The following is a 55,408-nucleotide window of genomic DNA, read 5'->3' as shown; positions in this document are numbered from 1 at the left end:
TCCCGGGGATGATTCTCCCCAGGTATTCGATCTGCCTTTCGGGCGCGTGGCCCTGGGGATTTGCTACGACCTGCGTTTCCCCGAATTCTTCCGCGCCCAGGGCGACGTGCGGCTGATGGTGCTGCCGGCCGCTTTTACCTGGACCACGGGTTCGGTACACTGGGAAGTCCTGCTGCGCGCGCGGGCCATTGAGAACCAGTGCTATGTGCTGGCCAGCGCCCAGGGCGGCACGCATGCCAATGGCCGGCGCACCTGGGGGCATTCGATGCTGATCGACCCCTGGGGCGAAATCCTGGATTGCCTGCCCGAAGGCCCCGGCGTGGCCGCCGGGACGCTGGATGCGGAGCGCCTGGCCGCGGTGCGGGAATCCCTGCCCGCCCTGCGCCACCGGGTGCTCTGAAAGATGAAATGCACAGGCCGCGCGCGGGCGCGGCATGACGATCGATTGATGAATGGTGTCAGATGAAACTTGTTGAACCGGGCCTGGATGCCCTGAATACCGCCCGGACGCTGCTGCTGGAGCCGTGGGGCCTGGACGAATCCCATTTGGCGCGCGCGCTGTCCGATATTCACAGCCATCGCGTCGATTATGCCGACCTGTATTTTCAATATAGCTGCTCCGAAGGCTGGAGCCTGGAGGAAGGCATCGTCAAGACCGGCAGTTTCTCCATCGACCAGGGTGTGGGGGTGCGGGCCGTCAGCGGTGAAAAGACCGCCTTCGCCTATTCCGACAGCCTGTCGCCGGAGGCCCTGATGTCCTCCGCCCGCGCGGTGCGCACCATCGCGCGCCAGGGCGCGGGCCGGTGCCGCGTCGATGGCGGGGTCGAGTCGCCGCATCGCCTGTATGCGGCGGTCAACCCCGTGGATTCGCTGTCCGCTCCGGACAAGGTGGCCCTGCTGGAACGGGTCGAGCGCATGGCCCGCGCCGCCGATCCGGAAATCATCCAGGTCATGGCCGGCCTGGCGGCCGAGTACGACGTCATCCTGGTGGCCGGCAGCGACGGCCGGCTGGTGGCCGACGTGCGCCCCCTGGTGCGCCTGTCCCTGACCGTCATCGCGGAACGCAAGGGGCGGCGGGAAATGGGCCACGGCGGAGGGGGCGGGCGCACCGGCCTGGCCTATTTCACCGACGAGGTCCTGCGCGGCTACGTGGAGCGCGCGGTGCACGAGGCGCGCGTCAATCTCGAGGCCCGGCCGGCGCCGGCGGGCCAGATGACGGTGGTGCTGGGCTCCGGCTGGCCCGGCATCCTGCTGCACGAAGCCGTGGGCCACGGCCTGGAAGGCGACTTCAACCGCAAGGGCTCCAGCGTGTTTTCCGGCCGCATCGGCGAGCGCGTGGCCTCGCGCGGGGTCACGGTGGTGGACGACGGCACGCTGGCCGACCGGCGCGGCTCGCTGAACGTGGACGACGAAGGCCATCCCACCCAGCGCAACGTCCTGATCGAGGACGGCATCCTGCGCGGCTACATGCAGGATTCCATGAACGCCCGGCTGATGAAGCAGGCCCCCACCGGCAACGGACGGCGCGAATCCTACGCGCACCTGCCCATGCCGCGCATGACCAACACCTACATGCTGGCCGGGCGCGACGACCCCAAGGACATCATCGCTTCAGTGGACCGCGGCCTGTACGCCGTCAATTTCGGCGGCGGCCAGGTGGACATCACCAGCGGCAAGTTCGTGTTCTCGGCGTCCGAGGCCTACCTGATCGAGAACGGCCGCGTCACCCATCCCGTCAAGGGCGCCACGCTGATCGGCAGCGGCCCGGAAGCCATGGGCCGCATCGCCATGATCGGCAGCGACCTGGCCCTGGATTCGGGCGTGGGCACCTGCGGCAAGGAAGGCCAGAGCGTGCCTGTCGGGGTCGGCATGCCGACCCTGCGCATCGACGGCCTGACCGTCGGCGGCACGGCCTGATCCGGGCCGCTTGCAAGCGGCGAGGTGGGCGCGGACTGGGGCGTGGGGGCTCAGTCTGACCGGCCGAACACCTGGCGCAGGTAGGCCAGGAACGTCTCGTCGGTGCAATGGACCTTGCCGGGGCTGTCGGGCAGCTTGGCGGTCGACATGCCGTTGCACCGGAACAGCTTCATGACGATGTTCAGCGGCTTGGGGCCCAGGTCGTTGGTCAGGTTGGTGCCGATCCCGAAGGCCGGCTGCACCCGGTCGGCGAAGTGGCGATACAGGGCCAGCGCGCGCGGCAGGTCCAGTCCGTCGGAAAACACGAAACGCTTGCCGGCCGGATCGACGCGCAGCGACTGGTAGTGGGCGATCGCCCGTTCGCCCCAGGCGAACGGATCGCCGGAGTCGTGGCGCAGCCCGTCGAACAGCTTGGCGAAGTACAGGTCGAAATCCGCCAGGAAGGCGTCCATGCCCACCACGTCGGTCAGGGCGATGCCCAGGTCGCCCCGGTACTCCTGCACCCAGTCCTCCAGCGCGGCGCGCTGGAAGTCGCGCAGCCGCACCTTGCCGAAGGCCTGGTAGGACTGCAGGTATTCATGCGCCATGGTGCCCACCGGGGTCAGGTCGTATTTCCGGGCCAGGCACACGTTCGAGGTGCCGGTCACGTACTGCGGCACGTCCCGGCGCAGCCGTGCCAGGACTTCCTCCTGCCAGGCGCGGGAAAACCGCCGCCGCAGGCCGAAATCCGAGATCAGCAAGGGAAAGCGCCGCGCCGGCTCGCGGCCGAAGTCCCGCAGCAGGGCGATCTTGTCCCGCAGCCGCCGGCGGCCTTCCGCCAGCACGTCCGGGGTCTGATGGCGGCGGAAATACAGCTCGTTGACGATGGCCAGGACGAAGACCTCGAAGGCCATCACGTGGACCTGCGGGCCTTGCGCCACGATCTCCAGCGCGTCTCCCCGGACCGCGATCTGGATGAAATGGCGCTGGAAATGGAACAGCGACAGGAAATCGACGAAATCGGACTTGATGTAGCGCAGCCCGCGCAGGTAGTCGAGCTCTTCGGGCTGGAAGCGCAGGGCGCACAGGTGGTCGAGCTGCCGGCCGATTTCCGGCGCCAGCGCCGCCAGCGGGTATTCCGGGCGGTCGCGGCAGATGAAGCGGTATTCGGCCTGGGCGGCCGGGTGGCGGTGCAGCATGGCCTGCCACATCGTGAATTTGTACAGATCGGTATCCAGCAGGGATTCGATCACGGGAACGAAGGATTCGGTCGGCATGCCTGGGCGGCCCGGAGGGTGGACGATGCGGCCCATGTTAGCGGATTTCAAACGGCGGGCCGGAGTATAAGGAAAGGCGCTTTCCATCGAACAGGAGACAGTGTCATGGCAGTCGAACTTCCGGCGTCTTCCGCGGCCTACGGCTATCCCTTGCTGATCAAGCAGATTTTCCTGTCGTCCCGGGCGGCGGCCAGCGACCGACAGATCGTCCATCGGGGCCGCCGTTTCGGGTATCCGGAATTCTTCGACCGGGTGGCCCGGCTGGCGCGGGCACTGGCCGAGCTGGGCGTCAGGCCCGGCGACACCGTGGCCGTCATGGACTGGGACAGCCACCGCTACCTGGAGGCCTTCTTCGCCGTGCCCATGATGGGTGCCGTGCTGCTGACGGTGAATGTGCGCCTGTCGCCGGACCAGATCGCCTATACCCTGAACGACGCCGAGGCCGGCGTCCTGTTGATCCACGATGATTTCGTGCCTGTCCTGACCGCGATCCGCGATCGCTTGCGGACCGTGCAGCGGATCGTGTCGCTGACCGACGCGGCCGGCGGCGGGCGGGCCGGGACGCATGGCGAATACGAGGCCCTGCTGGCCCGCGCGCGGCCGTCGTTCGATTTTCCTGACCTGGACGAGGATGCGCGGGCGACCACCTTCTATACGACGGGCACCACCGGCGATCCCAAGGGGGTGTATTTCAGCCATCGCCAGCTGGTCCTGCATACCCTGGTGGCTTCCGCCGCCCTGGGCGGTCCGGTGGCGCAGGGCCGCCTGCATCGCGGCGACGTCTACATGCCGATGACGCCCATGTTCCACGTGCACGCCTGGGGGCTGCCCTACGTGGCGACCCTGCTGGGCCTGCGCCAGGTCTACCCGGGGCGCTACGCGCCGGACGTCCTGCTGCGGCTGCTCCGCGAGGAGGGCGTGACGTTCTCGCATTGCGTGCCCACCATCCTGCACATGCTGCTGAACCATCCCGACGCCGCCGCGACCGATCTGTCGGCCTGCAAGCTCATCATCGGCGGGTCGGCGCTGCCGCAGGGCCTGGCCCGGGCCGCGCTGGACCGGGGGATCGACGTGTTCACCGGTTATGGCATGTCCGAGACCTGCCCGATCCTGACGCTGGCCCAGCTCCGGGACGGGGACGCGGACCCGGACGCGCAACTGCGCGACCGCACGCGCACCGGCTATGCGCTGCCGCTGGTGCAGCTGCGCGTGGTGGACGACGATCTGCGCGATGTGCCGAGCGACGGCGCCAGCGTGGGCGAGATCGTGGTGCGCGCGCCGTGGCTGACCCAGGGCTACCTGGGCAAGCCCGAGGCGTCCGAGGCCTTGTGGCGGGGCGGCTGGCTGCATACGGGCGACATCGGCACGCTGGACGCGCGCGGCATGCTGACCGTCACCGACCGCCTCAAGGACGTCGTCAAGACGGGCGGGGAATGGGTGTCGTCGCTGGCGCTGGAGGACGTGATTTCCCGTCATCCGGCCGTGACGGAGGTCGCCGTGGTGGCGGTGCCCGACGCCCGCTGGGGCGAACGCCCGTTGCCGCTGGTCGTGCTCAAGCCCGGACAGTCCGCCGACGAGGCGGCCATCCGCGCCCACGTCCAGGCGGCGGTCGATGCCGGGATCCTGTCGCGTTTCGCCGTGCCCGACCGGGTCCGGTTCGTGGACAGCCTGCCGCGCACCAGCGTGGGCAAGCTGAACAAGCGCGCCATGCGCGAGGCACTGTAGCCGCGCGCCGGGAAAAAGAAAACGCCAGCCCGGCGGACTGGCGTTTTCGTCGATTCGATTGGTGCCGGCTAGAGGAGTCGAACCCCCGACCTTCTCATTACGAATGAGCTGCTCTACCAACTGAGCTAAGCCGGCGACGGCGGGCGCCCGGGGCGTTCCGCCGGTCTGGCGATGAAGCAGATTCATGCCCATCACCAAAGCCAGCCATTGTACATGAATTTTTCCGCGATTTGGAAGGCGGCGGGATGGGCGGCGCGCGGCCGCTTCGAGCGCGGGATTGCGCCACGCCGCAGCCGTGTGCCGTCATAATACGGACGAACGTCGAATATCTGTCCGAGAGAGGTTGGGAATGGGCTGGATCCAGGGATTGATGGTGGCGGCGGCCGTGCTGCCGTACGGGGCCGCGCTGGCGGCCAAGGCCGGCGGACGCCGGTTCGACAACAATGATCCGCGCCCCTGGCTGGCCGCCCAGGAGGGCTGGCGGGCGCGTGCCAACGCGGCGCAGGCCAATCTGTTCGAGGGCCTGCCGTTCTTCTATGCCGCCGTGCTGTACGCCTTGCACGCCGGGGCGCAGCCGGGCCGGCTGGCGGGGCTGATGGGCGCCTGGGTGGCCCTGCGGATGCTGTACGTGTTGGCCTATGTCCTGGGACGCGGCACGGTGCGCTCGATCATCTGGGGAGCCGCTCTGGCGGTGAATCTGGCGATTCTGTGGGCTTGATGTCCCGCAGCCCCTGCTGGTGCTGGGCGATCGCGTCGGGGAACAGGTCCCAGCAGGCCATGCACAGCGCGGCGAACAGCGGGCCGATGACGAAGCCGTTCAGGCCGAACACCGACAGGCCCCCCAGGGTGGAGATCAGCACCACGTAGTCGGGCAGCTTGGTGTCCTTGCCCACCAGGATGGGGCGCAGCAGATTGTCCAGCAGCCCGATGACCAGCACGCCGAACAGGATCAGGACGATGCCCTGCCACAGGGCCCCCGTGACCAGGAAGTAGATGGCGACCGGCACCCAGATCAGCGAGGCGCCCACGGCCGGCAGCAGGGAGAGGAAGGCCATCGTCACCCCCCAGAACAGGGAGCCCTGGATGCCCAGGAAGGCGAACATCAGGCCGCCCAGCAGGCCCTGGGTGACGGCGATGACGATGTTGCCCTTGACCGTGGCGCGCACCACGGTGGCGAATTTCTGGAACAGGCCGTGGCGGTGCGAGTCTTCCAGTGGGATCAGGCGCTTGAGCCTGGGCACGATGACGGCTCCGTCGCGCAGCAGGAAGAACAGCAGATACAGCATGATGCCCAGGCCGACCACGAACTGGAACGTGTTCTGGCCGATGTTGACGGCCTGCTTGGCCAGGAACTGGCTGGCCTGCAGGGCGCCGGTCGAGAGTTTCTCGCGGATGCTGAGCAGGTCGCCCAGGCCGAAGGAATCCAGCCAGCCGTGCACGGAAGGCGGCAGGGCGCCGACGATCTGCTCGTAGTAGCCGCCCAGGTTCAACTGGCCGGAATTGATGCGGGTGTACAGCCCGGCGATCTCGTTGGCGAGCGAGGCGGCGATGAACAGCATCGGCAGGATCACGATCAGGGTGATGCACAGTAGCGTCAGGAAGGCCGCCAGGCTGGGGCTGCGTCCGCCCAGGGCGCGCAGCAGGCGCCGGTACAGGGGGCTGAAGATCACCGCCAGCACGCCGCCCCAGAAGATCGCCGCGTAGAAGGGCAGCAGGATGCTGATGAAGGCGATCGAGACGGCGGTCAGCAGCAGCAGGAAACTGCGGAAGTGCAGGGTGGGCATGGTCGGGCGGTGGTGTCGATGGCGTCAGTGGCGCCGTGCGTTGCGGATGCGGTAGGCGATCGCGCCGATGATCAGCGCCGCCAGCGGCGTGCCTGCCAGCAGGGCGGTGCGGGGCGGCAGTTCGAATCCCAGCGTGAGCACGCCCTGGTACAGCAGCTTGAACAGGCTGAACAGATAATAGCTGATGGCGATGATGGACAGGCCTTCCACCGCCTTCTGGATCTTGATCTGGGTTTCGGCGCGGGTGCTCAGATTCTGCAGGATCTGGCTGTTCTGCTCCTCCATCTCGACCTGGACGCGGGCCTGCAGCAGGCTGCTCAGGTGGGACACGGCGCTGCCGATGCGGCCCAGGCGCTGGTCGGTGGAGGCGCAGTAGCGCACCGTGGGGCGGAAGCGCTGGGCGATGAAGGTGCCCAGCTGCTGGCAGTCGCCGGTGCGGCTTTCGTGCAGTTCCGCGATGCGCTCGAAGACCAGCTGGGCATAGGCCTCCGTGGCGCTGAAACGCAGCCGCGTGCGGGCGCTGGTCTGGGTGATCCGGGCCGACAGGCGGGTGATGCGTTCCAGCAGGGCCTTGATTTCCTGGGATTCGGCGCGGGCGTTGGCATCGGACAGGGCGGCCAGTTCCTGCTCGTACTGGCGCAGTTCGGCGCCCAGGGCGCGGGCGACGGGCAGGGTCAGGGATGCCATCAGGCGGTAGGTCTCGACTTCCAGCAGGCGGCGCACCATGCGGCCCAGCCGCCGGCCGTCGAACTGCCGGTTGAGCACCAGCATGCGGTTCAGCCCGTTGCCGTTCAGGCGCAGGTCGCTCCAGACGAGGGCCTTGCCGTCGTCCAGGCTGGAGCCGACCGGATCCTTGAAGCCGTAGTCGTCGATCGATCCGCGCCAGGTGGCCTCGGATTCCACGCAGACCTGATCGGCGTTGATCAGCAGGGCGCTGTGGGCCTCGGCGACTTCGGCTAGCACGGGCGGCAGGGCGGCCCAGGGCGTGGCTTGCGCGCCGGGCATCACCAGGGTCAGGGTCAGGAATTCGGTGTGCCGCTCCCATTTGAGCCGCGCGCCGCCCACCGGAAATTCGCCCTGGGGCAGGGTGGGATCGGCCAGCGCGACGTGGCGGTCGCACAGCGAGCGGACGATGGTTTCCGCCGACTCGTGCTCGTCCAGGAAGGCCAGGTGAAAGACCTGGGCCGGCGCGTCGAAATACATCGAGGGGCGGGCGTGCAGCTCGTTGTGCAGGGCGTGGCGGTGCGGGTGCATGCGGCGGGTCGGGACGGGGAACGGAAAAGGAACCCAGTGTATCGGAAGTCCCGGCGAGGCTGTGTGAAAAACGAAAAACGCCGCGGGCGCGAGCCGGCGGCGTGGAAGGGCGGGCGGGAACGCGGCGTGCCGCGCTCCCGTGCCCCGGGTTCATTGCGCGGGGGCTTTCTTGGCCTTGGCGTGGTGCGCCGTCGTGCTCTGGTGGCCTTTCGTCGCCTTGGCATGGTGGGTGGCCATTTTCTTGCCGGCATGCTGCGGGGCGGATTGCGCGGCGGGCTGGCTGGCGGGCGCATCGGCGGCAAAGGCGGATGCCGTGGTGAGGCCGAGGACGGCGGCCGAGCAGGCGACCAGGAAAGCAATGCGGGAACGTGTCGTCATGACATCAACTCCAGAGAACGCCCCGACACCCTTGTGTCCGGGCCGGTGGCGGACCACCTGATGCTCAGAACGCCGCGCGGGACGGAAGTTCGTCCGGGCCATTCGCCGGTTTGTAATCAGGTGTTCCGCCGCGTCCGGAAGGCGCTCCATCCGGAATCAGGCGCGGCGCGGGTTCCGGTCGTGCGGCCCGGCCCGGGCGGATGCAGGTGATTACGAGGCTGACGGCGAGTTGAACGGCAAGGCGCGCGCTCGGGCGCGCGGTCAGGGCGCGGGCGGTGCGGCTTCCGGCGGCCGGGGTTCCGGATACACGACCGAACCGTCGTCCCGGACCACGGCGCCCGGCGTCAGGCTGGCCGGCTCCAGCCGGCCCGCACCCATGATGTGGAGCACGGGGATGCCCCGGGCGATCAGGTGATCGGCCACGATGCGCCGGTGGCAGCGCCACCAGACCGATTCCGAGCACATCATGGCGGTGGGCCGGGCCCGGCCCCGCGCGATCAGCGCCTCCAGTCCCCGGCGGAACGCATCGCCCAGGGCGTAGTCCGCGTAGTGGTGGAAGCTGTCGTTTTCCCAATATCCGTTGGTATCGGCCGGCACGGTCTTCGACTTGCCGCGCAGGCCGCCCAGGTCGGCCATGTGCTCGTAGGCGATGCCGCGGTCCGCCAGCGTCTCGGGCAGGGTGTCCCGGTTGAACTGCGGGTTGGACCGCGAGCGCGGCACGGTGCGGATGTCGGCCAGGCATTCGATGCCGGCCCGGGCCAGCAGGTCGATGAACTCGTCCAGGCCGCGGTTGGAGTGGCCGATGGTGTAGAGGGGGTTCGTCATGGATCGACGATAATCCTGCCTTGGGTGGGGGACAAGCCGGGCGGGACGCCCGCAAGCCCCCCCGGGGAGCGGCGGCCCCCTCGGAGCGCCGCGAACAGGCAGGATGGATGCGCGATGGACAGGATGCGACTGGACAAATGGCTGTGGGCCGCCCGTTTCTTCAAGACCCGCAGCCTGGCGACGCATGAGATCGACGCCGGGCGGGTGCTGGTCGGCGGCCAATCGGTCAAGCCCGCCCGCGAGATCGCCGTGGACGACCTGGTCGAAGTGCGCCGGGCCGGCAGCCCGCCGGTGCGGGTCCGGGTGCGTGCGCTCAGCCTGGTGCGCGGCCCGGCGCCCAAGGCCGCGCTGCTGTACGAGGAAACCTCCGACAGCGTGGCGGCGCGGGAACACGCCGCCGAGATGCGCCGCCTGGCGCCCGAGCCGGCCCGGGATTTCGAGGAGGGCCGTCCCACCAAGCGCGACCGGCGGCAGATGGACCGGTGGCGGGGGCGTTAGCCCGGCGCGAGGCGCCTGGCGATCCCGGCCTTCGCCTTCCTGCAGTAGATCGCGCAGGCGACCGGGATCAGCGTGGGCAGGATGATGTAGAGCGGAGAGAACACCGGGCTGTGGAAGTGGTCCAGCGGCGCGGCGTCCCGGATGTCGTAGAGTCCCAGCGCCTGGAAGGCCAGGTCGAGGAACAGGTAGCCGATCAGGTGATAGCTCATGATCGCCTTCGATTCCTTGCCGGCCGCCTCGAACAGATCCATCCTTTCGCTGGACAGCACCCACGATAGGTAGAACGTCGAATAGATGCCGCAGCAGATCCTGATGAATGCCATGAGGAATCCGTCCGGGTATTTGCTCCAGGCCATCACGACCGCGTGGTCGAAGCCCGCCTGCGAGGACACGTACATGATGAAGAACGCGGCGATGAATCCGTACAGGTTCAGGAGCTTCCACAGGAACGGCCTGGCCACGTATCCGGCCAGATAGAAGGCGGATGCGACGCAGCATTGGCTCAGGTAGTTGTAGCCGATGTCCCGGCCGGCCTGGAAGCGGCCGGCGAAGGTTTCCATGCCGAGGTATCCCAGCGCCAGGATCGCCAGGACGTAGGCTCCGGATGCGAATTTCCATTCGTGCGTCGCCTTGATGAGCGGGAACAGCGCGGACGAGGTGACCGCATAACAGACGATGAACCAGAGGACGAGGAAATAGGTGTTCTGCTCGAAGTTCGTCCGGTAATTGGCGCGCAGGATGTCGAGGATCGAGCCGCCACCGAATGGGTCGCCCTGGATGTCGACGCCCAGGCCGTTCCTGAACAGGACCGCCACCGATCCGATCACCAGGTAGGTCGAGATCGCGTACAGCACGTGCTTCCTGGCGATCCCCGCGTAGAATTTCCGCGCGCCGGCGCGCGGGTCGAGCAGCAGCCCGCCGATGAAGAAGAACAGGGGCATGTGGAAGGTGTACGGCCGGTAGAAATCGAAGAGCGCCCCGTGGTAGTGGCCGATGACCACCATGACGATGCCCATGGCCTTGGCGTAATTGATCGCCAGGGATTCGCGTTGGGTCGGTTTGTCGTGGACGTGGCGTTCCATCTGCTTCCTTCGCGATGGCGTGGTTCCGTCGCGGCCCGGCGCGGGGCCGCTTCACCGTGTTGCCGGAACTGAAAGCGTAACATCGGCGAACGCCGCGCAGGGGCGGTATGGCCGTACGCGAAGTAAGCGTGCGTCACCGGATGTGGCGATCGGACGGGGCGCCGCGATGCCGGGGCGCGGTGCGCGCGGTGGCGGGCATAAAACTACTGGATATTGGACAGCGTCTAATATCCCGTCCAATACAGGCAAAACAAAAGGACTTAGGTTTTCACCTAAGTCCTTGAATTTCTTGGCTCCCCGACCAGGGCTCGAACCTGGGACCTGCGGATTAACAGTCCGTCGCTCTACCGACTGAGCTATCGGGGAACTGCGAAGAAGCGAAACTATAGCATAAATTTTCGTGTGTGCGCAAAGCGCTTTGCGCCTCGCGCACGGATCAATGCGCGCCCGCGGACGCCCCCGATCCGCCGTGCGCCGCCGACTTCGGCCGGGCCAGCCAGATCAGGCCGATCAGGACCAGGAAGATCAGCGCCGAGGCGTAGAAGATGTCGGTGGCCGACATCGTGTAGGCCTGCTGGTTGATCACCCCGTCCAGCATGCCCGCGCCGCGCTGCGGGTCCACGCCCAGGCCCTGCAGGCCGCCCATGATGTGGTCGAAGGCCGGTTCGCCGGGGCGGGCGACCTCCGTCAGGCGGCTGTGGTGCAGCGTGGCGCGGTTGTCCCAGATCGTGGTGGTGATCGAGGTCCCGAAGGCGCCGCAGACCAGGCGGAAGAAGTTCGACAGGCCGGCGGCGGCGGGGATGCGGTCCGGGCTCAGGCCCGACAGGGAGATCGTCGTCAGCGGGATGAAGAACGTCGCCATGGCCGCGCCCTGGATGAAGGTGGGCAGCATCACCGTGTACAGGTCCACGCTGGTGTTGAACTGGGCGCGCATGTAGCTGATCAGGGCGAAGATCAGGAAGGCGATGGTGGCGATCGGGCGCGGATCGTGGCGGGCCAGCATCTTGCCCACCACCGGCGACAGGATGATGGCCAGGATGCCCACCGGGGCCGAGGCCACGCCCGCCCAGGTGGCCGTGTAGCCCATGGTGTTCTGCAGCCACAGGGGCAGCAGCACGACGGTGCCGAAGAACACGCCGTAGGCGACCGACAGGGCGATGGTGCCGGAGGTGAAGTTGCGCTGGGCGAACAGGGTCAGGTCCACCACCGGATGCGCGGCGGTCAGCTCCCAGATCACGAAATAGACGAAGGCCACGACCGTGGTCACGGCCAGCACGCAGATCAGCGGGCTGGCGAACCATTCGAGCTCCTTGCCCTTGTCCAGGATCAACTGCAGGGCGCCGACCCAGACGACCAGCAGGAACAGGCCCATGCGGTCGATGGGCAGGTGGACGCGGCGCGATTCCCGGGCCTTGTAGACCTGCCACGAGGCCCAGCCGGCGAGCAGGCCGACTGGCACGTTGATGTAGAAGATCCAGGACCAGGAGTAGTTGTCCGAGATCCAGCCGCCCAGCAGCGGCCCGGCGATCGGGCCGACCAGGATGGTCATGGACCAGAGCGCCAGGGCCATGCCGGCCTTGGCCCTGGGATAGCTGGCCAGCATCAGGGACTGCGACAGGGGAATCATCGGCCCGGCCACCGCGCCCTGCAGCACGCGGAAGAACACCAGCGATTCCAGCGACCAGGCGAAGCCGCACAGCCAGGAACTGATGACGAACAGCAGGACCGACAGCACGAACAGGCGCACCTGGCCGAAGCGCTGCGTCAGCCAGCCGGTCAGCGGCACGGTGATGGCGTTGGCCACGGCGAACGATGTGATCACCCAGGTGCCCTGGGTGGCGCTGACCCCGAGGTCGCCGGCGATGGTGGGAATGGAGACGTTGGCGATCGACGAGTCCAGCACGTTCATGAACACGGCGGCCGACAGGGCGATGGTGCCGAAGGTGCGGGCGCTGCCTTCCAGGGGCGGATAGCCCCCGGCGGGCGGCTGGGCCGGGGCGGCGGGCGCGTCGTCCGGCCCCTGGCCGGCGTCGTCTTCCAGGGTGGTGGGCGTGGTGCTCATGAGCCGATGTTGTCCTGGATGATCTGGCGGATGCGGGCGTCGACCTCGGCCGGGTCATGGTCGTAGACCGGGGTGCTCAGGGCGGGCTCGGCCGCCTGGCCGTCCTGGCCTGGCTTGCCTTCGTCCGCCTGCTTGGGGGCGGAGGACAGGTCGACCTCGACCGTCATGGACAGGCCCACGCGCAGGGGATGCTCCTGGAGTTCCTTCGGGTCCAGGCGGATGCGCACGGGCACCCGCTGGATGACCTTGATCCAGTTGCCGCTGGCGTTCTGCGCCGGCAGCAGGGCGAAGGCGCTGCCGCTGCCGGCGGCGATGCCGACGACCGTGCCGTGATAGACGATCTTGCCGCCGTACAGGTCGGAGACCAGCGTGGCCTTCTGGCCGGGCCGCATCGCGTCGAGCTGGTTTTCCTTGAAGTTGGCCTCCACCCACAGGCTGTCCAGGGGCACGATCGTCATCAGCGGCGTGCCCGGCTGGATGCGCTGTCCGAGCTGGACGGAGCGTTGGGCGACCATGCCGCCCACCGGGGCCAGGACGCGGGTGCGAACGCCGGCCAGCCAGGCCTGGCGCACCTGGTCGGCGGCCTGCAGCACGTCGGGGTGAGTGGCCACGGTGCTGCCCCGGGTCAGGGCCTGGTTGGTGGCCAGCTTGGCGCGCGCGGCCGCCAGGCCGGCGCGGGCCTGGGCGAGGCTGGCCTCGGCGGATTTCACGGCAACCTGGGCGTGCAGCAGTTCTTCGCCGCTGACGCCGCCGGTGCCGCGCAGCGCGTCGCGCCGCTGCAGGTCGTTGCGCGCCTTGCTGAGCTGCGTTTCCGCCTGGGCGACGTTGGCCTCGCCCACGGCGACGTCGGCCGCCAGGGCGTCGTTCTGCACGAACAGGGTCTGGGTGTGGCGCACGGTCTGGGCCAGGGCCGCTTCCGCCTGGGCCAGGGCGATGTCGGTGTCGCTGCCGTCCAGGGTCACCAGGCGGACGCCCTGGGCGATGGCCTGGGTTTCCTCGGCGCCGATGGCGACGACCGTGCCGGGAATCTGGGCGCTGACCTGCACCAGATTGCCGTGGACGTAGGCGTCGTCCGTGGATTCGTAATGGGCGGCGAAGAGCAGCCACCACGCGCCGTAGAGCAGGGCGGCCAGGACGAAGACGCCGGTGGCCCAGAGCAGCAGGCGGGTGCGGGCGGGGGAGGTGCTGGGACTGGATGCGGTCATGATGCGGTCGAAGGAAAGTTCACTGTTGGGTCGGGTTCGCGGCGGCGTTCGGCGTGCCGTCGTCCTGGACGTAGCCGCCGCCCAGGGCGGTCGCCAGCTGCACGTCCAGCAGATAGGCCTGGGCGTGCAGATCGGTGGTCTGGACGGTCTGCTTCAGGGCTTCGCTCTGCGCCAGCAGCACCTGCACGAAGTCGCCCAGGCCGGCCTTGTAGCGGCGCAGGGCCACGTCGTAGGCCGAGGTGATGGCCTTCATGCTGGCTTCCTGGTGGCGGATCTGTTCATGCAGCGACCGGATCGAGTCGCGGGCGTCGGCCACTTCGCGCAGGGCGCCCAGGATGGTTTCGTTGTAGCGGGCGATGGCCTCGTCGCGCTCGGCGCGGCGGCCTTCCAGCCGGGCGTTCAGGCCGCCGGCGTTGAAGATCGGCAGGGTGATGACCGGCCCGGCGCTGTAGTTTTCGCTGCTGCCGCGGACCAGCTTGTCCAGGCCCAGCGACAGGTAGCCGGCGGCGGCCGACAGGTCGATGTTGGGCAGGAAATCGGCCTTGGCCGCGGAGACCTCGGCGCCGGCCGCCTCGGCCTGCAGGCGCGCGGCCGTGATGTCGGCGCGCCGGCCCAGCAGGGCCATGGGCAGATGGCCGGGTACGTCGGGCGGCAGCGCGGCGCCCGGGCGCGCGGCCAGGGCCGGCAGCTGTTCGGGCGACTGGCCCAGCAGGGCGGCGAGCTGGTGGTGCAGCAGCTGGACGTTGTTGCGCGCCTGGCTGAGTTGCACCCGGGCGGACGAGACCGCCGAGTCGGCCTGGTCCACGTCCACCTGGGTGCCCAGGCCGTTCTTGTAGCGGTCGCGGGTGATGTCCAGGGCTTCCTGCAGCTTGCTGGCGATGTGGCCGATGGCGTCGGCCTGGGCCTGGGCGTTCTGCAACTGGAAGTAGGCCTGGGAAACCGCCGAGACCAGCAGCACGCGGGCTTGCCGGCGGGAGGCTTCGGCCGCGGCGGCGCGCTGGGCGGCGGCGCCGGCCAGCGCGCGCTGGCGGCCCCACAGGTCCAGGTTGAAGTCCAGTTGCAGTCCCAGCCCGGTGTCGGTCTGGTACGAGCCGCTCAGGGGGGGCGGATAGATGTAGTTTTCGCTGTAGCGCTGCCGCGTCAGGTGGTAGTTGGCGTTGATCTGCGGCCATTGCACGGCGCGCGCGCCGCGCGCGGCGGCCCGGGCGATGCGCACGCGGGCCGCCGCGGCGTCCAGGGACGGGTTCGAGCGCAGGGCCTGGTCGATCAGGCCGTCCAACTGGGCGTCCTGGTAGCGCGTCCACCACCGTTCGCCCGGCCAGGCGATGGTGTCGTCGGACAGTCCCAGGGACTGGGCATCGAGCGCCCGGGTGGCGGGCGCGCCCGGATCCATGGGAGCGCAGGCGGAAAGCGACAGGGCGAGCAGCAGGGGAATGAGCGGTTTCATGCTGACAGGAAGCTGAATATTATTGATAGGGTCTGTATCTGACTAGGCAATTATATAGGCGCGGGCCGGCCGGCCGGGCATCCCGGGGTCAGGGCTCCGGAGGGTGCTCGGCGGCCTGTTGCAGGAGGTGCTGCTCGCCGTTGGCGATCATGCGCTTGAGCAGGGCGAAGAGCATGGTGATCTCGGCCTCGGAGAGGCCCTGCAGGTGGATGTTCAGCGTCTCCGCGATGGCCGGCAGGATGCGCGCGGCGACTTCCCGGCCGGTGTCCGTGAGCACGACCTTCACGACGCGCCTGTCCTCGGGCACGCGCTCGCGCCGCAGGAAGCCCTTGGATTCCAGGCGGTCGAGGGTGCGGGTGACGGCGCCGGTGTCCACGCCCATGGCCCGCGCCATCTCGGCCGGGGTGTCGACGCCCTTGTGCTCGATGAGCAGCAGGGGGCGCCACTGGTTGGCGGTCAGGCCCAGCGGGCCGGCCTTCAGGTCGATGACCCGGTGCATCAGGGTGTGGACGTGCTTGATCAGCAGGCCGATGTTGCGGTCCGCCCCCAATTCGGTCGGGTTGCCGCCGTAGTGGCAGCAGGGCTGGCCGACCGCGGGGGTGTCTGGAGTGCCGGGAGATTGCATGATGTTAAAATGCTATCACATCAATATCTGACTAGGCAAACAAAAATGGCGATGCCCTCCCGCGGCATGTTCTGGACCGGTTTCGTGCTGGCGGGCTTGGGCGCCGTGCTGTTCTCGGCCAAGGCGATCGTCGCCAAGCTGCTGTACCTGCACGGGGTGGACGCGCTGGACGTGATCGGTTTTCGCATGCTGCTGGCGCTGCCGTTCTTCGCCGGGATCGCCCTGGCGCAGATGTCCCGTGCGCGCCGCGGGCTGCTGGCCCGGCTGGATCGGCGCGACAGCCTGCGCATCGCGCTGCTGGGCTTCATCGGCTACTACCTGTCCAGTTTCCTGGATTTCCTGGGGCTGCAGTACATTTCCGCCGGGCTGGAACGCCTGATCCTGTTCCTCGCGCCGACTTTCGTGCTGCTGTTTTCCGCCTGGTTCCTGCGCAAGCCCATCGCGCCGCGCCAGTGGCTGGCCATGGCCCTGGCCTACGGCGGGGTGGCCCTGGTGTTCTGGGCCGACCTGTCGATCACGGGCGATGACGTCGTCCTGGGCTCGGCCTGCGTGCTGGGCGCGGCGTTTTCCTATTCCATGTACCTGATCGGCTCGGGCGAACTGGTCGAGCGGGTCACGGCCACCCGGCTGACGGCCTATGCGATGACGGTGTCGGCCGGGGTGACGATGGTGCATTTTTTCGCGGTCAAGGGCCTGGCCGGGCTGGACCAGGGCCTGCCTGTCTATGGCCTGTCGCTGATTCACGCCACGGTGAACACGGTGCTGCCGACGTTCATGATCATGTGGTCGGTGGCGCGCATCGGGGCGCCGCTCACGGCCCAGCTGGGGCTGCTGGGGCCGGTGTCGATCCTGTTCCTGGCCTGGCTGTTCCTGGGCGAGCCGATTACGGTGCTCCAGGTGGCGGGTACGGTCCTGGTGGCCATTTCCGCCATCGTGCTGGGGCACCGGCCTAAAGCTTCTCCGCCCAGGTCGCCTCGTTGAAACCCACCGTCACGCTGCCGTCGGGCCACTCGACCACCGGGCGCTTGATGATGCTGGCCTGGTCCAGCATCAGCCGGGCGGCGCTGGCGGCATCCTGGATCCGCGCCTGCTGGTCGGGCGGCAGCTTGCGCCAGGTCGTGCCCTGGCGGTTGACGAGCTTTTCCCAGCCCGCCTGGGCGATCCACTGCGGCAATCGCGCCTCGGGCACGCCGGCTTTCTTGAAGTCGTGGAACCGGTAGGGCCGCTGCCGCGCATCCAGCCAGGCGCGGGCTTTTCTGACGGTGTCGCAATTGGGGATGCCGTAGACGGTCAGGTCGTTCATTTCATGCTCTCTTCGATTTCATCGCGATGCACGTCGTGGGTGATGAATCCGGCCGCGTTCTCGGGCATCGCCAGGTACCGGGGGTGGGCCAGCGTGCCGCGGATGTCGTGCAGGCCCATGGCCCAGTGCTCCCGCATCGTCGCCAGGCCGAACTGGTAGTCGCGGAAGTGCTGCTCGTAGGGCTTGTCGCGGTAGATCAGGTGGATGATGTTGCTGCGTTTGTCGCTGGCCAGTTCGGCGGCCTGCCGGCAGGCCGGGTCGCCGTCGCGCTGCTTGGCCGGCACGCGGTCCAGGACCTGGCGCAGCAGGCGCTGCATCCTGCGGTAGGCCTGCATCTGGTCGGTCACCAGCCGGGTGCGGCTGGAATAGCGGATGTCCTGGACGCGGTCGCCGACTTCGCTCAGGCTGCGCGGCACCGGGCCGCGCGCCGACCACAGGTCCACCTGGAACACCAGCGTGTCGCGGGCCAGGCTCTGTTCCAGGATCCAGGACAGGGGGGTGTTGGACACCAGGCCGCCGTCCCAGTAGTACTCGCCGTCGATCTCGATGGCGGGGAAGGCCGGGGGCAGGGCGCCCGAGGCCATGAAGTGCTCTGGCCGCAGGCGGGTGCGGCGGTTGTCGAAATAGGCGAAATTGCCGGTGCGCACGTTGACGGCGCCGATCGACACGCGCAGCCCGGCGTCGTTGATGCGGTCGAAGTCGCACAGGGATTCCAGCGTATCCTTCAGCGGGCGGGTGTCGTAGTGGCCGACGCAGGCCGGGTCCAGGGCGGCGGACAGGGCCGCGGGCGGGAAGCGGGGGTGGAAGAAGCCTTTCTGCCCGACCATCAGGGCGCTGCCGGCGTGCAGCGCGCCCAGGAACTGGCGCGCCAGGTCGTTGATCTGGAACAGGCTGTGCTCCAGCAGCGGGTTGGCCACCGGGCCGACGTAGGGCTGGCAGATGGTGTTCCAGAAGTCATGCAGCCGTTCGATGCGCCGCTCGGGCGGGTTGCCGGCGATGATCGCGGCGTTCAGCGCGCCGATGGAGATGCCCGCCAGGTCGGTCAGTTCGATGCCCGCCTCGTGCAGGCCTTCGTAGACGCCCGCCTGGTAGGCGCCCAGCGCGCCGCCGCCTTGCAGCACCAGGGCGCGGGTTTCGTAGGCATGGGCCGCGGCGGCCGGGCGGGATTCAGTCTTGGGCATGGGATCCGATCTCCAGGGATTGCAGGAAGGCTTCGATCAGGGCGCCGCGATAGCGGCTGCGGTGCAGTACGATGGACAGGCGGCGGTCGAGCTGCAGGAATGGCGTGCGCAGCACGCGCAGCCGGCCCGTCGCCACGGCGTCCAGGGTGGCGGCGTAGGGCAGGCAGGCGATGCCCAGGCCGGCGATCACGGCCTGCTTGATGGCCTCGATCTGGCCCAGCTCCAGCAGGATGCGTCCCGGGGGCAGGGCGGTCATGGCCTGTTCGGTCAGGCTGCGGGTGGCCGAGCCGCGCTCGCGCAGGATCCAGCGGGCGTCCGCGAAATCCCGGGGCTGCAGCCGCGCGCGTTGCGCCAGGGGGTGCGCCGGTGCGGCGCAGACGACCAGCGCGTCGTTGCGCCAGGGCAGGGTTTCGAGCTGGGCATGGTGCACGGGGCCTTCGACGCAGGCGATGTCGACGGCATGGTCGAGCAGCATGCGGGTGATGTCCCGGGTGTTGTCCACGGTCAGATGCAAGGCCACCATGGGATGTTGGGCCGCGATGGGGCCCAGAAGTTCCCCCACCAGGTAGTTGCCGACCGTGTTGCTGGCGCCGATGCGCAGTTCGCCTTCCAGGGCGCCGCGGGCGTCGTGATGGCGGCGCTGCATGTCGCCCAGGCGTTCCAGGATCTCGCGGGCCAGGGGCAGCTGTTCCGCGCCCTGGGCGTTCAGGCGCAGGCGGCCGCGCTCGCGGTCGAACAGGGCGGCGCCCAGCTGGCGCTCCAGTTCGCCCAGGGCCATGCTGACGGCGGGCTGGGTCAGGTGCAGCCGGTCGGCGGCCTGGCGCACGCCCCCGGCCGTGGCGACCGCGACGAAGACTTCGAGCTGGCGGATGCTGAGGCCGAGCATGGCGGTCGGGTCCCCGGATGGATATAAGTTTTATTTATATCACGGCGACCCGGCCCCGGACGGGCCCGGATCAGGCGAACCAGGACGCGGGACTCTTGGACAGCGCCACGCCGACGATGTAGGCGAAGATCGCCACGGCGCACACGGCGGCGATCAGCCGCGCCCGGGGCGTGCGGCCGCGCTTGATGGCATACGAGCCCACGCCGATGTAGGCGATCAGCAGCACGATCTTGGTCAGGATCCAGGGCTGCTCGGGGCCGATCATGGCCGCCAGGATCACGCCGCAGGTCAGCAGCACGGTGTCGATCACGTGTGGCAGGATGCGCACCAGGCGCTTCTGCAGCAGGGGGGATCCGGTCACGGACCAGTAGGCCCGGATGAGGAACAGGACGATGCTCAGGCTGACGGCCGTGACGTGCAGGTGCTTGATGGGAAAGTAGTAATTCATGGCATTGGGAGAGGGTGCGGCCAGGGCGAGTGTACCGTACCCGGGAGCGCCGGGCGGCGATGGCCCGGCTCCCGGCGCGGGTTCATTCGATCGGGTTCAGGGTCCAGCCGCCGTTTTCGCCCTGCAGGGTCAGCTCGACGCCGTGGTGCCGGCGCAGGGTGCCGCGGTGGCCGACGCTGATGATCCGGGCCTCCGGCAGCTGTTCGCGCAGCAGGCGGTACATGGCGTCCTCCAGGCCTTCGTCCATGGCGGACGTGGCTTCGTCCAGGAACGCGGCCTGGGGCCGGGCGATCAGCAGGCGGCCGAAGGCCAGGCGCTGCTGCTCGCCCAGCGACAGGATGCGGCTCCAGTCGTCCTCGACGTCGAGCCGGTCGCGCAGGTGGCCCAACTGCACGCGGTCCAGGATGGCCTCGTCCTGGCCGGGCGGGACCTCGTCGGCGGGCTGCGGGTAGTGCAGGGCCTGGCGCAGGGTGCCCAGGGGCAGGTAGGGCTTCTGGGCCAGGAACAGGGCGGAGGAATCCGGGCGGATGATCTCGCCCGATCCGTGCGGCCAGATGCCGGCGATCATCCGCAGCAGCGTGGTCTTGCCCGAGCCCGACGGGCCGCGCACCAGCAGCGGCTGGCCGGGGGCGACTTCCAGGCTCAGGTCGCGGATCAGCGCGTGGCCGTCGGGACGGTTCACGGTCACGCCCAGCAGCGCCAGGCGGCCGCCGTCCTGGTGGGTGCGCGGCAGTTCCATGGCGCGGGCCGCGTCGATGGTGTCGTCGAATCCGGCCAGACGCTCCAGCGTGGCGCGGTAGGTGGCGAAGCTGTCGTAGATGTTGCGGAAGAAGGACAGGTTGTCCTGCAGGCGGCCGAAGGCCTGGGCGGTCTGGATCAGGTCGCCCAGGCTGATCTGCTTGGAGAAGAAGCGCGCCGCCTGGAGGATGAAGGGAAAGACCACGGCGGTCTGGGTCACGACGAAGTTGAAGCCGAGGAATTTCAGGGACCGGTGGATGATGTCCCAGGCGTTGCCGATCACCTGGGCGAAGCCGTGGCGCAATGTCCGGCCCTCGACGCGCTCGCCGCGGTAGAAGGCGATGCTTTCGGCGTATTCGCGCACGCGCACCAGGGCGTAGCGGTAGTCGGCGTTCAGCTTCTCGTTCAGGAAATTCAGCCGGATCAGCGGCTTGCCGATCCAGATGGCCAGCAGGGTGGCCAGGAACACGTAGATGAAGACCAGGAACACCATGGCCCGGGGGATCTCGTAGCCCAGCACGGTCATGGGGCCGGACAGGTTCCACAGGATCACGGTGAAGGCGATGGTGGACACGAGCGCGTTGATCAGTCCCACGGCCAGGGTCATGGAGCTCTGGGCGAAGTTGGTGATGTCCTGCTGGATCCGCTGGTCCGGGTTGTCGGCCAGGTGGCTGAGCGATTGCGAGCGGTAATAGGCCTGGCCCTGCATCCAGCGGCCCAGCAGCTGCTCATTGAGCCATTCGCGCCAGTGCACGACGAAGGCCTGCTGGACGTAGAAGTCGAACAGGGACCGGATCACGTGGACGGCCGCCAGCAGCGAGAACAGCAGCATGGCCGCCCAGAAGCCCGGCTCGTCCAGCGCCTGCAGCGCGCTGTACATGGTGTTGTACCAATTGGAAAACAGCACGTCCAGGCGCACGGCCGCGAGCGTCAGCAGCAGGATCAGGGCGACGCCGGCCAGCGGCTTCCAGCTGCGGCGCAGGGAGAAATAACCGGCGCTCAGGCGCCGGAACTGCCGCCCCCAGCGCGTGAAGCGCGTCAGGCCCCAGATGACGACGGCGCCGGCCACCAGGGTGAGCGCGTAGGCCTTGGCCAGCCACAGGCCGCTTTCGATCAGGACGTCTTGCCATTGCATGGGGTGCGGTTCCTTGTAGGACGATCGGAGGCGCCCGCCGAGCCGGGTCGAGCGTGAGGATTGTAGTTGGAGGCGCGGCGATGCGGAATAGTTCCGGCGCGGCGACGGCGCGCGGCGGCCGGAATCGGTTCAGGACAGGGTGCCGGGCTCGTGCTTCATGCCCAGGCGGCGGGCGAGCTTGTGCAGGTTGCTGGGATCCAGCCCCAGCGCGCGCGCGGCCTGGGCCCAGTTGCCGCGGGTGGCGGCCAGGGCCTCGCCGATGGCGCGGCGCTGGCAGGCCTCGACGCTGTCGCGCAGCGGCGGAATGGCCTGGGCGGACGCGGACTCGGCCGCCGGCGCGGGGTCGCCGGCGGCGAGGGCCCGCGCCGGGGCGTCCGCGGGCGGTTCGGGCGGAGGGATGTCCAGGTCCAGCAGTTCCGGGCCGATGGTCAGCACCTGGTCGCGCGAAGCGCCGCGGCTGAGCATCTTCAGCGCCGCGCGGCTGATGACGTGCTCCAGCTCGCGGACGTTGCCGGGCCAGGGGTACTGGCGCAGGGCGCGCTCGGCCTCGTAGGACAGGCGCACGCCGCGCAGCCCCAGGCGCGCGCGGCTGAATTCCAGGAAATGGCCGGCCAGGATCAGGACGTCGCGGTCGCGCTCGCGCAGCGGCGGGATCGGGATGGGGTAGACCGAGAGCCGGTGGTACAGGTCGGTGCGGAACAGCCCCGCCTGGGTGTTGGCCTTCAGGTCGCGGTTGGTGGCGGCGATGATGCGCACGTCGGTCTTGATGACCTGGTCCGTGCCCAGCCGCTGGATCTCGCCGTTCTGCAGCACGCGCAGCAGCTTGGCCTGCAGGCTGAGCGGCAGTTCGCCGACCTCGTCCAGGAACAGGGTGCCGCCCTGGGCGGCTTCGAAGCGCCCGGGGCGGTCGGACGTCGCCCCGGAAAAGGCGCCCTTCACGTGGCCGAAGAGCTCGCTTTCGGCCAGGGATTCGGGCAGCGCCGCGCAGTTCACCTGGATCATGGGCTGCTGGCTGCGGCGCGAGCGCCGGTGCAGGCGGCGGGCGAACAGGTCCTTGCCCACGCCGGTCTCGCCCAGCAGCAGGATGGGCAGGTCCGAGTCGGCCACCAGGTCCAGCTCGTGCAGCAGCGACTGGATGGCCTCGCTGTGCCCCAGGATCTCGGTGGCCTCGCCGATGCGCTCCAGCCCCTGCTGGGTGCTGCCCAGCTGGCGCAGCTGGCGGTTCTCTCGTTCCAGGTCGGTGACCCGCACGGCCGCCTGCAGGATCAGGCCGAGCCGCAGCAGCCGCGCGCGCGCGGCCTCGTCGAAGGCGCCGGTCGTCAGCGCGTCCAGGGTCATGATGCCCCAGGGGCGGTCCTGGCGGTACAGCGTCATGCCCATGCAGTCGTGTACCGGCAGCGGCGAACCCTTGCGGTCGTCGAGCAGGCCGTCGTAGGGATCGGGCAGCACGCTTTCGGGATCGAACCAGGTGGGTTCCCGGCGCGACAGGATGGTGGCGAAGCGCGGATGCTGGGCGACGACGAAGCGCCGCCCCAGGGCCTCGTGGGCCAGGCCGGCGGCGGCGACCAGGTGCAGGGTGTCGGCCGCGTCCAGCATCAGCAGGCCGACGGCGTCGCAGGCGAAGGCCTCGCGGATGGCCGTGGCGGCGCGCTGCAGGCGCACGCCATCGGGCAGGTCGGCGGACAGGTCGTTGAGCAGCGTGGTTTCCATGAGGGTGCTTTATACCATCTAAAGGTATTTTCCACCCTGTTTAAAAGGGTAAAAAATACCGCTTTTGATCTGCGTCAGTAGTTTCCCTAGGTGATGGAGTTGGCACGCTTATTGCTACATGAAAGATGAAGCAAACCACGTGGCGCCGACCGGGCGCCGTATCCGGAACCTCTCGCGGCTGCAGAAGGAGCGCAGAATGGGTGAGTACAAGAAGTTATGGTGGACGCTGATCGGCGTCCTTTTGGTGGCATTCGCCGTCCTGGGGTGGATGGGCAAGGAAGTCTATCACCACGCCCCCCCCATTCCGGCGCAGGTGGTCACCACCGATGGCAAGGTCGTGACGACCGGGACCCAGATCCTGGACGGCCAGAGCGCCTGGCAGTCGGCGGGCGGGATGACGGTCGGTTCGATCCTGGGGCACGGCGCCTACCAGGCGCCGGACTGGACCGCCGACTGGCTGCACCGCGAACTGACGGCCTGGCTCGACCTGGCCGCGCAGGAACAGTACGGGATGAAATTTTCCCAGCTGGACGCGGACGCCCAGGCTTCGCTGCAGCGCCGCCTGAAGGAAGAGTACCGCAAGAACACCTATGACGCCGCCACGGGTGTCGTCACGGTGTCCGACCGGCGCGCCCAGGCGATCGCCCAGACGGCCGCCTACTACGACAAGCTGTTCGGCGACGACGCCTCCATGCACGAGTCGCGCAGGCACTTCGCCATGAAGGAAGGCACGCTGCCGTCGCCGGAAGCCCGCGCCCGCCTGGCGGACTTCTTCTTCTGGACCGCCTGGGCCGCCGCGACCGACCGGCCCGACAGCGTCGCCACCTACACCAACAACTGGCCGCACGAGCCGCTGATCGACAACGTGCCGACGGCGGAAAACGTCATCTGGTCCATCATGAGCGTGATCATCCTGATCGCGGGCGTGGGCCTGCTGGTCTGGGCCTGGGCGTTCACGCGCAAGGAGCACGACGACGGCCCCGCGCCGGCGCGCGATCCGATCCTGCAGATCCCGCTGACGGCCTCGCAGCGCGGCCTGGGCAAGTACCTGTTCCTGGTCGTGGCCCTGTTCGTCGCGCAGATCTTCATCGGCGGCTTCACCGCGCACTATACGGTCGAAGGCCAGACCTTCTACGGCATCAACGTGTCGCAATGGCTGCCGTATTCGCTGGTGCGCACCTGGCACATCCAGGCCGCCCTGTTCTGGATCGCCACGGGCTTCCTGGCCGCCGGCCTGTTCCTGGTGCCGATCCTCAACGGCGGCAAGGACCCCAAGTACCAGAAGCTCGGCGTGGACGTCCTGTTCTGGGCGCTGATCCTGGTGGTCGTGGGTTCGTTCACCGGCAACTTCGCCGCCATCGCCCACCTGATCCCGGCCGAATGGAGCTTCTTCCTGGGCCATCAGGGCTATGAATACGTCGAGCTCGGCCGCCTGTGGCAGATCGGCAAGTTCCTGGGCATCGTGTTCTGGCTGGTCCTGATGCTGCGCGGCATCGTGCCGGCGCTCAAGCAGAAGGGCGACAAGAACCTGCTGGCCCTGTTCAGCGCCTCGGTGATCTGCATCGGCCTGTTCTATGGCGCCGGCCTGGCCTACGGTGAGAAGACCAACATCACCATCATGGAATACTGGCGCTGGTGGGTGGTCCACCTGTGGGTCGAAGGCTTCTTCGAAGTGTTCGCCACTACGGCGCTGGCCTTCATCTTCTCGACCATGGGCCTGGTGTCCAAGCGCGGCGCCACGATCGCCAGCCTGAGCTCGGCCGTGCTGTTCATGCTGGGCGGCACGCCGGGCACCATGCACCACCTGTACTTCTCCGGCACCACCACCCCCATCATGGCCATCGGCGCCTCGTTCAGCGCCCTGGAAGTGGTGCCGCTGGTCGTGCTGGGCTACGAAGCCTGGGAAAACTGGCGCTTGAAGGAACGCGCGCCGTGGATGGAAAACCTGCACTGGCCGCTGAAGTTCTTCGTCGCCGTGGCGTTCTGGAACATGCTCGGCGCCGGGGTGTTCGGCTTCATGGTCAACCCGCCGATCTCGCTCTACTACGTGCAGGGCCTGAACACCACGGCGGTGCACGCGCACGCGGCCCTGTTCGGCGTGTATGGCTTCCTGGCCCTGGGCTTCACCCTGTTCGTGCTGCGCTACGTGCGTCCGAACATGCGCTTCAACGACAGCCTCATGAAGACGTCGTTCTGGTGCATGAACATCGGCCTGGTGATGATGATCACCCTGAGCCTGCTGCCCATCGGCCTGATGCAGTTCCACGCCAGCGTCAGCGTGGGCACCTGGTGGGCCCGCAGCGAGACCTTCATGCAGCAGGACATCCTGCAGACCCTGCGCTGGACCCGCACCTTCGGCGACGTGGTGTTCATCGTCGGCGGCCTGGGCGTGATGTGGCAGGTCGTGACCGCCCTGTTCGACGGCAAGGCGGCCGCGCCGGCCGCCGACGCCGGCCTGGCCGCGCAGCGGACGTAAACGGCTTCATCTTGCAAAAGGGGCGCCCGAAACGGGCCCCCGGCCGGCCCGCCTCGGAAGAGGCGGGCTTTTTCATGTGCGCGTCCTTCAGACCCCGATGTCCTCGTTCCAGAGGCGCGGGTGCCCGGCGATGAAGCGGCGCATCGGCTCCAGGCATTCCGGGTCCTGCAGGACCTCGATCCCGACGCGTGGATTCGCGGTAGACGTCGGCCGTCCGGGGCGGCCCGGGCGCCGGCGCGCTCCGGCCGCTCCTAGGCCTTCTTCCTCGCGTCGCCGCCGAGCGCCGCCTTGGACAGCCGGTCCAGCAGCAGCGCCACCGCGACGATGGCCAGGCCGGCGCGCAGCCCCAGGCCCATCTCCATCCGCGTCAGGCCGCGGGTGACTTCGGCCCCCAGGCCGCCCGATCCGACCAGGCCGGCCAGCACCACCATCGCCAGCGACAGCAGGATGCACTGGTTCAGCCCGACCAGCAGCGTGGGCATGGCGGCCGGGACTTCGATCTTGAACAGCACGGTGCGCGGCGGCGCGCCCAGCGCCTGGCCCAGTTCCAGCAGATCCTTCGGGATCTGGTTGAACGCCAGCGTGGTCAGCCGCAGCATCGGCGGGATGCCGTAGACGATGGTGGCGATGATGGCCGGGACGCTGCCCAGGCTGAAGAGGATGACGGCCGGGATCAGGTACACCCAGGGCGGCACGGTCTGCATGATGTCCAGGATGGGGCGCAGGACGGCCGCGAGGCGCGGATGGCGGGATGCCAGCACGCCCAGCGGAAAGGCGATCGTGACCGACAGGGCGACGGCCACCGAGACGAGGGTGATCGTCTGGATGGCTTCTTGCCACAGGCCGACGCCCCAGCAGAAGCCCAGCGCGAGGACCGTGACGGCGGCCGGGCGCCGGCCCAGTGCCCACAGGGCCAGCCCGGCGGCCGCGAGGATCAGGCCCCACGGCGGCAGGATCAGCAGCAGCGCCGTGACGCCGTCCAGGACGATCTGGATGACGCCGCTGACGAAGGCGAAGAACGGATGCCAGTGGGTATTCAGCCAGTCCACCGCCGGGGTCAGGAACGCGCCGGGCGAGAATTGGGGGAGGATGCCGTTCATGCCTTTCTCCTTCCGGGGCCGGAACGGTCGGCGCTCTGGCTGAGCCGGTCCAGGATCATGGTCAGGATGACGATGGCGATGGCCGCGTCGATGGACTTGGCGATGTCGAGCTTGCGGATCGCGTCGTAGATGGTCTGGCCCAGGCCGCCGGAACCGACGATGCCGGCGATGACGACCATGCCGAACGCCATCATCAGGCTCTGGTTGATGCCGGCCATGATGCTGGGCAGGGCGAAGGGCAGCCGGATCTTGGCGAACATCTGCCAGCGGGTCATGCCGGTGGCCATGCCCAGTTCGATGTATTCGATGGGCGCCATCCGCATGCCCAGCGAGGACAGGCGGAACGCCGGTGGGATCGCGACGACCAGGGTCGAGACCAGGGCGGTCGCGGGGCCGTAGCCCAGCAGCGCGATCCCGGGCAGCAGGTAGATGTACGGGGGCAGGGTCTGCACCAGGTCCAGCACGGGGGCGGCCAGCCGGTCCAGCGCCGGGACGTAGCCGCTCAGGATGCCGGCCGGAATGGCGGCCGCCAGGGCCAGCAGCGTGGCGGCGATCACCAGGGCCAGCGTGCCGATGGTCTCTGGCCAGAGATTCATCAGCTGGCAGGCCGCCAGTGCGACGGCCGCCAGGCCGCCGAAACGCCAGCCGACCAGGCGCCAGCCCAGCAGGCCGATGGCGAGCGCCACGACGTAGAACGGCGTCAGGTCCAGCAGCCACAGGATGGCGCCGTAGAAGCCTTCCAGGCCGCCCTGGATCGCGGTGAAGACCTGGCTGGAACTGTCCGTCAGGTGGGCCAGGGCGTCGTCCATCCAGCCGTCGAACGCGGAGATCAGATCGGTATCGTTCATGGTGAACTCTCCTGGGGGCCGGCCTCAGCCGGCAGCGGGCCGGGCGGCCGGGTCGCCCTGGATGCCCTTGAGCAGGTCGCGGGGGGACACGACGCCGACGGGACCGGCGTCGTCCATGATCGCGACCGCGTCCAGGCCTGTCCGGGTGGACAGGGCGATCAGTTCGGCGATGTCGGCCTCGGACGCGGCGCGCGGCAGGGCGTCGAGGGCGACGTCGGGGTGCGCGGCGCGGAACTCGGCGACCGGACGCATGATGGAGCGGGCCTTGACGAGATTCAGGCGCGAGATGCCGGCCACGAATTCGGCCACGTAGTCGTCGGCCGGATTGCGGACGATTTCCTCGGCGGTCCCGACCTGGATCAGGACGCCGTCCTTCATGATGGCGATGCGGTCGCCGATGCGGATCGCCTCGTCCAGGTCGTGCGTGATGAAGGCGGCCGATTTGCCCAGCTGCTTGGTCAGCGCGCGGAATTCGTCCTGCAGCTGCCGCCGGATCAGCGGGTCGAGCGCGCTGAACGGCTCGTCCATCAGGATGATCTCGGGATCGGCCGCGATGGCGCGCGCCAGCCCGACGCGCTGCTGCATGCCCCCGGACAGCTCGTCGGGGTAGTGGTCCTTCCAGTCCGCCAGGCCCACTTTCTCCAGCGCCCCGGCCGCGACCTTGTTGCGCTCTCCCTTCGCCACCCCCTGGACCTCCAGTCCGAAGGCGGTGTTCTCCAGCACGGTGCGGTGAGGCAGCAGGGCCACGCTCTGGAACACCATGCCGATGTGGTGGGCGCGCATGTCGCGCAAGGCGGCCGCGTCCAGGGTGGCCAGGTCCTTGCCCTTGACCAGCACCCGGCCCTGGGTGGGCGCGATGAGCCGGTTGAGCAGGCGGATCAGCGTCGATTTGCCGCTGCCGGACAGGCCCATGATGCAGAAGATCTCGCCGCGCCTGACCTGCAGGCTCACGCCCGAGACGCCGACCATGCAGCCGAATTTCTGCAGGATGTCCCGTTTGGACAATCCCTGCCCGGTGATCGCCTTCATCGCCTCGGGCGCTTTCTCGCCGAATATCTTCCAGACCGACTGGCAGTCGACCAGGATCTCGTCGGCCTGGGTGTTGGGTGTCGTCATGCGATGCTCCGGATGCGCGGATGGCGCGCACGTGGGTTCTTGCCTCGTGCCTGGGCCCGGGCTCCGCCGCCGGGCGGCGGCGGAGCCCGGGCGCGGGCCGTCTCAGTACTTCTTCATGTTTTCCCAGCGCTTGACGCGGTCGGCGTTCTTCGCGACCCAGGCATCGCTGGCTTGCTGCACCGTCTGTCCGTCGTTCATGCCGACGTTGATCTCGGCGATGGCGCTCAGGGGGATGTAGATGCCCGCCAGCGCCTCGCGCGCGCCCGGATGCTCCTGGGAGAAGCCCTTCTTGCCGATCCAGTAGTAGCCCTGCGGTCCGGGGAAGACTTCCTTGGGATCCTTCAGGAACTTCATGTCGTACTTCACCATCATCCAGGTCGGATCCCACAGCGTCACGGCGATCCATTCCTTGCGGTCGACCGCGGATTTCAGCGCCGCGGTCATGCCGGCCGTGCTGCCGTCGATCAGCTTGTACTTCAGGTCGTAGGCCTTGACGGCCTTGGCGGCGTCGCTCATCAGCCCGGACCCGGGCTCGATGCCGACGATCTTGCCGCCGAACTGGTCGACGTGCTCGTTGAGCTGCTCCATGGAGTCGATCGTCACGTACTTCGGGACGGCGACCGCCTGGTACAGCCCGAAGGAGACGGGCGAGAGCTTTTCCAGCCGGTTCTTGTTGCGGTTCCAGTAGTCCTGGCCCGCGTAATTGATCTGCGAGGCCATGATCTGCACGTCGCCCTTGACCAGCGCGGCGTAGGCGATGCCCCATTCGGAGAACTCGGTCACCTTGACCTCGTAGCCCGCGTCCTCCAGGACGTGCTTGGTGACGTAGGTGATGGGGGTCAGGTCTTCCCATGACATCGTCCCCATGGTGATGGTCTCCTTGGCCGCGTGGGCGGAGGATGCCATGGCGCCGGCCATCGCGGCGGCGCAGAGCAGTTTCCTGAAAATTTTCATGTCGTGTCTCCTGATCTCATAATGGTAGGGTCGGTTTGCTGCGGTGTCCGGGGCGCGGGCGCCCCGGCTTGCGTCGCCGGGAGCTCAGCCCTCCCGGCCGGCACGCAATTGGTGCCATCGGATGACGGCGTTGATGCCCAGCCAGGCGATGGGCCGGGGCGGCAGGCGCCCCGGCTGCGGCTGCCGCCGGAACTGCCGCAAGGGTTCGCTGGACGTGCCGGTGGCCAGTTCCGCGGCCATCATCCCGGCCAGGGTGCTCTTGACCGTGCCCAGCCCGTTCTCGCAGCAGGCGGAATAGAGTCCCGGCTCGATTTCCCCGAAGGCGGGCGTGTGGTTGGTGCTCAGGCACAGCGCCCCGGCCCAGCTGAATTCCATCGGGACGTCCTTCAGCGCGGGAAAGCGTTCGTCGAAGGAACGCCGTTCCTGGGCGGCGATCCGCGCCACCTGCCGTTCGGAGACGCGGATGTCGGGGTTGTAGGTGAAGTGCGTCCGGATCACGATGCGCGATCGCCCGTCGCGGGTGATCTTGCGCAGCGTGGCGCCCATGGGGTCGGCGGGCAGCAGCGCCCACCGGTCGGCGCCGCCCTGGCCCGCCGGAAACGCCGCGCTCATGGACGCGTAGGTGTAGACGTGGATCAGGCGGCGGCGGAAGTGGCCGAAGCTCTCGACGTGGCCGTTGACGGCCAGGATGACCCGCGGCGCCTGCACGCTGCCGCGGCGCGAGACCGCTTCCCAGACCTGGCCCTTGCGGGCGAGCGACAGCACGGGCGAGTTCTCGAACAGGTCGATCTCGCCCGCCAGTCCCTGGGCCAGGCGCCGGATGTAGTCGGCGGGCTGGATCATCACCGCGCCCGGGGTGTAGACGCCCCCCAGGTAGTAGCCGGACCCGGTGATCTCGCGCATCTGGGCGGCGTCCAGGGTCTCGCTGGGCTCTCCGATCTGCCGCAGCGAGTCGGCGAAGCCGCGGTTCAGCCTCAGCCCCCGTTCCGTGGCGGCGGCGTTGATCTTGCCCGAGGGATCGAAGGTCTCGGCGGGCATGCCGTATTCCCGCGCGATTTCGGAGGCGAAGGCGATGGCCATGCGGTTCTGGCTGATCTCCAGCAGGCTGGACGCCGCCCCGCCGACGGAATAGTTGCCGGACGTCAGGTTGTGGGGCACGTCGATCATGAAGCCGGAATTGCGCCCGGAGGCGCCGATCGCGACTTCCTGGGCGTCGAGCACGACGATGCTGTCCGCCGGGCGCAACTGGCGCAGCCGCCGCGCGGCCGACAGGCCGCCGAAACCGGCGCCGACGATCAGCCAGTCGGCCCGCAGGGCGGAATCCAGGACGCGCGGCGGGAACCGCCGGGGCGCGATGGCTTCCCAGCCCGAGACGCCGGTCTCGGCCGGCTGGCGGCGGATGGTCCTGTCGCTCATCGTCCGGCCTCCGCGGGCGCCGAGGTGTCGATCCAGATGGTCTTCAGCTCGGTGTACTGGTCATGCGCCCAGATCGACTTGTCCCGGCCGCCGAAGCCGGATTCCTTGTGGCCCCCGAAGGGGGTGGTGACGTCTCCTTCGCCGAAGCAGTTCACCGTCACGATGCCGGCGCGGATGGCGTGCGCCAGCCGGATGGCGTGGCGCAGGCTGCCGGTGTGGACGGAGGCCGCCAGGCCGTAGCTCGTGTCGTTGGCCAGGGCGATGGCCTGCTCCAGCGTGTCGAAGGTCGTCACGGCCAGGACCGGCCCGAAGATTTCCTCGCGGAACAGGGGGCTGTCGCGGCCGACGTCGACGATCACGGTGGGCTCGATGTAGATGTCGTCGCGCGTGGAGCCGCCCGCCGCCACGGCCAGCGACTCGGCCCGGGCCCGCGCCAGGAACGATTGCACCTTCCGGAAGTGCGCCGGGCTGACCAGGGCGCCCATGCGGTTCGCGGGATCCAGCGGATCGCCCATCTTCCATTCGCGCATGGCCCGCAGGACGCGCTTCACCAGTTCGTCCTTGATGGACGAATGGACGATCAGGCGCGAGGTGGCCGAGCAGTTCTCGCCCATGTTCCAGAACGCGCCGTTGACGATGTGTTCCGCGACGCGGTCCAGGTCCTCGGCGTCGGCGAGCACGACGGCGGGGTTCTTGCCGCCGCATTCCAGCACGACGCGCTTGAGGTTGGAGTCGGCGGCGTAGCGCAGGAAGCGGCGTCCGGTGGCGGTCGAGCCGGTGAAGCTGACCATGGCGATGTCCGGATGCAGGCCGATGGGCGCGCCCGCGTCCTGGCCGGTGCCGGTCACGACGTTGAAGACGCCGGGCGGGATGCCCGCCTGGCTGGCCAGTTCCGCCACCCGCAGGGCGGTCATCGAGGTCTGTTCCGCCGGCTTGACGATCACCGAGCAGCCGGCCGCGAGCGCGGGGCCGATCTTCCAGGCCAGCATCAGCAGGGGGAAGTTCCACGGCAGGACCAGGCCGACCACGCCGATGGGTTCGCGCACGACGAGGGCCAGGGCGTCCGCGCCCACCGGAGCCGTGTGGTCGTAGATCTTGTCGATCAGCTCGGCGTGCCAGCGGATCGTGCGCAGGGTTTCCGGCAGGTCCACGGCATGGCATTCGCCCACGGGCTTGCCGCTGTCCAGGCTTTCCAGGACGGCCAACTCGTGCCAGTGCCGCTCCATCAGGTCGGCCAGCGCCAGCAGGACGGTCTTGCGCCCGGCCGGCGCGCGCAGGCGCCAGCGGCCGTCCTCGAAGGCTTCCCTGGCCGCGGCGGCGGCCAGGTCCACGTCGGCGGCGTCGCAGGCCGCCAGGTGGGACAGGACTTCGCCGGTCGCCGGATTGACCGTGGGGAAGGTGCGGCCGGACGCCGCCGGCCGGTGGCGTCCGCCGATGTAGGCTTCCCGGGGAAAGTCCAGCGTCCCGGCGAGCTGCGCGTATCCTGCGGCGGTCAGTGCTTCAGGCATGGTCGGCTCCCGAGACGATGCCGGCGATCGTGCGCTTGAGCTCGGCGACGATGGCCTGGAAGCGGGCCTTTTCCTCTTCGTCCAGCGGCTGGAGCGGCGCGCGCGCCGGGCCGGCCGCCAGCCCGTTCAGTTCGCAGCCGTACTTGATCGACTGCACGAACTTGCCCGCGTCCAGGAAATTCATGAAGGGCATCATGGCCCCCATGATCCTGCGGCCCTTGTCGAAGTCGTTTTCCAGCACGCAGGCCCGGTACAGGGCCACGTGCTCGCGCGCCAGGAAATTGGATCCCGCGCAGACCCAGCTGCGCGCGCCCCAGGCGAAGAACTCCAGCGCCTGGTCGTCCCAGCCGCAGGACATCTCGATCCGCGGAAATTCCCGGGCCAGCAGGTGGACCCGGTTGATGTCGCCCGAGCTTTCCTTGATCGCCACGACGTTCTTCGAGCGCGTCACCCGGGCCAGGTAGTCGCGGCCCATGTGCACGCCCATGCGGCCCGGATAGTTGTAGAGCATGATGGGCAGGCCCGCGGCCCGGTCGATCGCCAGCGCGTGGTCGGCGTTTTCCGACTCCAGGGGCAGGGCATAGGGAGGCGAGCCCACCAGGATCGCGTCCGCGCCCAGGGCCCGGGCGGCCTGGGCGTATTCGATGGATTCCTCGGTGCGCGTGGCGCCCGTGCCGACCACCAGCGGCACGCGGGTGCCGATGACTTCCTTGGCGTAGGTGGCCAGGTCGATCCGTTCCTGGGCCGTCTGCGCGTAGTACTCGCCGGTGGAGCCGGCGACGACGATGCCGTGCACGCCGGCCTCGATCAGGGATTCGAGCAGTTCGGCGAACGCCGCCTTGTCGATCCGGCCGTCGGCCTCGTGGGGGGTGATGGCGGGGGTGTAGATGCCTTCGAACATTCGATTGCTCCTAGGTCGGCAGGGTTTCCGCACGTTCGTGCGGCAGGTGCGGGTCGAGCCCGGCGGGCGTGATGAACATTTCCATGTTCTGGCGCGACAGTTCCCAGTGCTCGAAGGTGATCCGGACGATGGCTTCCTCGTCGCGGGCCGCGAGGGCGTCGATGAACTGGTCGTGGTGTCCGGCGGCCAGCCGCTGGCGCCCGGCCATGTCTTCGTCGTGCGACAGGTAGAACGTATGGCCGATGCGGGCGTGGTCGACCAGCAGGCGGTTCAGGCTGGCTTGCAGATAGATGTTTCCCGACATCTCGCCCATGATTTCGTGGAAGCGGTTGTTCTTCAGGACCAGGGCGGCCATGTCGCCCGTTTCCCCGGCCTGCCTGAACTGTTCCTGCGTGTCCCGGAGCTGGGCGAGCTGGGCCGGCCTGAAGTGGCGAGCCGCCAGGCGGCCGGTCGCGGCGTAGATCATCGGCGCGGCCAGGAAGAAATGCCGCAGGGTGGCGTGGTTCATGGGCGCGACGCGCGCGCCGAAGTTTTCGCGGATGTAGACGTAGCCCTCGCCGCTCAGGCGGCGGAAGACCTCGCGCACGGGCGTGCGCGACAGGCCGTAGCGCCTGCACAGGTCGAGTTCGTCCAGGTCCTCGTCGGGGTTCAGCTGCAGCGTGAGGATCCGGTGCTTCAGGTCCTCGAAGAGCCTGGCCTTGCCGTTTTTCGCCGACGCCGGGGATCCGGCGGCCGTCGAGCGGGATTGCTCCATGCTTTGTCTCGTCCACTTAATGTATTTAATTTGTATTTTATTATAGTCATGTTTGTATTTTTGTCAAATACATTTTTGGATGGCACGCGGATCGGGCGCGGGGCGCGACGCGCCCCGGGAGGTCTCTCGCGGGATGCCGGACGATCCCGGCGCGGCGCGCGGCGGCGCGCCACGGGCTCCGGCGAAGGGAGCCGCGGCGTGGAAGGATGGTGAGAAAGGAGTGGGCCGTCAGGCCGGCCGGGTCATGGCGCCGGCGGCGGTTCCGGCTTCAGTCCGGGAGGCGTGATGAACAGTTCCATGTTCTCGCGTGAGAGTTCCATGTGCTCGTAGGAAAGCCGCACGATGGCTTCCTCGTCGCGGGCCTCGATGGCCTCGATGAACTGGTCGTGGTGGTCGATGGACAACTGGCGGCGCCTGGCCGTGTCCTCGTCATGCGGCTGGTAGAACGTGCGGCCGATGCGGGCGTGGTCGACCAGCAGGCGGTTCAGGCTGGTCTGCAGATAGACGTTGCCCGACATTTCCCCCATGATTTCATGGAAGCGGTTGTTCTTCAGGACCATCGCCGGGATGTCGCCGGCCAGGCTCGCCTGGCGGAACTGCGCCTGCGTTTCCTTCAGCTCGGCCAGTTGGGCGGGGGTGAAATGCTGCACCGCCAGCCGGCCCACCGCCGCGTAGATCATCGGCGCCACCAGGAAGAAGTTGCGCAGGGTGGAGTGGTTCATCGGCGAGACGCGCACGCCACGGTTCTCGCGGATGTAGACGTAGCCTTCGCCGCTCAGGCGGCGGAAGATCTCGCGCACGGGCGTGCGCGACAGGCCGTAGCGTTCGCACAGCTCGACCTCGTCCAGATCCTCGTCCGGGCCCAGCTCCATCGTCAGGATCTGCTGCTTGAGGTCTTCGAACAGACGAGCCTTGGCGTTCTTCACGGGTTTCCCCTGGGTCATGGCGGGTATGCGGCGGGCGCCGGCGGCCGATTCCGCCTGGACGCGCGTCCGGGTGCATTCGATGGGTGTCGGGCGCCATTGTACCGGCTCCCGCGCGGCGGCCTCCGGAGCGGCGTGTCTCCGGCCCGGGGCCGCCGGACGTTTGCCGTCAGGCGGCCTGCGCGGTCCGGGCGCCGGCGCGCGCGCCGAGCGCGCCCAGGACGAAGGTCAGGAGCAGCGTCGGCAGGGCGCTGCCGTACTGCGGCGCCCATTGCGCCAGGGCGTGGTAGACCGCGATCCCCAGTACCCAGGTCAGGGCCGGGGCGGCATGCAGGGCGCGCGGCGCGTCGGCCAGGCGGGCGGGCTGCGTCCCCAGGCGGCCCAGGATGGTGCCGAACAAGGGTACGAAGACCGAGCTGAGCGTCAGCAGGAAGGGTTCCAGCGTGTGCATGGGCAGCACCATCGCCAGCCCGATCGAGGCCGCGGCCAGGAGCGTGCCCCAGGTCTTCAGGCTGGCGCCCTGCCACAGGCTGTGGGCCGATACGGAACCCGAATACAGGTCGCCGTAAGTGTTGTCCAGCTCGTCGATCAGGATCAGGCCCAGGGCCACCAGGCCGCCTTGCGCCAGCAGCAGGGCGGCCACCATGTCCAGGTCGGGGCCGGTGACGGCGATCACCAGCACGCCCAGCGCGTAGCACCAGATGTTGGCGATCGCGTAGCCCAGCCAGGTGCCGCCCAGGGCGCCCCGGCCGCTGCGGCCGTGCCGGGCGTAGTCCGCGACCAGCGGCAGCCAGGACACCGGCATGGCGATCACCAGGTCCAGCGCCTGGAAGGCGTTCATGCTGCCGTCGCCGGCGCGCAGCCACAGGGCGCGCAGCCCGTCGGCGTCCAGTTTGAGGGCGAACTGGACGCTCAGCCAGATCAGCGACAGGATCACCAGGGGCAGGCCGATGCGGCTGACGATGCGCCGCACCAGGGCGATCATGGACCCGCGCAGCAGGGCCAGGACGACGAGCCCCCAGAACAGGGTCGGTAGCGCCAGGCCCGTGTCCAGGCCCAGGGCCTGGCGGGCGATGGCGGCGGTGCCGTCGCGCATCACGACCAGTTCGAAGGTCGCCCAGCCGAGCAGTTGCGCGATGTTCAGCAGCACGGGCAGCCGGGCGAAGCCCTGGCCGTAGGCGGCATGGATCAGGCCGGCGCTGGACAGGCCGCTGTCGCAGCCCAGGCGGGCCACCCAGGCCAGCAGGCCGGCGCCCAGGACCGAGCCGACGACCACGGCGGCCAGGGCATCGCGCGTGCCCAGCGCCGGCACCAGGTAGGCGCCGACCTGGATCACCAGCAGGCCCACGCCCAGGCTGAACCACAGGGCGGCGTGGTCGTGCCAGCCGAAGACGCGCTCGGGAGCGGGAGAGGAGGGGGAAGCGGATGTCTGCATGGCATGCCCGTGGGAAAAGGCGGGAGGCAGACGCGGGCGGCGCACGAGCGGCCGCCTGGGCGAGCTGCTTTCCTGCGCGAGGATGATCTCAATCAGGTTCGAAGGGACTGTCTCAGCCGCCGCGGCGGCACCCCTAGCGAGGCTCGGTAAAAGGCGTATCGGGTTCGATTGTAGGATCGGTCCGGCGGCCGGGCAAGCCTAGTCGAAATGCACGATTTCGAAGCTGAGCCGGCCCTGGTCGTCGCGGCCGACGGAATAGCCCAGGTGCTCGCGCACGCTGTTGTCGGGGTGGAAGGTCAGCACCACCGGCTTGATGTGTTCCAGTTCGGATTCCTGGATGTATTCCGAGTTGGCGATGATGACCTCGTCGCCGCGCTGGCAGGTGCGGGCGGCCGCGCCGTTCAGGATGCAGCAGCGCGAGCCGCGTTCGCCGTAGATCACGTAGGTGCTGATGCGGGCGCCGGAATTCTTGTTCCAGATGTCCACGAATTCCATGGGCAGGATGCCGGCGGCCTCGCAGTGGTCGGGATCCAGGGTGATGGAGCCGTGGTAATCCAGGTCGGCCCCGGTGACGCGGATGCCATGCAGTTTGGCGCGGACGATTTTTCTCACTTGAAATCCGGAGGGGAAAATTGAGCAGGCGTCATTCTAGCGCGTTGCGCCGCAGCATCAGTCCCCGGCGGGAAAGCATCCCCGGACATGTGCGTCTCATTATAATGTGATGCTCATCGAACGAGGCTGTGCTCCGCATGGGCGGCACGGGCGCCGAATTCGGGCATGCGGATTATCGGACGGGACACTATGTTTGCTGCGCGGGAAGCCTGGAAGGCCGGGCTGTGGGCCCCCAGGCATTGGGCGGGCAATATCGCGGCGGGCGTGATCGTCGGCGTCGTGGCGCTGCCGCTCGCCATGGCCTTCGCGATCGCTTCGGGAGTCAAGCCCGAGCAGGGCCTGTACACCGCCATCGTGGCGGGGGTGGTGGTGTCCCTGTTCGGCGGCAGCCGGGTGCAGATCGCCGGCCCCACGGGCGCCTTCATCGTCATCCTGTCGGGCGTCGTCGCGGAACACGGGGTCGCGGGCCTGCAACTGGCCACCCTGATGGCGGGCCTGATGCTGTGCGCCTTCGGCCTGGCCCGCCTGGGCGGCGTGATCCGCTACATTCCGCTGCCGGTGATCCTGGGCTTCACGGCCGGCATCGGCATCATCATCTGGGTCGGGCAGTGGCAGGCCTTCTTCGGCCTGCCGGCGGTGCCGGGGCATCTGTTCCACGAAAAGCTCTGGTTCCTGGTGCGGAACCTGCCGCGGCTGGACCCGGTGACCACCGCGTTCGGATTCGGATCGCTGGCGCTGGTGCTGCTGCCCCGGCGGGTGCCGGTCCTGCAGCGGGTCCCCGGGCCCCTGCTGGCCCTGGTCGTGGCGACGATCCTGCAGGGAATCGCCCAGTTCCCGCAACTGGCCACCATCGGCAGCACTTTTGGCGAACTGCCGCGCGGGCTGCCGCTGCCGCATTGGCCCGGGGGCGGGCTGGACCGGATCGTGCCGCTGATCGGCCCGGCGTTCACCATCGCCCTGCTGGGCGCCATCGAATCCCTGCTGTCGGCCGTCGTTTCCGACAGCATGGCCGGGACGCGGCACGATTCGAACGCCGAACTGTTCGGCCAGGGCCTGGCCAACGTGCTCAGCCCGCTGTTCGGCGGGATCGCGGCCACGGGCGCCATCGCCCGGACCGCGACCAACATCCGCAGCGGCGGCTGCGCACCGCTCGCCGGCGTGGTCCACGCCGTGGTGCTGGCCCTGGTCCTGCTGGCCTTCGCGCCGCTGGCGCGCAACATTCCCCTGGCCACCCTGGCCGCGATCCTGTTCGTCGTTGCCTGGAACATGAGCGAGGCGCACCGCGTGGTGCGCCTGGTCCGGCACGCCCCGCGCGCGGACGCCGTCATCCTGTGCCTGACCCTGCTCCTGACGGTCTTCGCCGACCTGGTCGTGGCGGTCAACATCGGCATCGTGCTGTCCGTCCTGCACTTTCTGCGCCGCATGGCGTCCAGCGTCGACGTGGCCTCCGTCGCGGTTCCGGACGCGGCGCCCGGGGAGGAAGGCCCGCGCGTGCGCGCGCTGCGGGTCCGGGGACCGCTGTTCTTCGCGGCGGTCGAGCCGCTGCGGACGGCGTTCCGGGCCGAGACCTCGCCCGTGCTGATCCTGTGCCTGGACCAGGTGCCGTTCGCGGACGCCACGGCGCTGCAGGCGCTGGACGACGAGATCGCGGCCGCGCAGGCGCGCGGCGGGCGCGTGATCCTGTGCGGCGCCGACGCCCGGATCCGTGCCAAGCTGAGCCGCATGGGCACCCTGTCCCGGCTGAGCGCGGGCGATTTCCAGCCGGACCTGGCCGCGGCGCTGGGGGCGGCGGGCCGCGCGGACTCCGCCTAGGGAATCTCTGAACAGATCCTCGCGCCGCATCCATCCGCCGGACGGCCGCGCGGACGCGCCATTCCGTCCGCTCGGCCCGTGGCCCGCATGAACCGGGGATCCCTACGGCCGGGCGCGCGGCTTGCTGGGCGTCCAGTCCACGTCGTGCCGGGCCAGGTATTCCCGGATCAGCTGCCGCACCACCTGCGAGGGTGTCAGGTCCTGGCGGGCGCAGAGCTGCTCGAAGGCCTTTTTCTTGTTCGGATCGATCAGCACCGTCAGGCGGGCGGTCTTGTTTTCCAGCGGGGTCGGGCTCATGGTTCGGGTCTCGGTCGGACCGGCGCGGTGGCCGGCAACGGTGGTCGGGTCCGCAGGGTTTCTTGCAGCCGCGCCTTCAGGGCGGCCGGGAAGTCCGGGCGTTCGGCCGGCGGCAGCAGGCGGTCCAGCGTCGCGATCCGCGCCGCGTCGTAGCGGCGGGCCGAGCCCAGCGCCGTTTCCAGCGCATTGGCGCGCGCCGTCAGTTCGGCGGGATTGCATTGCGCCAGGATCAGGGCGTGGACGAGCCCCACATGGCGGTCGGGCGCGTGGCCCGGGATGCGCCGCCAGACCTGCGCGGTGCCGGCGATCTTGCGGGCGGGCGACGGCACGGCCAGATTGTACCGGCCGTCGCAGAACGAGCCTTCCACCGCTTGCGCCCGGGTCTCGATGCCGAAGGCGGCCAGCGCCTCTCCGATCAGCGTGCACAGGTGCCGGTAGAGGGCCTCGGAATGATCGAGCGGCCGGCCGGCGAATGCCTGCGCCAGGCTCAGGTTCAGGATGCCCGGCCCCTGGGGCACCACGCCGCCGCCCGATTGCCGCACGTGGATGGGACAGCCCCGCGCGGCGAAGTCGGCCCGCACCGCCGCGAATCCCGGGCGGGCCGCGTAGGTGCGCGGCACCACCAGCCCCGGGGCCGTTTGCCAGAGACAGGCGACCGGCTCCCGGGCGGCCGGGGCCAGCAGGATCTCGTCGGCCAGCGGGCCGGCGTCGGGGGCGGCGTCCAGCAGGCGGTACGCGGCGGGGCGGGGGTCCGGCATGGCCTTCAGGACAGCTGGGTCGCGGCGAAGGTGTCGTCGTCCATGAACAGGTAGCGGATCGCGTCGATCAGGCCCACCACGACGGCCAGGGGCATGAAGATCCAGCAGAGGACCAGCAGGCCCAGGCCCCAGCCGACCTGGCCGAGGTAGAAGCGGTGCGCGCCCAGCCAGCCCAGGAAGAGCGCCAGCACGATGGCGATCTTGCGCTGGCCGGCCGGGCGGCCCAGGGCTTCGCCGCGCGAGCGCAGGATCCACAGGCTGGCGGGGATGGTCAGGGCGATGGCCAGCAGGACCCTTCCGGTGTGGGCGCGCAGGTAGTCCGCCGCGGCGAGGTACAGGTCGCCGAAATTGCGGATCAGCACGCCCGTCAGGGACGAGATCCAGGCAAAGACTTCGCGGAAGACGGTTTCCCCGAAGCTCAGGGCGAGCAGGATGACGAGGAAGATCGCCACGACCAGGATCAGTTTCTTCAGCATGGGGGTCCTGTGCTTGTGGGGTCCGCGCGGCGGCCGTGCGGACGGCAAGCCCCATTCTATCCGGGATGGCCGGGATCGCGGGCGGTCCGGCGCCCGTCCGCGCGCCTCAGCGCGCGCAGGCCTGGCGGATCGCGTGGTCCCAGCCGGCCAGCCTTCGGGCCGCCTCGTCGCGCGGCATGGCCGGCTCGAAGCGCCGTTCGACGCGCCACAGCGATTCCAGTTCCCCCAGGTCGGCGTAGACGCCCGCCTGCAGGCCGGCCAGGAAGGCCGCTCCCAGCGCCGTGGTTTCCACCATGGTGGGGCGCAGCACGGGGATGCCCAGCAGGTCCGCCTGGAACTGCATCAGCAGGTCGTTGACGCAGGCGCCGCCGTCCACGCGCAGTTCCCGCAGCGGCGCGGCGCCGGCCGCCTGGGCGTCGCGGCTCATGGCCTGCAGCAGGGCGGCGCTCTGGTAGGCGATGCTTTCCAGGGCGGCCCGGGCGATGTGGGCCATGGTGGTGCCGCGCGTCAGGCCGGTGATGGTGCCGCGCGCCTCGGGATCCCACCAGGGTGCGCCCAGGCCGGTGAAGGCGGGCACGAACATCACGCCGCCCGAGTCCGGCACGCTGCGGGACAGCTCCTCGATGTCGCTGCTGCGCACGAAGGCGCGCAGGCCGTCGCGCAGCCACTGGACCACGGCGCCGCCCACGAACACGCTGCCTTCCAGAGCGTAGGCGGGCCGGGTGTCGGGCTGCGCCGCGCTGGTCGTCACCAGGCCGTTGCCGGACACCTGGAAGCGCTCGCCCGTATGCATCAGCATGAAGCAGCCTGTGCCGTAGGTGTTCTTGGCCATGCCGGGGCGGAAGCACGCCTGGCCGAACAGGGCGCTCTGCTGGTCGCCGGCCACGCCGCAGATCGGCACCGCATGGCCCAGCAGGTCCGGGTCGGCGGCGCCGTAGTCGGCCGAGGAGGGCAGGATTTCCGGCATCATGCGGGCCGGCACGTCCAGCCGGTCCAGCAGGTCCGGGTCCCAGGCGTTGCGGTGCACGTCCATCAGCATGGTGCGCGCCGCGTTGCTGACGTCGGTCAGGTGGCGCCGGCCGCCGGTCAGCTTCCAGATCAGCCAGCTGTCGATGGTGCCGAACAGCAGTTCCCCCGCCAGGGCGCGGGCGCGCGCGCCGGGCACGTGGTCCAGGATCCATTTCAGCTTGGTGGCCGAGAAATAGGCGTCGATGCGCAGCCCGGTGCGGTTCAGGATCTCGGGCTCCAGGCCTTGCGCGCGCAGGTCGGCGCAGGTCGGTTCGGCGCGGCGGTCCTGCCAGACGATCGCCGGGTGGACGGGCTCTCCCGTGCGGCGGTCCCAGACCACCGTGGTCTCGCGCTGGTTGGTGATGCCGATGGCGCGGATGTCGCGCGCGGCGACGCCCGCCCGGTGGATGGCCTCGCCCATGGTGTCGCGCTGCGTCTGCCAGATTTCCAGCGGATCGTGCTCGACCCAGCCGGGCCGGGGATAGTACTGGGTGAATTCCCGCTGCGCCAGGCCCACGATGCGGCCCTGGCGGTCGAAGACGATGCTGCGAGTGCTGGAAGTGCCCTGGTCCAGGGCGAGCAGGTAGGTCATGGCTGGGGTCCTAAGGGGCGATGACGCAGTCCACGCCGGCCGCCTTGAGCAGGCCGGGGAAGGGGTCCGGGGGGCGGGCGTTGGTGAACAGGCGGCCGATCTGGGACAGTTCCCCCAGGCGGACCATGGCCGGCCGGTGGAACTTGCTGGTATCGGCGGCCATCCAGACTTCCCGGGCCGACTGCATGATGGCCTGGGACACCTTCACCTCGCGGAAATCGTAGTCGCGCAGCGTGCCGTCGGCCTCGATGCCCGAAATGCCCATCAGGGCGATGTCGGCGCGGAACTGGCGGATGAATTCCACCGTGGCCTCCCCCACGATGCCCAGGTCGCGGGAACGCACGCTGCCGCCGGCCAGGATGACTTCGCAGCCCGGCTGCTGGCCCAGCGTGCAGGCGACGTTGACGTTGTTGGTGATGACGCGCAGTCCCGTGTGGCCGGACAGGGCCCGCGCGATCGCCTCCGTGGTGGTGCCGATGTTGATCAGCAGCGAACAGTCGTTGGGGATCTCGCGGGCGATGGCGCGGGCGATGCGTTCCTTTTCGGCGGCGTGCAGCTGGGCACGCTGGCGGTAGGCGATGTTCTCGATGGTCGAATTGGGCAGCCGGACTCCGCCGTGGAAGCGGACCAGCAGGTTGGCCTCGGCGAGGCGCTGGACGTCGCGGCGGACGGTCTGGACCGTGACGTCCAGGTCGCCGGCCAGGGTTTCCAGGCTGCAGGAGCCCGTGCCCTGCAGGCGATTGAGCAGCTTGATCTGGCGGGGGTTGGGGTGCATGGGATCGGCCTTCGTCATGACCGGCACACTGTACAGCGAAAGGAAAAGAAAGAATCTTAGGGTTTGTATGGACGGCAAAAAGAGTAAAAACGAACAATAATTCACAAAAAGGAACTTCTGGAGTAAGGGCCCATGCAACTCAAGCTGGCTCGCGTCGGCAAGAAGGTCGGCGCCGAAACCTGGCTCCACCCCCTGGACCTGGCGCCGCGGGAATCCGCCGTCACGGTCCTGCTCGGGGTGACCCGCGCCGGCAAGACCAGCCTGATGCGGCTGATGGCCGGCCTGGACGCGCCCACCACCGGCCGGGTCCTGGTCGACGACGTCGACGTCACCGGGCTGCCGGTGCGCCGCCGCAATGTCGCCATGGTGTATCAGCAGTTCATCAATTACCCGTCCATGACGGTCGCCGGCAACATCGCCTCGCCCCTGCGGCTGCGCGGCGAGGCCGACGTCATGGTCCGGGTGCGCGAAATCGCGCGCGCCCTGCACATCGACGAATTCCTGGACCGCCTGCCGTCCGAACTGTCCGGCGGCCAGCAGCAGCGGGTCGCCCTGGCGCGCGCCCTGGCCAAGGACGCGCCCCTGATGCTGCTGGACGAACCGCTGGTCAACCTGGACTACAAGCTGCGCGAGGAACTGCGCGAAGAACTCGGCGCCCTGTTCGACCGGGGCCGCTCCACCGTCGTCTACGCCACGACCGAGCCGGGCGAGGCGCTGCTGCTCGGCGGCTACACGGCCGTGCTGGATCAGGGCGAACTGCTGCAGTACGGCCCGACGCTGGACGTGTTCCGGCGGCCCGCGTCGATCCGGGTGGCGCGCGCCTTCAGCGATCCGCCCATGAACTTCCTGGCGGCCCGCGCCGGGCGCGCGGCGGTCAGCCTGCGGGCGCTGGCCGACGTGAACCTGCCGGCCGGCCAGGACGTGCCCGACGGCGACGTGACCGTCGGGCTGCGCGCGGCCGACCTGTCGCTCGTCGACCAGGGCGGCGACTGCCGGATTCCGGGGCGGGTCCAGCTCGCCGAAATCTCCGGCTCCGCCACCTACGTCCACGCCGAAACGCCCGTCGGCAATCTGGTGGCCCAGGTGCCGGGCGTCCGGCACCACGACCTGGGCGAAGCCGTCACGCTGCATTTCTCCAGCCGCCGGGCCTATGTGTTCGGGCCGGACGAATCCCTGCTGCGGGCGCCCCTGGCGCGGGAGGCCTGACATGGCGCGCATCGAACTCCAGCTGGCGCACAGCTACGCGCGCATCGTCCGTTCCGACGCCGATTATGCGCTGCTGCCGCTGGACATCGTCTTCGAGGACGGCGGGGCCTACGCCCTGCTGGGGCCGTCGGGCTGCGGCAAGACCACCATGCTCAACATCATCTCGGGCCTGGTCGCGCCGTCGCACGGCGCCATCCGCTTCGACGGCGTGGACCGCACCCGCGCCTCGCCCCAGGAGCGCAACATCGCCCAGGTGTTCCAGTTCCCCGTCATCTACGACACCATGACGGTGGGCGAGAACCTGGCGTTTCCCCTGCGCAACCGCAAGGTGCCGGAAGACCGGATCCGCGAGCGCGTCGGCCGCATCGCCGAAATGCTCGACTTGTCCGCCCAGCTCGACCAGCGCGCGGCCAATCTGGCGGCCGACGCCAAGCAGAAGATTTCCCTGGGACGCGGGCTGGTGCGCGCGGACGTGTCCGCGGTGCTGTTCGACGAGCCGCTGACGGTGATCGATCCCCACCTGAAGTGGGAACTGCGCCGCAAGCTCAAGCAGATCCATCACGAACTGGGCCTGACGCTGATCTACGTCACCCACGACCAGGTCGAGGCCATGACCTTCGCCGACCAGGTCCTGGTGATGGCGCGCGGCCGCGTGGTCCAGCAGGGCACTCCCGAGGAACTGTTCGAACGCCCGCGCCACACCTTCGTGGGCCATTTCATCGGTTCGCCCGGCATGAACCTGCTGCCGGTCGAGGCGCGCGCGGACGGCGCGCTCTGGCTGGGCGAACAGCGCATCGGCCACCCCGGCGCCCTGGCGCTGCCGGCCGGAGCCCTGACCCTCGGGATCCGGCCCGAATACCTGCGCCTCTCGTCCGAGGGCGGCGCCGACACCGTGCCGGCCATGGTGACCCAGGTGCGTCACGTGGGCACCGGCCAGCTGCTCAGCGCCCGGGTCGGCGGCCGGGAAGTGAAGGCCCATCTGCCGGCCGAGGCCGAGCCGCCCGCCGAAGGCGCGGTCGTGCACCTGGCCCTGATCGGTCCCCATACCCGCTACTACCGCAACGAGGAGCTCGTCGGATGAGTGCGATCGCCAAGCCCGTCAACCAAAAAGCCTGGTGGCTGATCCTGCCGGTGATCCTGTGCGTGGCGTTCTCGGCCATCATTCCGCTGATGACCGTGGTCAACTACTCCGTCCAGGACATCCTTTCGCCGGACAACGCGGTGTTCGTCGGCACGGAATGGTTCACCAGCATCATGCGCGACGAGGACCTGCACGCCGCGCTGTGGCGGCAGCTGCTGTTCTCCGGCGCGGTGCTGGCCATCGAGATCCCCCTCGGGGTGGCGCTGGCCCTGTCCATGCCGGCGCGCAGCTGGCGCGCCTCGGCCGTGCTGGTGATCGTCTCCCTGTCGCTGCTGATCCCCTGGAACGTGGTGGGCACGATCTGGCAGATCTTCGGCCGCACGGACATCGGCCTGTTCGGCTGGACGCTGGCCAGCCTGGGGCTGGACTACAGCTACGTCGGCAACCCGGTCCATGCCTGGCTGACCGTGCTGCTGATGGACGTCTGGCACTGGACGCCGCTGGTGGCGCTGCTCGCCTATGCCGGCCTGCAGTCCATCCCCGAGGCCTACTACCAGGCCGCCAGCATCGACGGCGCCAGCAAATGGGCCGTGTTCCGCTACATCCAGCTGCCCAAGATGCGCGGCGTGCTGATGATCGCCGTGCTGCTGCGCTTCATGGACAGCTTCATGATCTACACCGAGCCCTTCGTGCTGACCGGCGGCGGTCCGGGCAATTCCACTACCTTCCTCAGCCAGTACCTGACGCAGAAGGCCATCGGCCAGTTCGACATGGGGCCCGCGGCCGCCTTCTCCCTGATCTATTTCCTCATCATCCTGATGTTCTGCTTCGTCCTGTACAACTGGATGCTGCGCGTCGGCACCCGGGATTCGGAGGCCGCCCATGACTGACCGCTCGTTCCTGCCGCGCAAGCGCACCGTCTTCCTGATCCTGTACCTGGCGTTCGCCCTGCTCCCCATCTATTGGATGGTGGTCATGAGCTTCAAGACCAATCAGGGCATCCTGTCCGAATTTTCGCTGTTTCCCCGCGAATTCACGCTGGACAACTACCGGCTGATCCTGACCGACCCGTCCTGGTACATGGGCTACGTCAACAGCCTGATCTACGTCTGCATGAACATGGTCATGGCGATCGCCGTGGCCCTGCCGGCGGCCTACGCCTTCTCGCGCTATTCCTTCCTGGGCGACAAGCACGTGTTCTTCTGGCTGCTGACCAACCGCATGACGCCGCCCGCCGTGTTCCTGCTGCCGTTCTTCCAGCTCTACACCACCCTGGGGCTGATGGACACGCACTGGGCCGTGGCGCTGGCGCACCTGCTGTTCAACGTGCCGCTGGCCGTCTGGATCCTGGAAGGCTTCATGAGCGGCATCCCCCGGGAAATCGACGAGACCGCCTATATAGACGGCTACAGCTTCCCGCGCTTCTTCCTGACGATCTTCCTGCCGCTGATCAAGTCGGGGGTGGGGGTGGCGGCCTTTTTCTGCTTCATGTTCAGCTGGGTGGAACTGCTGCTGGCGCGCACACTGACCAGCGTCGACGCCAAGCCCATCGTGGCCATCATGACCCGCACGGTCTCGGCCTCGGGCATGGACTGGGCCACCCTCGCGGCGGCCGGCTCGCTCACCATCGTGCCGGGCGCCATCGTCATCTGGTTCGTGCGCCACTACATCGCGAAGGGCTTCGCGATGGGCCGGGTCTGAAAGGAGCGCCACGCCATGTTCGACTGGATGGTCTGGACCACCCCCACCGCCGTGTTCTTCGTCTGCATCGCGCTGATGCTGGCCGTCATGACGGTCTGGGAAATCCGCTCGCCCACCGTGCTGCGCAAGGGCTTCCTGCCCATGGCGACCACGCGCGGCGACCGCCTGTTCATCGGCCTGCTGGTGGCCGCCTACATCAACCTGGCCTTCCTCGGCCTGGGCGAAACCTTCATGGACTGGTTCGCCCTGGACGAGGAACCCTCCGTCTGGATCAGCTTCGTCCTGTCCATGGGGGTGCTGACATTGATCATGAGGAAGGGATGAGCCCGGACCGATGACAGTCCCCTGCGGACTGTCATCGGCCTGGCGAATCGGAGCCGCCTGCAGGCGGCGACGTGGAGAGATGCCACGGTTGGAGAAGTCGAGCCGCCTGCAGGCGGCGACGTGGAGAGATTTCCGGCGCGGCCTATTTCCCCGGGCGGCGCCGGCCGGCAGGGCAGGGGAGCACAACAGAGGAGAACATGATGAGATTCCGCCACACCGCCTTGGCGCTGGCCGTCGCTTGCGCCCTGGGAGGCCAGGCCGCCTGGGCCGGCACCGCCGAGGCGCAGAAATGGGTCGACAACGAATTCCAGCCGTCCACGCTGAGCAAGGACCAGCAGATGGCCGAAATGCAGTGGTTCATCGACGCCGCCGCCAAGCTCAAGGCCAAGGGGGTCAATGAAATCAACGTGGTGTCCGAGACCATCACCACCCACGAATACGAATCCAAGGTCCTGGCCAAGGCCTTCGAGGAAATCACCGGGATCAAGGTCAACCACGACCTGATCCAGGAAGGCGACGTGGTCGAGAAGCTGCAGACCTCCATGCTGTCGGGCAAGTCCATCTACGACGGCTGGATTTCCGATTCCGACCTGATCGGCATGCACTACCGCTATGGCGAGGTCCTGTCGCTCACCGACTACATGGAAGGCGCCGGCAAGGAATACACCAATCCGGGTCTGGACCTGAAGGACTTCATCGGCACGTCCTTCACCACCGCGCCGGACGGCAAGATGTACCAGCTGCCCGACCAGCAGTTCGCCAACCTGTACTGGTTCCGCTACGACCTGTTCAACCGCCCCGACCTGAAGGAAAAGTTCAAGGCCAAGTACGGCTACGAACTGGGCGTGCCGGTCACCTGGACCGCCTACGAGGACATCGCCAAGTTCTTCTCCGAGGACGTCAAGACCCTGGACGGCAAGCCCATCTACGGCCACATGGACTATGGCAAGAAGGATCCGTCCCTGGGCTGGCGCTTCACCGACGCCTGGCTGTCGATGGCCGGCGCGGCCGACAAGGGCACCCCCAACGGCCTGCCGGTGGACGAATGGGGCATCCGCGTGGCCGACGACAAGTGCACGCCGGTGGGCGCGTCCGTGGCGCGCGGCGGGGCGACCAATTCTCCGGCCGCCGTCTACGCCCTGACCAAGTACATCGACTGGATGAAGCAGTACGCGCCCAAGGTGGCGCTGGGCATGACCTTCTCCGAAGCCGGCCCCGTGCCGGCCCAGGGCGAGATCGCCCAGCAGATCTTCTGGTACACCGCCTTCACGGCCGACATGACCAAGAAGGGCCTGCCGGTGGTCAACGAGGACGGCACGCCCAAGTGGCGCATGGCGCCGGCCCCGCACGGCCCCTACTGGAAGGACGGCATGCAGAACGGCTACCAGGACGTGGGCTCGTGGACCTTCTTCAAGAACCACAATCCGGACAAGGTCGCCGCCGCCTGGCTGTATGCCCAGTTCGTGACCGCCAAGACGACCTCGCTGAAGAAATCCATCGAGGGCCTGACCTTCATCCGCGACAGCGACATCCACAGCGACTACTTCACGAAGAACGCCAACAAGTACGGCGGCCTGATCGAGTTCTACCGCAGCCCGGCGCGCGTGGCCTGGACCCCGACCGGCACCAACGTGCCCGATTATCCGAAGCTGGCGCAACTGTGGTGGCGCAACGTGTCCCAGGCGATCGCCGGGGAAAAGACGCCGCAGCAGGCCATGGACAATCTGGCCAATGAGATGGACAAGGTCATGTCCCGCCTGGAACGCGCCGGCATGAAGCGCTGCGCGCCGAAGCTCAATGAAAAGAGCGATCCGGCCAAGTGGCTCAGCGACGAGCACGCCCCGTGGAAGAAGCTCGCCAACGAGAATCCGAAGCCGGAAACCGTGTCGTACGATTCGCTGCTGCAGGCCTGGAAGGAAGGCCGCGTCCGTTGAGGGGAGTGTGAAAGATGTCCCAGACCGCTGTTCCGCCGCCCGTCACGACGGATCGTGATCGATTGCTGTACGACCTCGAGGCCTTGTCCGAGGTGGATCTGATCGTCGTCGGCGGCGGCGCCAGCGGGCTGGGCGTCGCCCTGGACGCCCGGCTGCGGGGCCTGTCGGTCCTGCTGCTGGAATCCCACGATTTCGCCGGCGGCACCTCCTCGCGCGCGACCAAGCTCGTGCACGGCGGGGTCCGCTACCTGGCCCAGGGCAACATCGGCCTGGTGCGCGAGGCCCTGCACGAACGCCGGGCGCTGCTGAACAACGCGCCGCACCTGGCCCAGCCCCTGGCCTTCGTCATGCCGGCCTACCGGCCCTGGGAGGTGCCATTCTACGGCACCGGCCTGAAGATCTACGACGCCCTGGCCGGCTCCGCCAGCCTGGGCCGCACCGAATGGCTGGGGCGCGCCCGCACGGCGGCCCAGTTGCCGGGCCTCAACACGGCCGGCCTGTTCGGCGGTGTCAAATATTGGGACGGCCAGTTCGACGACGCCCGGCTGGCCCTGGTCCTGGCCCGCACGGCGGCGGCCCAGGGGGCCCTGGTGCTGAATTATTGCCCCGTCGTCGACGTGCTGCATGAAAACGGCCGCGTCGGCGGCGTGCGCTGGCGCGACGCCCTGGATCCCGGCGGGCGCCGCGCGGGCACGGTCCGCGCCCGCTGCGTCATCAACGCCACCGGCGTCTGGGTCGACGACCTGCGCCGCCTGGACGATGCCGCCCGGGGCCAGGACACGGCTCCCATGGTGGCGCCCAGCCAGGGGGTGCACCTGGTGGTCGACCGGTCCTTCATGCCGTCCGCCGAAGCCCTGCTGGTCCCGCGTACCCGCGACGGCCGGGTGCTGTTCGCCGTGCCCTGGCTGGGGCACCTGATCCTGGGGACCACCGACACGCCGCGCGACGCCGTGGCCCGCGAGCCCCGGGCGCTGCCCGAGGAGATCGCCTTCATCCTGAACGAATCGGCCCACGTGCTGGCGCGCGCGCCCCGCGCCGGGGACGTGCTCAGCGTCTGGGTCGGGCTGCGCCCCCTGGTGCGGCCCGCGCACGAGGATGAGGCTGGACATGGAGCAGTCCGCAGGGACTGCTCCATGCCTGACGAATCCGAGCCGCTTGCGAGCGGCAAGGCGGGGGGCGGCACCAAGACCATCAGCCGCGAGCACACCGTCCGGGTCAGCCCGTCGGGGCTGGTGACCGTGACCGGGGGCAAGTGGACCACCTACCGCTCCATGGCCGAGGACGTCCTGCGCCATTGCCAGGGGGCGGGGCTGCTGCGGGCCCTGCCGCCTTGCCGCACGGCCCGCTTTCCGCTGCTGGGCGCGCCTTCGCCCGGCACGCCGGCCACCCGCCTGACGGAGCCGCCCGGACTGCACGTCTACGGCACCGAAGCCGCCGATGTCCAGGCGCTGCCCGGGGCCGGCACCGGCCTGGGCCTGGGGCTGACCGAGGCCATGGTCCGCCACGCCGCGCGCCGCGAATATGCCCGTACCGTCGAGGACGTGCTGGCCCGGCGCCACCGGATGCTGTTTTTGCATGCGGACCGGGCGATCCAGGCGGCGCCCGCCGTTTCCCGCATCCTGGCCGAGGAAATCGGCTCGGACGGCGATCCGGAGGCCTTCCTGGCCCTGGCCGAACAATATCGGCGCGTCCCGGTCTGATCGCGGGCTGGACGCGGCTCTCGTCGGCGCGGACCCGCGGTGGAAGGGCGTTCATGGGGGATGCGGTATCCCGTCGACGCGGCAATCGGCTGCCGTGGATACATTGCGTTGCTTTTTGGTAACATTCATCAGGGTAAGCCATCATCTATTCATGGTTTACCCTGAACTGTTTTACATTTATAAACAAAAATTTCCTTTGTTAAATGTTAAGTAGCGTCAAAATTTGGGACAGTTAAGGCTATACTCACTACCGTTCATGTCAAATATGCATGGAAATGTATTTTTGATGTCTGGATTTAATTGTTATAGCTGGTAAATTGTGACAATTGATTCAGGTGCAGGCATCGCCGTCGGGCTTGCCTGTGACGAGGCCGGCTTCCGATCGCGGAATCCGGGAATAGCCAAAAAGGGATCCCATGTCCACTTTCGATTCCACGCTGTTGAACGACATCCGCGAGGTCAATCTGTCCTACCTGATGCTGGCCCAGCGCCTGCTGCGTGAGAACCTGGCCGCCGGCATGTTCCGGCTGGGTTTCGACGCCGATGTCGCGGAAATCGTCCTCAATCTCTCGCCGGCCCAGATCGTCCGGCTGGCCAGTTCGAATTCCGTGCTGTGCGCCTTCCGCCTGAACGACGCCCAGCTGCTCAATTCCCTGACGCACGAAGTGCTGGGCGGGGTGCTGCAGCAGGCGCACTCCACCATCCTGATGGCCCGGCAGGAAACCGTTTCCGCCTGAGCCATGTCCAGCAAGAGCGTTTCCCGCGAGGCGGACGATATCCTCCTCGCCACGGACATGATCCGTCTGGGCGCCCGCCTGCAGGTGCTGCAGGCGGAAACGTCCCTCAGCTACGACCGGCTGGCGCGCCTGTACCGCGAGGTCAAAGGCGCCTCGCCCCCCAAGGGCATGCTGCCGTTTTCGGTGGACTGGTTCATGACCTGGCTGCCGAACATTCATTCCAGCCTGTTCTACAACATCTACCGCTACATGGACACCTTCACCCCGGCGAAGAAATCGCAGGCGCTGGTGGAGGCCTATCGCCTGTACCTGGAGCAATCCTCGGTGGGCCTGCAGCCCGGCGAGGGCGGCGACGAGCCGGTGCTCAGCTTCACCCGCGCCTGGATGCTGGTGCGCTTCTTCGAAAGCGGGCTGGTGCAGCTGTCCGGCTGCCAGCAGTGCCAGGGCCTGTTCGTCGCCCACGCGCACGATCCCGAATCGGGATTCGTCTGCGCCATCTGCAAGCCGCCGCCCCGGGCGGGCAAGACCCGCGCACGCCGCCGGTCGGTGGCGCGCATGCCGGCCTGATTCGGGATTTGTGGACAAAAAGACCTGTTTAACCGTGCTTTTGAATGCAGGAAAACAGGGGATGATGGCGGTATTCTGACTCTCGAGGCGTGCGCACGTGTTTATCATCCTGGGATACCTGATCGTAGGGGCGGGGGTCTTTGTCAGTTTCGTCTTGATGGGCGGCCACATGGGCGCCCTGTACCAGCCCTTCGAGTTCACGCTGATCGGCGGCGCCGCGCTGGGCGCGTACGTCGCCTCCAGCAACGGCGCCTCGATCAAGCTGCTGATCGAGGCCGTTCCCAAGGCCCTCAAGCGCAATCCCTACGGCAAGCCGCTCTACATGGAGCTGCTGGCCCTGCTGTACACCCTGCTGAACAAGGCCCGGCGCGACGGGCTGATGTCGATCGAGTCCGACATCGAGGATCCCAAGGCCAGCGCCATCTTCACCCAGTATCCCCAGGTCCAGAAGGACGCCAAGCTGATGGAGTTCCTGACGGACTACCTGCGCATCATGATCAGCGGCAACATGAATTCCTTCGAGATCGAAACGCTGATGGACCAGGAAATCGAGGCCCTGCACAACGAGCACCACACCCCGGTCAACGCCGTGCGCGCCGTGGCCGACGGGCTGCCCGCCTTCGGGATCGTGGCCGCCGTGCTGGGCGTGGTCAAGGCCCTGGCGGCCGTCGACCAGCCGCCGGCCGTCCTGGCCGACCTGATTTCCAAGGCCATGGTGGGCACTTTCCTCGGCATCCTGCTGTCCTATGGCTTCTGCGCGCCGTTCGCCTCGGCGGTCGAGCGCCAGTCGGTGGCCTCGATCAAGGTGCTCGAGTGCATCAAGGTCACCCTGCTCGCCAGCATGAACGGCTACCCGCCGCCGCTGGCCGTCGAATTCGGCCGCAAGGTCCTGTTCTCGTCCGTCCGTCCCACGTTCTCCGAGCTCGAGGCTCACGTGCGGCAGACGAAGAGCCAGGCGGCGGGCCGCTGACGCGAGGGGGGCAGGGGGCATGGCCAAGCACGATACCGGCCGCGTCGTCGTCCGCCGCAAGCGGGCGTACGGCGAATCCCATCACGGGGGCAGCTGGAAGATCGCCTACGCGGACTTCATGACCGCGATGATGGCGTTCTTCCTGGTGATGTGGCTGCTGCTGCTGGTGCCCAAGAAAGACCTCCAGGCCATCGCCGAATACTTCCGCATGCCGCTGATGACGGCCGTCACGGGGGGAGAAAAAATGGACAGCAGCAAGTCCAAGATCCCCGGCGGCGATCCCAGCGTGATCCCCAACCAGTACCCCTTGCCCTCGGCCAATCCCGAAAACGACTCGGAATCGCAGGAAGACCAGGCCGACCAGGAAAGCCTGGAAAACCTGAAGGAAAAGCTCGACAACTTGATCGAGCACAACCCGGTGCTGCGGCAGTTCCGGCCCCAGCTGCTGCTGGACATGACGCCCGACGGCCTGCGGATCCAGATCCTGGACCAGCAGAACCGGCCGATGTTCACCACCGGCAGCGCGGTGGTGCAGACCTACATGCGCGACGTCCTGCGGGAACTCGCGCCCCTGATCAGCGAGCTGCCGAATCCGATCACGATCTCCGGTCATACCGACGCGCTGCGCTACGCGTCCGGGGACCGCAACTACAGCAACTGGGAACTGTCGGCGGACCGCGCCAACGCGGCGCGCCGCGAGCTGGTCGCGGGCGGCCTGGTCGAAAACAAGATCAAGCGCATCCTGGGGCTGGGCGACACCGTCGACCTGATCAAGGACGATCCCATGGCGGCCGTCAACCGCCGGATCAGCATCCTGGTGCTGAACCGCCGCGCCGAACGGCGCATCGACGAACAGAACGCCGCCGGCCAGGACGGCATGAAAATCCGCGAACGGCTGGAACTGCTCCGGCACCCCGCTCCCGACCAGGGCAGCGGCCCGGGGGGCGGCTCCGCGCCCCAGGCGAGTCCGGCGCCGGCCCCCGGGACCGGTCCCGCCGCCGCGCCGGCCGTCCCGCCGGCGCCCGCCGTTTCCGCGCCGGCCCCGGGCGCCGCCACGGGCCAGGGCGCCGCGACCGTATCCCCCCCAGCGGGGCAATCCACAGGCGCGCCGGCGGTTCCCCCGCCCGGCGCATCCGGCAATCAAGGGTGAGGATGGATCATGAGTGCAGGCGTGGACCTGAGTGAATTTTTCGACACGTTCTTCGACGAGGCCGACGAACTGCTGACCAACATGGAGCAGCAGCTGCTGAACCTCGACCTGGAACAGCCCGACCCCGACGTGCTCAACGGCATCTTCCGGGCCGCGCATTCGATCAAGGGCGGGGCGGGCACCTTCGGCTGCTTCGAGGAACTGGCCAAGACCACCCATCTGCTGGAAAACCTTCTGGACCTGATCCGCCATGGGGAAATGCCCCTGCGGCAGGATATGATCGACCTCTTTCTGGAAACCAAGGACGTGTTGACCGATCAAGTCGCCGCCTACCGCGGCTCGGGAAAGCCCGATCAGCAGGTCTACGAGCGCATCTGCGCCCAGTTGCGCCAGCTCGCCCTGGAACAGCAGCAAGGCGGGACGCCGGCCGCGGCCGCTCCCGCCCCCGCGGCGCCCGTCGCGCCCGCTCCGGCGGCCGCCGCCCCGGCGCCCCAGGCCGCCGCCGCGCCGGAGGCCGACCTGCCGGTCCGCATCCGGATCAGTCGCATCCAGGACAAGGACGTCGAACCCCTGGCCAATGAAATGGCCCTCATGGGCGAAATCCTGCATCGGGACCACAGCGGCGGCGACCTGTCGCTGTGGCTGCGGACCACCACCCCGGCCGCCGACCTCGAAGCCGTTTGCTGCTTCATCGTCAACGCCGACCAGGTCTCCGTCGCCCGCGAGGCCGTGCCGGGCGCCGCGCCCGCCGCCGAAGCGCCCGCGCCCGCCGCGCCCGTCGCGCCGCCCGCGGCGGAACCCGCCCCGGCCCCGGCTGC

Annotated in this window: 52 protein-coding genes, 2 tRNA genes and 1 riboswitch (1 of these 55 cut by a window edge); of the genes, 20 read left to right on the top strand and 34 right to left on the bottom strand. The window is 68.6% G+C overall.

The window, feature by feature from the left end; translation table 11 throughout:
* Together ACFO27_RS10340 and tldD are read left to right on the top strand one after the other, a co-directional pair.
* Positions 1-400, top strand: partial view of a carbon-nitrogen hydrolase family protein gene (locus ACFO27_RS10340; protein WP_376817257.1) — the 3' portion only. Its footprint begins 419 nt before the window's first position; the window shows 400 of its 819 coding nt (coding positions 420-819); the start codon falls outside the window, past its left edge; the stop codon is at positions 398-400.
* Positions 401-462: 62 nt separating this feature from the next.
* Complete coding sequence (tldD, locus tag ACFO27_RS10335; protein ID WP_376817256.1) at positions 463-1,917, top strand: metalloprotease TldD; 1,455 nt, start codon at positions 463-465, stop codon at positions 1,915-1,917.
* A gap of 50 nt (positions 1,918-1,967) precedes the next feature.
* On the opposite strand, the gene pncB is transcribed toward tldD, so the two are convergent.
* Positions 1,968-3,173: a nicotinate phosphoribosyltransferase gene (gene pncB / locus ACFO27_RS10330; protein WP_376817255.1), complete on the bottom strand. Its 1,206-nt coding sequence runs from the start codon at positions 3,171-3,173 to the stop codon at positions 1,968-1,970.
* Between the two features lie 105 nt (positions 3,174-3,278).
* Between pncB and ACFO27_RS10325 the strand changes: the two genes are divergently transcribed.
* A complete protein-coding gene (locus ACFO27_RS10325) occupies positions 3,279-4,898 on the top strand; it encodes a fatty acid--CoA ligase (protein WP_376817254.1) in 1,620 nt (539 codons plus the stop codon).
* A gap of 59 nt (positions 4,899-4,957) precedes the next feature.
* Here the strand turns inward: ACFO27_RS10325 and ACFO27_RS10320 are convergent.
* Positions 4,958-5,033: transfer RNA gene (locus ACFO27_RS10320), tRNA-Thr, on the bottom strand.
* Positions 5,034-5,247: 214 nt separating this feature from the next.
* Between ACFO27_RS10320 and ACFO27_RS10315 the strand changes: the two genes are divergently transcribed.
* Complete coding sequence (locus ACFO27_RS10315; protein WP_376817253.1) at positions 5,248-5,616, top strand: MAPEG family protein; 369 nt, start codon at positions 5,248-5,250, stop codon at positions 5,614-5,616.
* On the opposite strand, the gene ACFO27_RS10310 is transcribed toward ACFO27_RS10315, so the two are convergent.
* The 4 genes from ACFO27_RS10310 to ACFO27_RS10295 form a co-directional block, all read right to left on the bottom strand.
* Entirely contained in the window at positions 5,567-6,682 is a 1,116-nt protein-coding gene (locus ACFO27_RS10310) for an AI-2E family transporter (RefSeq protein ID WP_376817252.1), read from the bottom strand. The two genes, ACFO27_RS10315 and ACFO27_RS10310, sit on opposite strands and share 50 nt — an antisense overlap.
* A gap of 24 nt (positions 6,683-6,706) precedes the next feature.
* Entirely contained in the window at positions 6,707-7,936 is a 1,230-nt protein-coding gene (locus tag ACFO27_RS10305) for a DUF3422 domain-containing protein (protein ID WP_376817251.1), read from the bottom strand.
* 150 nt (positions 7,937-8,086) lie between these two features.
* Positions 8,087-8,314, bottom strand: coding sequence for a hypothetical protein (locus ACFO27_RS10300; RefSeq protein WP_376817250.1), 228 nt, complete (start codon positions 8,312-8,314; stop codon positions 8,087-8,089).
* A gap of 261 nt (positions 8,315-8,575) precedes the next feature.
* Complete coding sequence (locus tag ACFO27_RS10295; protein WP_376817249.1) at positions 8,576-9,139, bottom strand: DUF488 domain-containing protein; 564 nt, start codon at positions 9,137-9,139, stop codon at positions 8,576-8,578.
* Between the two features lie 114 nt (positions 9,140-9,253).
* Here ACFO27_RS10295 and ACFO27_RS10290 point away from each other — a divergent pair, with 114 nt between their 5' ends.
* A complete protein-coding gene (locus tag ACFO27_RS10290) occupies positions 9,254-9,637 on the top strand; it encodes an RNA-binding S4 domain-containing protein (protein WP_376817248.1) in 384 nt (127 codons plus the stop codon).
* Here the strand turns inward: ACFO27_RS10290 and ACFO27_RS10285 are convergent.
* The 6 genes from ACFO27_RS10285 to ACFO27_RS10260 all read right to left on the bottom strand — a co-directional run bounded on the left by ACFO27_RS10285 (position 9,634) and on the right by ACFO27_RS10260 (position 16,058).
* Complete coding sequence (locus ACFO27_RS10285; RefSeq protein ID WP_376817247.1) at positions 9,634-10,719, bottom strand: acyltransferase family protein; 1,086 nt, start codon at positions 10,717-10,719, stop codon at positions 9,634-9,636. The genes ACFO27_RS10290 and ACFO27_RS10285 overlap by 4 nt on opposite strands.
* A gap of 290 nt (positions 10,720-11,009) precedes the next feature.
* Positions 11,010-11,085, bottom strand: a tRNA-Asn gene (locus ACFO27_RS10280).
* A gap of 70 nt (positions 11,086-11,155) precedes the next feature.
* Positions 11,156-12,781, bottom strand: coding sequence for a DHA2 family efflux MFS transporter permease subunit (locus ACFO27_RS10275; RefSeq protein WP_376817246.1), 1,626 nt, complete (start codon positions 12,779-12,781; stop codon positions 11,156-11,158).
* Positions 12,778-13,986, bottom strand: coding sequence for an HlyD family efflux transporter periplasmic adaptor subunit (locus tag ACFO27_RS10270; RefSeq protein ID WP_376817245.1), 1,209 nt, complete (start codon positions 13,984-13,986; stop codon positions 12,778-12,780). Before ACFO27_RS10270 ends, ACFO27_RS10275 begins: the two co-directional genes overlap by 4 nt.
* A 19-nt stretch (positions 13,987-14,005) precedes the next feature.
* A complete protein-coding gene (locus ACFO27_RS10265) occupies positions 14,006-15,433 on the bottom strand; it encodes an efflux transporter outer membrane subunit (RefSeq protein WP_376817244.1) in 1,428 nt (475 codons plus the stop codon).
* A gap of 88 nt (positions 15,434-15,521) precedes the next feature.
* Complete coding sequence (locus ACFO27_RS10260) at positions 15,522-16,058, bottom strand: MarR family winged helix-turn-helix transcriptional regulator (protein WP_376817243.1); 537 nt, start codon at positions 16,056-16,058, stop codon at positions 15,522-15,524.
* A gap of 27 nt (positions 16,059-16,085) precedes the next feature.
* Between ACFO27_RS10260 and ACFO27_RS10255 the strand changes: the two genes are divergently transcribed.
* Positions 16,086-17,039, top strand: coding sequence for a DMT family transporter (locus ACFO27_RS10255; protein ID WP_376817276.1), 954 nt, complete (start codon positions 16,086-16,088; stop codon positions 17,037-17,039).
* Here the strand turns inward: ACFO27_RS10255 and ACFO27_RS10250 are convergent.
* The 6 genes from ACFO27_RS10250 to norR form a co-directional block, all read right to left on the bottom strand.
* A complete protein-coding gene (locus tag ACFO27_RS10250) occupies positions 17,008-17,361 on the bottom strand; it encodes an ArsC family reductase (protein ID WP_376817242.1) in 354 nt (117 codons plus the stop codon). The genes ACFO27_RS10255 and ACFO27_RS10250 overlap by 32 nt on opposite strands.
* A complete protein-coding gene (locus tag ACFO27_RS10245) occupies positions 17,358-18,542 on the bottom strand; it encodes a DUF3734 domain-containing protein (protein ID WP_376817241.1) in 1,185 nt (394 codons plus the stop codon). The genes ACFO27_RS10250 and ACFO27_RS10245 overlap by 4 nt, the downstream gene beginning before the upstream one ends.
* On the bottom strand, positions 18,529-19,428 hold the full coding sequence (locus tag ACFO27_RS10240) for a LysR substrate-binding domain-containing protein (RefSeq protein ID WP_376817240.1): 900 nt from the start codon (positions 19,426-19,428) through the stop codon (positions 18,529-18,531). Before ACFO27_RS10240 ends, ACFO27_RS10245 begins: the two co-directional genes overlap by 14 nt.
* A 70-nt stretch (positions 19,429-19,498) precedes the next feature.
* A complete protein-coding gene (locus ACFO27_RS10235) occupies positions 19,499-19,876 on the bottom strand; it encodes a SirB2 family protein (RefSeq protein WP_376817239.1) in 378 nt (125 codons plus the stop codon).
* An 82-nt stretch (positions 19,877-19,958) separates the two neighbouring features.
* Positions 19,959-21,749: an ABC transporter ATP-binding protein/permease gene (locus ACFO27_RS10230; RefSeq protein WP_376817238.1), complete on the bottom strand. Its 1,791-nt coding sequence runs from the start codon at positions 21,747-21,749 to the stop codon at positions 19,959-19,961.
* Positions 21,750-21,878: 129 nt separating this feature from the next.
* The gene (gene norR, locus ACFO27_RS10225) at positions 21,879-23,459 is read right to left on the bottom strand and encodes a nitric oxide reductase transcriptional regulator NorR (protein ID WP_376817237.1); all 1,581 of its coding nucleotides are present in this window, start codon (positions 23,457-23,459) and stop codon (positions 21,879-21,881) included.
* A gap of 196 nt (positions 23,460-23,655) precedes the next feature.
* Between norR and ACFO27_RS10220 the strand changes: the two genes are divergently transcribed.
* Positions 23,656-25,935 carry a nitric-oxide reductase large subunit gene (locus ACFO27_RS10220; RefSeq protein ID WP_376817236.1) on the top strand — a complete coding sequence of 760 codons (2,280 nt, stop codon included), beginning with the start codon at positions 23,656-23,658 and terminating at the stop codon, positions 25,933-25,935.
* Positions 25,936-26,186: 251 nt separating this feature from the next.
* Here ACFO27_RS10220 and ACFO27_RS10215 read toward each other — a convergent pair whose 3' ends face one another.
* The 11 genes from ACFO27_RS10215 to panD all read right to left on the bottom strand — a co-directional run bounded on the left by ACFO27_RS10215 (position 26,187) and on the right by panD (position 37,502).
* Entirely contained in the window at positions 26,187-27,035 is an 849-nt protein-coding gene (locus ACFO27_RS10215) for an ABC transporter permease (RefSeq protein ID WP_376817235.1), read from the bottom strand.
* The gene (locus ACFO27_RS10210; RefSeq protein ID WP_376817234.1) at positions 27,032-27,883 is read right to left on the bottom strand and encodes an ABC transporter permease; all 852 of its coding nucleotides are present in this window, start codon (positions 27,881-27,883) and stop codon (positions 27,032-27,034) included. The genes ACFO27_RS10215 and ACFO27_RS10210 overlap by 4 nt, the downstream gene beginning before the upstream one ends.
* Before the next feature lie 24 nt (positions 27,884-27,907).
* Complete coding sequence (locus ACFO27_RS10205) at positions 27,908-28,999, bottom strand: quaternary amine ABC transporter ATP-binding protein (RefSeq protein WP_376817233.1); 1,092 nt, start codon at positions 28,997-28,999, stop codon at positions 27,908-27,910.
* A 102-nt stretch (positions 29,000-29,101) separates the two neighbouring features.
* Positions 29,102-29,953, bottom strand: coding sequence for a glycine betaine ABC transporter substrate-binding protein (locus ACFO27_RS10200; RefSeq protein WP_376817232.1), 852 nt, complete (start codon positions 29,951-29,953; stop codon positions 29,102-29,104).
* Positions 29,954-30,037: 84 nt separating this feature from the next.
* A complete protein-coding gene (locus ACFO27_RS10195) occupies positions 30,038-31,369 on the bottom strand; it encodes an NAD(P)/FAD-dependent oxidoreductase (RefSeq protein WP_376817231.1) in 1,332 nt (443 codons plus the stop codon).
* On the bottom strand, positions 31,366-32,877 hold the full coding sequence (locus tag ACFO27_RS10190; RefSeq protein ID WP_376817230.1) for an aldehyde dehydrogenase: 1,512 nt from the start codon (positions 32,875-32,877) through the stop codon (positions 31,366-31,368). Before ACFO27_RS10190 ends, ACFO27_RS10195 begins: the two co-directional genes overlap by 4 nt.
* Positions 32,870-33,778: a dihydrodipicolinate synthase family protein gene (locus ACFO27_RS10185; RefSeq protein ID WP_376817229.1), complete on the bottom strand. Its 909-nt coding sequence runs from the start codon at positions 33,776-33,778 to the stop codon at positions 32,870-32,872. Before ACFO27_RS10185 ends, ACFO27_RS10190 begins: the two co-directional genes overlap by 8 nt.
* Positions 33,779-33,788: 10 nt before the next feature.
* The gene (locus tag ACFO27_RS10180) at positions 33,789-34,532 is read right to left on the bottom strand and encodes a GntR family transcriptional regulator (RefSeq protein ID WP_376817228.1); all 744 of its coding nucleotides are present in this window, start codon (positions 34,530-34,532) and stop codon (positions 33,789-33,791) included.
* A gap of 242 nt (positions 34,533-34,774) precedes the next feature.
* Positions 34,775-35,476 (bottom strand): GntR family transcriptional regulator, encoded by a 702-nt coding sequence (locus ACFO27_RS10175; RefSeq protein WP_376817227.1) that lies wholly within the window; start codon positions 35,474-35,476, stop codon positions 34,775-34,777.
* A 148-nt stretch (positions 35,477-35,624) separates the two neighbouring features.
* Entirely contained in the window at positions 35,625-36,890 is a 1,266-nt protein-coding gene (locus ACFO27_RS10170; RefSeq protein ID WP_376817226.1) for a purine-cytosine permease family protein, read from the bottom strand.
* A gap of 52 nt (positions 36,891-36,942) precedes the next feature.
* Positions 36,943-37,035, bottom strand: a riboswitch (TPP riboswitch).
* Positions 37,036-37,088: 53 nt separating this feature from the next.
* Positions 37,089-37,502 (bottom strand): aspartate 1-decarboxylase, encoded by a 414-nt coding sequence (gene panD / locus ACFO27_RS10165; protein WP_376817225.1) that lies wholly within the window; start codon positions 37,500-37,502, stop codon positions 37,089-37,091.
* 189 nt (positions 37,503-37,691) lie between these two features.
* Between panD and ACFO27_RS10160 the strand changes: the two genes are divergently transcribed.
* Positions 37,692-39,314: a SulP family inorganic anion transporter gene (locus tag ACFO27_RS10160; protein WP_376817224.1), complete on the top strand. Its 1,623-nt coding sequence runs from the start codon at positions 37,692-37,694 to the stop codon at positions 39,312-39,314.
* A 102-nt stretch (positions 39,315-39,416) separates the two neighbouring features.
* Here ACFO27_RS10160 and ACFO27_RS10155 read toward each other — a convergent pair whose 3' ends face one another.
* From ACFO27_RS10155 to ACFO27_RS10135, 5 genes are all read right to left on the bottom strand, one after another.
* Positions 39,417-39,596, bottom strand: a complete 180-nt coding sequence (locus tag ACFO27_RS10155) for a ribbon-helix-helix protein, CopG family (protein ID WP_376817275.1) — start codon at positions 39,594-39,596, stop codon at positions 39,417-39,419.
* 11 nt (positions 39,597-39,607) lie between these two features.
* On the bottom strand, positions 39,608-40,369 hold the full coding sequence (locus ACFO27_RS10150; protein WP_376817223.1) for a lipoyl protein ligase domain-containing protein: 762 nt from the start codon (positions 40,367-40,369) through the stop codon (positions 39,608-39,610).
* Between the two features lie 5 nt (positions 40,370-40,374).
* The gene (locus ACFO27_RS10145; protein ID WP_376817222.1) at positions 40,375-40,845 is read right to left on the bottom strand and encodes a TM2 domain-containing protein; all 471 of its coding nucleotides are present in this window, start codon (positions 40,843-40,845) and stop codon (positions 40,375-40,377) included.
* Between the two features lie 106 nt (positions 40,846-40,951).
* Positions 40,952-42,445: a glycerol kinase GlpK gene (gene glpK, locus ACFO27_RS10140; RefSeq protein WP_376817221.1), complete on the bottom strand. Its 1,494-nt coding sequence runs from the start codon at positions 42,443-42,445 to the stop codon at positions 40,952-40,954.
* A 10-nt stretch (positions 42,446-42,455) separates the two neighbouring features.
* Complete coding sequence (locus tag ACFO27_RS10135) at positions 42,456-43,220, bottom strand: DeoR/GlpR family DNA-binding transcription regulator (protein WP_323026063.1); 765 nt, start codon at positions 43,218-43,220, stop codon at positions 42,456-42,458.
* A gap of 132 nt (positions 43,221-43,352) precedes the next feature.
* Here ACFO27_RS10135 and ACFO27_RS10130 point away from each other — a divergent pair, with 132 nt between their 5' ends.
* From ACFO27_RS10130 to ACFO27_RS10075, 12 genes are all read left to right on the top strand, one after another.
* Entirely contained in the window at positions 43,353-44,426 is a 1,074-nt protein-coding gene (locus ACFO27_RS10130; protein WP_376817220.1) for an ABC transporter ATP-binding protein, read from the top strand.
* Position 44,427: 1 nt separating this feature from the next.
* A complete protein-coding gene (locus ACFO27_RS10125; RefSeq protein ID WP_376817219.1) occupies positions 44,428-45,507 on the top strand; it encodes an ABC transporter ATP-binding protein in 1,080 nt (359 codons plus the stop codon).
* Positions 45,504-46,397 (top strand): carbohydrate ABC transporter permease, encoded by an 894-nt coding sequence (locus tag ACFO27_RS10120; RefSeq protein ID WP_376817218.1) that lies wholly within the window; start codon positions 45,504-45,506, stop codon positions 46,395-46,397. The genes ACFO27_RS10125 and ACFO27_RS10120 overlap by 4 nt, the downstream gene beginning before the upstream one ends.
* Positions 46,390-47,208: a carbohydrate ABC transporter permease gene (locus tag ACFO27_RS10115; protein ID WP_376817217.1), complete on the top strand. Its 819-nt coding sequence runs from the start codon at positions 46,390-46,392 to the stop codon at positions 47,206-47,208. Before ACFO27_RS10120 ends, ACFO27_RS10115 begins: the two co-directional genes overlap by 8 nt.
* A 15-nt stretch (positions 47,209-47,223) precedes the next feature.
* Entirely contained in the window at positions 47,224-47,532 is a 309-nt protein-coding gene (locus ACFO27_RS10110; protein WP_376817216.1) for a DUF2160 domain-containing protein, read from the top strand.
* 200 nt (positions 47,533-47,732) lie between these two features.
* Positions 47,733-49,466, top strand: a complete 1,734-nt coding sequence (locus ACFO27_RS10105) for an ABC transporter substrate-binding protein (RefSeq protein WP_376817274.1) — start codon at positions 47,733-47,735, stop codon at positions 49,464-49,466.
* A gap of 14 nt (positions 49,467-49,480) precedes the next feature.
* Complete coding sequence (locus tag ACFO27_RS10100; RefSeq protein ID WP_376817215.1) at positions 49,481-51,166, top strand: glycerol-3-phosphate dehydrogenase/oxidase; 1,686 nt, start codon at positions 49,481-49,483, stop codon at positions 51,164-51,166.
* Positions 51,167-51,582: 416 nt separating this feature from the next.
* Positions 51,583-51,903: a flagellar transcriptional regulator FlhD gene (gene flhD, locus ACFO27_RS10095; protein ID WP_376817214.1), complete on the top strand. Its 321-nt coding sequence runs from the start codon at positions 51,583-51,585 to the stop codon at positions 51,901-51,903.
* 3 nt (positions 51,904-51,906) lie between these two features.
* Complete coding sequence (flhC, locus tag ACFO27_RS10090; protein WP_376817213.1) at positions 51,907-52,470, top strand: flagellar transcriptional regulator FlhC; 564 nt, start codon at positions 51,907-51,909, stop codon at positions 52,468-52,470.
* 97 nt (positions 52,471-52,567) lie between these two features.
* On the top strand, positions 52,568-53,440 hold the full coding sequence (gene motA / locus ACFO27_RS10085; RefSeq protein ID WP_376817212.1) for a flagellar motor stator protein MotA: 873 nt from the start codon (positions 52,568-52,570) through the stop codon (positions 53,438-53,440).
* A 19-nt stretch (positions 53,441-53,459) separates the two neighbouring features.
* Entirely contained in the window at positions 53,460-54,590 is a 1,131-nt protein-coding gene (motB, locus tag ACFO27_RS10080) for a flagellar motor protein MotB (RefSeq protein ID WP_376817211.1), read from the top strand.
* 9 nt (positions 54,591-54,599) lie between these two features.
* On the top strand, positions 54,600-55,408 hold an 809-nt coding region (locus ACFO27_RS10075; protein ID WP_376817210.1), incomplete at its 3' end, for an Hpt domain-containing protein.

Origin of the sequence: Castellaniella denitrificans, from assembly GCF_042653765.1 — a bacterium.
Taxonomy (GTDB): Bacteria; Pseudomonadota; Gammaproteobacteria; order Burkholderiales; family Burkholderiaceae_B; genus Castellaniella; species Castellaniella denitrificans.
The sequence above is the reverse complement of the archived record's forward strand: the minus strand, read 5'-3'. Positions and strand labels throughout refer to the sequence as shown.

Coding starts and splice junctions, on each gene's coding strand:
- ACFO27_RS10300 (WP_376817250.1), bottom strand. CDS start 8,314: ATGACGACACGTTCCCGCATTGCTTTCCTGGTCGCCTGCTCGGCCGCC.
- ACFO27_RS10285 (WP_376817247.1), bottom strand. CDS start 10,719: ATGGAACGCCACGTCCACGACAAACCGACCCAACGCGAATCCCTGGCG.
- ACFO27_RS10175 (WP_376817227.1), bottom strand. CDS start 35,476: ATGACCCAGGGGAAACCCGTGAAGAACGCCAAGGCTCGTCTGTTCGAA.
- ACFO27_RS10215 (WP_376817235.1), bottom strand. CDS start 27,035: ATGAACGGCATCCTCCCCCAATTCTCGCCCGGCGCGTTCCTGACCCCG.
- ACFO27_RS10135 (WP_323026063.1), bottom strand. CDS start 43,220: ATGCACCCCAACCCCCGCCAGATCAAGCTGCTCAATCGCCTGCAGGGC.
- flhC (WP_376817213.1), top strand. CDS start 51,907: ATGTCCAGCAAGAGCGTTTCCCGCGAGGCGGACGATATCCTCCTCGCC.
- ACFO27_RS10250 (WP_376817242.1), bottom strand. CDS start 17,361: ATGAACGACCTGACCGTCTACGGCATCCCCAATTGCGACACCGTCAGA.
- ACFO27_RS10105 (WP_376817274.1), top strand. CDS start 47,733: ATGAGATTCCGCCACACCGCCTTGGCGCTGGCCGTCGCTTGCGCCCTG.
- ACFO27_RS10150 (WP_376817223.1), bottom strand. CDS start 40,369: ATGCCGGACCCCCGCCCCGCCGCGTACCGCCTGCTGGACGCCGCCCCC.
- ACFO27_RS10260 (WP_376817243.1), bottom strand. CDS start 16,058: ATGCAATCTCCCGGCACTCCAGACACCCCCGCGGTCGGCCAGCCCTGC.
- ACFO27_RS10190 (WP_376817230.1), bottom strand. CDS start 32,877: ATGCCTGAAGCACTGACCGCCGCAGGATACGCGCAGCTCGCCGGGACG.
- ACFO27_RS10110 (WP_376817216.1), top strand. CDS start 47,224: ATGTTCGACTGGATGGTCTGGACCACCCCCACCGCCGTGTTCTTCGTC.
- ACFO27_RS10245 (WP_376817241.1), bottom strand. CDS start 18,542: ATGCCCAAGACTGAATCCCGCCCGGCCGCCGCGGCCCATGCCTACGAA.
- ACFO27_RS10310 (WP_376817252.1), bottom strand. CDS start 6,682: ATGCCCACCCTGCACTTCCGCAGTTTCCTGCTGCTGCTGACCGCCGTC.
- ACFO27_RS10240 (WP_376817240.1), bottom strand. CDS start 19,428: ATGCTCGGCCTCAGCATCCGCCAGCTCGAAGTCTTCGTCGCGGTCGCC.
- tldD (WP_376817256.1), top strand. CDS start 463: ATGAAACTTGTTGAACCGGGCCTGGATGCCCTGAATACCGCCCGGACG.
- norR (WP_376817237.1), bottom strand. CDS start 23,459: ATGGAAACCACGCTGCTCAACGACCTGTCCGCCGACCTGCCCGATGGC.
- ACFO27_RS10170 (WP_376817226.1), bottom strand. CDS start 36,890: ATGCAGACATCCGCTTCCCCCTCCTCTCCCGCTCCCGAGCGCGTCTTC.
- ACFO27_RS10145 (WP_376817222.1), bottom strand. CDS start 40,845: ATGCTGAAGAAACTGATCCTGGTCGTGGCGATCTTCCTCGTCATCCTG.
- ACFO27_RS10325 (WP_376817254.1), top strand. CDS start 3,279: ATGGCAGTCGAACTTCCGGCGTCTTCCGCGGCCTACGGCTATCCCTTG.
- ACFO27_RS10160 (WP_376817224.1), top strand. CDS start 37,692: ATGTTTGCTGCGCGGGAAGCCTGGAAGGCCGGGCTGTGGGCCCCCAGG.
- ACFO27_RS10200 (WP_376817232.1), bottom strand. CDS start 29,953: ATGAAAATTTTCAGGAAACTGCTCTGCGCCGCCGCGATGGCCGGCGCC.
- ACFO27_RS10275 (WP_376817246.1), bottom strand. CDS start 12,781: ATGAGCACCACGCCCACCACCCTGGAAGACGACGCCGGCCAGGGGCCG.
- ACFO27_RS10210 (WP_376817234.1), bottom strand. CDS start 27,883: ATGAACGATACCGATCTGATCTCCGCGTTCGACGGCTGGATGGACGAC.
- ACFO27_RS10130 (WP_376817220.1), top strand. CDS start 43,353: ATGCAACTCAAGCTGGCTCGCGTCGGCAAGAAGGTCGGCGCCGAAACC.
- ACFO27_RS10305 (WP_376817251.1), bottom strand. CDS start 7,936: ATGCACCCGCACCGCCACGCCCTGCACAACGAGCTGCACGCCCGCCCC.
- ACFO27_RS10270 (WP_376817245.1), bottom strand. CDS start 13,986: ATGACCGCATCCAGTCCCAGCACCTCCCCCGCCCGCACCCGCCTGCTG.
- ACFO27_RS10115 (WP_376817217.1), top strand. CDS start 46,390: ATGACTGACCGCTCGTTCCTGCCGCGCAAGCGCACCGTCTTCCTGATC.
- ACFO27_RS10125 (WP_376817219.1), top strand. CDS start 44,428: ATGGCGCGCATCGAACTCCAGCTGGCGCACAGCTACGCGCGCATCGTC.
- ACFO27_RS10220 (WP_376817236.1), top strand. CDS start 23,656: ATGGGTGAGTACAAGAAGTTATGGTGGACGCTGATCGGCGTCCTTTTG.
- ACFO27_RS10235 (WP_376817239.1), bottom strand. CDS start 19,876: ATGAATTACTACTTTCCCATCAAGCACCTGCACGTCACGGCCGTCAGC.
- ACFO27_RS10180 (WP_376817228.1), bottom strand. CDS start 34,532: ATGGAGCAATCCCGCTCGACGGCCGCCGGATCCCCGGCGTCGGCGAAA.
- ACFO27_RS10265 (WP_376817244.1), bottom strand. CDS start 15,433: ATGAAACCGCTCATTCCCCTGCTGCTCGCCCTGTCGCTTTCCGCCTGC.
- ACFO27_RS10295 (WP_376817249.1), bottom strand. CDS start 9,139: ATGACGAACCCCCTCTACACCATCGGCCACTCCAACCGCGGCCTGGAC.
- ACFO27_RS10290 (WP_376817248.1), top strand. CDS start 9,254: ATGGACAGGATGCGACTGGACAAATGGCTGTGGGCCGCCCGTTTCTTC.
- flhD (WP_376817214.1), top strand. CDS start 51,583: ATGTCCACTTTCGATTCCACGCTGTTGAACGACATCCGCGAGGTCAAT.
- glpK (WP_376817221.1), bottom strand. CDS start 42,445: ATGACCTACCTGCTCGCCCTGGACCAGGGCACTTCCAGCACTCGCAGC.
- ACFO27_RS10195 (WP_376817231.1), bottom strand. CDS start 31,369: ATGAGCGACAGGACCATCCGCCGCCAGCCGGCCGAGACCGGCGTCTCG.
- ACFO27_RS10100 (WP_376817215.1), top strand. CDS start 49,481: ATGTCCCAGACCGCTGTTCCGCCGCCCGTCACGACGGATCGTGATCGA.
- ACFO27_RS10120 (WP_376817218.1), top strand. CDS start 45,504: ATGAGTGCGATCGCCAAGCCCGTCAACCAAAAAGCCTGGTGGCTGATC.
- ACFO27_RS10185 (WP_376817229.1), bottom strand. CDS start 33,778: ATGTTCGAAGGCATCTACACCCCCGCCATCACCCCCCACGAGGCCGAC.
- motB (WP_376817211.1), top strand. CDS start 53,460: ATGGCCAAGCACGATACCGGCCGCGTCGTCGTCCGCCGCAAGCGGGCG.
- ACFO27_RS10205 (WP_376817233.1), bottom strand. CDS start 28,999: ATGACGACACCCAACACCCAGGCCGACGAGATCCTGGTCGACTGCCAG.
- ACFO27_RS10230 (WP_376817238.1), bottom strand. CDS start 21,749: ATGCAATGGCAAGACGTCCTGATCGAAAGCGGCCTGTGGCTGGCCAAG.
- ACFO27_RS10315 (WP_376817253.1), top strand. CDS start 5,248: ATGGGCTGGATCCAGGGATTGATGGTGGCGGCGGCCGTGCTGCCGTAC.
- pncB (WP_376817255.1), bottom strand. CDS start 3,173: ATGCCGACCGAATCCTTCGTTCCCGTGATCGAATCCCTGCTGGATACC.